This window comes from Methylobacterium sp. 22177 (genome assembly GCF_052045615.1).
In the GTDB taxonomy this organism is placed as follows: domain Bacteria; phylum Pseudomonadota; class Alphaproteobacteria; order Rhizobiales; family Beijerinckiaceae; genus Methylobacterium; species Methylobacterium radiotolerans.
On the sequence record NZ_JBQEPK010000014.1, the window covers coordinates 1 to 54,459 of the forward strand.

General features: G+C 73.0%; 54 protein-coding genes (1 of these 54 only partly in view). 26 read left to right on the plus strand and 28 right to left on the minus strand.

Annotated elements, in window-relative coordinates; all coding sequences use genetic code 11:
* A partial coding sequence (locus tag ACTJK8_RS14685) for an inorganic phosphate transporter (protein WP_440762106.1) occupies positions 1–321 on the plus strand: 321 nt, incomplete at its 5' end.
* An 89-nt stretch (positions 322–410) separates the two neighbouring features.
* Here the strand turns inward: ACTJK8_RS14685 and ACTJK8_RS14690 are convergent.
* The 7 genes from ACTJK8_RS14690 to ACTJK8_RS14720 form a co-directional block, all read right to left on the minus strand.
* The gene (locus ACTJK8_RS14690; protein WP_012320798.1) at positions 411–662 is read right to left on the minus strand and encodes a hypothetical protein; all 252 of its coding nucleotides are present in this window, start codon (positions 660–662) and stop codon (positions 411–413) included.
* Positions 663–665: 3 nt separating this feature from the next.
* Complete coding sequence (locus tag ACTJK8_RS14695; protein WP_024829089.1) at positions 666–1,073, minus strand: MucR family transcriptional regulator; 408 nt, start codon at positions 1,071–1,073, stop codon at positions 666–668.
* Positions 1,074–1,868: 795 nt separating this feature from the next.
* Positions 1,869–3,197: an MFS transporter gene (locus ACTJK8_RS14700; RefSeq protein ID WP_063111802.1), complete on the minus strand. Its 1,329-nt coding sequence runs from the start codon at positions 3,195–3,197 to the stop codon at positions 1,869–1,871.
* Positions 3,198–3,536: 339 nt separating this feature from the next.
* Positions 3,537–4,463, minus strand: coding sequence for a hydroxymethylglutaryl-CoA lyase (locus ACTJK8_RS14705; RefSeq protein WP_043074314.1), 927 nt, complete (start codon positions 4,461–4,463; stop codon positions 3,537–3,539).
* The gene (locus tag ACTJK8_RS14710) at positions 4,460–5,653 is read right to left on the minus strand and encodes a CaiB/BaiF CoA transferase family protein (RefSeq protein WP_012320802.1); all 1,194 of its coding nucleotides are present in this window, start codon (positions 5,651–5,653) and stop codon (positions 4,460–4,462) included. Before ACTJK8_RS14710 ends, ACTJK8_RS14705 begins: the two co-directional genes overlap by 4 nt.
* A 100-nt stretch (positions 5,654–5,753) precedes the next feature.
* Positions 5,754–6,677 carry a LysR substrate-binding domain-containing protein gene (locus ACTJK8_RS14715; RefSeq protein WP_063111803.1) on the minus strand — a complete coding sequence of 308 codons (924 nt, stop codon included), beginning with the start codon at positions 6,675–6,677 and terminating at the stop codon, positions 5,754–5,756.
* Between the two features lie 25 nt (positions 6,678–6,702).
* Complete coding sequence (locus ACTJK8_RS14720; RefSeq protein WP_012320804.1) at positions 6,703–7,077, minus strand: hypothetical protein; 375 nt, start codon at positions 7,075–7,077, stop codon at positions 6,703–6,705.
* Between the two features lie 213 nt (positions 7,078–7,290).
* Between ACTJK8_RS14720 and ACTJK8_RS14725 the strand changes: the two genes are divergently transcribed.
* The 9 genes from ACTJK8_RS14725 (at position 7,291) to ACTJK8_RS14765 (ending at position 15,917) form a co-directional block, all read left to right on the plus strand.
* Positions 7,291–7,914: a LemA family protein gene (locus tag ACTJK8_RS14725; protein WP_373866324.1), complete on the plus strand. Its 624-nt coding sequence runs from the start codon at positions 7,291–7,293 to the stop codon at positions 7,912–7,914.
* Between the two features lie 34 nt (positions 7,915–7,948).
* A complete protein-coding gene (locus ACTJK8_RS14730; protein WP_059409932.1) occupies positions 7,949–8,737 on the plus strand; it encodes a TPM domain-containing protein in 789 nt (262 codons plus the stop codon).
* Positions 8,727–9,359 carry a TPM domain-containing protein gene (locus ACTJK8_RS14735; RefSeq protein ID WP_116656478.1) on the plus strand — a complete coding sequence of 211 codons (633 nt, stop codon included), beginning with the start codon at positions 8,727–8,729 and terminating at the stop codon, positions 9,357–9,359. Before ACTJK8_RS14730 ends, ACTJK8_RS14735 begins: the two co-directional genes overlap by 11 nt.
* Before the next feature lie 301 nt (positions 9,360–9,660).
* On the plus strand, positions 9,661–10,983 hold the full coding sequence (locus ACTJK8_RS14740; protein WP_029361369.1) for a nucleotide disphospho-sugar-binding domain-containing protein: 1,323 nt from the start codon (positions 9,661–9,663) through the stop codon (positions 10,981–10,983).
* A complete protein-coding gene (locus ACTJK8_RS14745; protein WP_440762107.1) occupies positions 10,980–11,219 on the plus strand; it encodes a ferredoxin in 240 nt (79 codons plus the stop codon). The genes ACTJK8_RS14740 and ACTJK8_RS14745 overlap by 4 nt, the downstream gene beginning before the upstream one ends.
* Positions 11,216–12,541 (plus strand): FAD-dependent oxidoreductase, encoded by a 1,326-nt coding sequence (locus ACTJK8_RS14750; protein ID WP_053620808.1) that lies wholly within the window; start codon positions 11,216–11,218, stop codon positions 12,539–12,541. Before ACTJK8_RS14745 ends, ACTJK8_RS14750 begins: the two co-directional genes overlap by 4 nt.
* Entirely contained in the window at positions 12,534–13,775 is a 1,242-nt protein-coding gene (locus tag ACTJK8_RS14755; protein ID WP_440762108.1) for a cytochrome P450, read from the plus strand. The genes ACTJK8_RS14750 and ACTJK8_RS14755 overlap by 8 nt, the downstream gene beginning before the upstream one ends.
* A 184-nt stretch (positions 13,776–13,959) precedes the next feature.
* On the plus strand, positions 13,960–15,135 hold the full coding sequence (locus ACTJK8_RS14760; protein WP_012320812.1) for a zinc-dependent alcohol dehydrogenase: 1,176 nt from the start codon (positions 13,960–13,962) through the stop codon (positions 15,133–15,135).
* A gap of 113 nt (positions 15,136–15,248) precedes the next feature.
* Entirely contained in the window at positions 15,249–15,917 is a 669-nt protein-coding gene (locus ACTJK8_RS14765) for an SOS response-associated peptidase (RefSeq protein ID WP_012320813.1), read from the plus strand.
* Positions 15,918–15,923: 6 nt separating this feature from the next.
* On the opposite strand, the gene ACTJK8_RS14770 is transcribed toward ACTJK8_RS14765, so the two are convergent.
* The 3 genes from ACTJK8_RS14770 to ACTJK8_RS14780 all read right to left on the minus strand — a co-directional run bounded on the left by ACTJK8_RS14770 (position 15,924) and on the right by ACTJK8_RS14780 (position 17,358).
* Complete coding sequence (locus ACTJK8_RS14770; protein WP_440762109.1) at positions 15,924–16,688, minus strand: lytic transglycosylase domain-containing protein; 765 nt, start codon at positions 16,686–16,688, stop codon at positions 15,924–15,926.
* Positions 16,689–16,759: 71 nt separating this feature from the next.
* Positions 16,760–17,020 carry a hypothetical protein gene (locus tag ACTJK8_RS14775; protein ID WP_012320815.1) on the minus strand — a complete coding sequence of 87 codons (261 nt, stop codon included), beginning with the start codon at positions 17,018–17,020 and terminating at the stop codon, positions 16,760–16,762.
* 47 nt (positions 17,021–17,067) lie between these two features.
* Entirely contained in the window at positions 17,068–17,358 is a 291-nt protein-coding gene (locus tag ACTJK8_RS14780; protein ID WP_440762110.1) for a hypothetical protein, read from the minus strand.
* A 136-nt stretch (positions 17,359–17,494) separates the two neighbouring features.
* On the opposite strand from ACTJK8_RS14780, the gene ACTJK8_RS14785 reads away from it, so the two are divergent.
* On the plus strand, positions 17,495–17,731 hold the full coding sequence (locus ACTJK8_RS14785) for a hypothetical protein (RefSeq protein WP_440762111.1): 237 nt from the start codon (positions 17,495–17,497) through the stop codon (positions 17,729–17,731).
* Between the two features lie 112 nt (positions 17,732–17,843).
* Here ACTJK8_RS14785 and ACTJK8_RS14790 read toward each other — a convergent pair whose 3' ends face one another.
* Positions 17,844–19,088 (minus strand): hypothetical protein, encoded by a 1,245-nt coding sequence (locus ACTJK8_RS14790; protein ID WP_440762112.1) that lies wholly within the window; start codon positions 19,086–19,088, stop codon positions 17,844–17,846.
* A 117-nt stretch (positions 19,089–19,205) separates the two neighbouring features.
* On the opposite strand from ACTJK8_RS14790, the gene ACTJK8_RS14795 reads away from it, so the two are divergent.
* The 3 genes from ACTJK8_RS14795 to der all read left to right on the plus strand — a co-directional run bounded on the left by ACTJK8_RS14795 (position 19,206) and on the right by der (position 22,025).
* Complete coding sequence (locus ACTJK8_RS14795) at positions 19,206–19,817, plus strand: NnrU family protein (protein WP_024829078.1); 612 nt, start codon at positions 19,206–19,208, stop codon at positions 19,815–19,817.
* Between the two features lie 117 nt (positions 19,818–19,934).
* Positions 19,935–20,645, plus strand: a complete 711-nt coding sequence (locus ACTJK8_RS14800) for a tetratricopeptide repeat protein (RefSeq protein ID WP_024829077.1) — start codon at positions 19,935–19,937, stop codon at positions 20,643–20,645.
* Between the two features lie 30 nt (positions 20,646–20,675).
* On the plus strand, positions 20,676–22,025 hold the full coding sequence (gene der, locus ACTJK8_RS14805; RefSeq protein WP_059410007.1) for a ribosome biogenesis GTPase Der: 1,350 nt from the start codon (positions 20,676–20,678) through the stop codon (positions 22,023–22,025).
* Positions 22,026–22,076: 51 nt separating this feature from the next.
* Here the strand turns inward: der and ACTJK8_RS14810 are convergent, their stop codons facing one another.
* From ACTJK8_RS14810 to ACTJK8_RS14830, 5 genes are all read right to left on the minus strand, one after another.
* Positions 22,077–23,195, minus strand: a complete 1,119-nt coding sequence (locus tag ACTJK8_RS14810; protein WP_053620813.1) for a carboxylate-amine ligase — start codon at positions 23,193–23,195, stop codon at positions 22,077–22,079.
* Positions 23,196–23,256: 61 nt separating this feature from the next.
* Positions 23,257–23,667: a dihydrofolate reductase gene (locus ACTJK8_RS14815; RefSeq protein ID WP_024829075.1), complete on the minus strand. Its 411-nt coding sequence runs from the start codon at positions 23,665–23,667 to the stop codon at positions 23,257–23,259.
* Between the two features lie 63 nt (positions 23,668–23,730).
* The gene (locus tag ACTJK8_RS14820) at positions 23,731–24,480 is read right to left on the minus strand and encodes an SDR family NAD(P)-dependent oxidoreductase (RefSeq protein ID WP_012320824.1); all 750 of its coding nucleotides are present in this window, start codon (positions 24,478–24,480) and stop codon (positions 23,731–23,733) included.
* Between the two features lie 64 nt (positions 24,481–24,544).
* The gene (purF, locus tag ACTJK8_RS14825; RefSeq protein WP_012320825.1) at positions 24,545–26,020 is read right to left on the minus strand and encodes an amidophosphoribosyltransferase; all 1,476 of its coding nucleotides are present in this window, start codon (positions 26,018–26,020) and stop codon (positions 24,545–24,547) included.
* Positions 26,021–26,151: 131 nt separating this feature from the next.
* Positions 26,152–26,760 (minus strand): CvpA family protein, encoded by a 609-nt coding sequence (locus tag ACTJK8_RS14830; protein ID WP_012320826.1) that lies wholly within the window; start codon positions 26,758–26,760, stop codon positions 26,152–26,154.
* Positions 26,761–27,013: 253 nt separating this feature from the next.
* Here ACTJK8_RS14830 and alr point away from each other — a divergent pair, with 253 nt between their 5' ends.
* Positions 27,014–28,123, plus strand: a complete 1,110-nt coding sequence (alr, locus tag ACTJK8_RS14835) for an alanine racemase (RefSeq protein ID WP_440762113.1) — start codon at positions 27,014–27,016, stop codon at positions 28,121–28,123.
* Positions 28,124–28,169: 46 nt separating this feature from the next.
* Positions 28,170–29,606: a DNA repair protein RadA gene (gene radA, locus ACTJK8_RS14840; RefSeq protein ID WP_012320828.1), complete on the plus strand. Its 1,437-nt coding sequence runs from the start codon at positions 28,170–28,172 to the stop codon at positions 29,604–29,606.
* A gap of 108 nt (positions 29,607–29,714) precedes the next feature.
* Here the strand turns inward: radA and moaA are convergent, their stop codons facing one another.
* A complete protein-coding gene (gene moaA, locus ACTJK8_RS14845; protein WP_012320829.1) occupies positions 29,715–30,767 on the minus strand; it encodes a GTP 3',8-cyclase MoaA in 1,053 nt (350 codons plus the stop codon).
* Between the two features lie 81 nt (positions 30,768–30,848).
* On the opposite strand from moaA, the gene ACTJK8_RS14850 reads away from it, so the two are divergent.
* Entirely contained in the window at positions 30,849–31,271 is a 423-nt protein-coding gene (locus ACTJK8_RS14850) for a gamma-butyrobetaine hydroxylase-like domain-containing protein (RefSeq protein ID WP_012320830.1), read from the plus strand.
* Positions 31,272–31,478: 207 nt separating this feature from the next.
* Positions 31,479–31,805, plus strand: coding sequence for a cupin domain-containing protein (locus tag ACTJK8_RS14855; RefSeq protein ID WP_012320831.1), 327 nt, complete (start codon positions 31,479–31,481; stop codon positions 31,803–31,805).
* Positions 31,806–31,857: 52 nt separating this feature from the next.
* Here ACTJK8_RS14855 and ACTJK8_RS14860 read toward each other — a convergent pair whose 3' ends face one another.
* The gene (locus ACTJK8_RS14860) at positions 31,858–32,523 is read right to left on the minus strand and encodes a L,D-transpeptidase (RefSeq protein WP_012320832.1); all 666 of its coding nucleotides are present in this window, start codon (positions 32,521–32,523) and stop codon (positions 31,858–31,860) included.
* Between the two features lie 295 nt (positions 32,524–32,818).
* On the minus strand, positions 32,819–34,747 hold the full coding sequence (mdoH, locus tag ACTJK8_RS14865) for a glucans biosynthesis glucosyltransferase MdoH (protein WP_440762114.1): 1,929 nt from the start codon (positions 34,745–34,747) through the stop codon (positions 32,819–32,821).
* Between the two features lie 271 nt (positions 34,748–35,018).
* Here mdoH and ACTJK8_RS14870 point away from each other — a divergent pair, with 271 nt between their 5' ends.
* Positions 35,019–36,533 carry a glucan biosynthesis protein gene (locus ACTJK8_RS14870; protein WP_029360709.1) on the plus strand — a complete coding sequence of 505 codons (1,515 nt, stop codon included), beginning with the start codon at positions 35,019–35,021 and terminating at the stop codon, positions 36,531–36,533.
* A gap of 44 nt (positions 36,534–36,577) precedes the next feature.
* On the opposite strand, the gene ACTJK8_RS14875 is transcribed toward ACTJK8_RS14870, so the two are convergent.
* The 3 genes from ACTJK8_RS14875 to ACTJK8_RS14885 form a co-directional block, all read right to left on the minus strand.
* A complete protein-coding gene (locus ACTJK8_RS14875) occupies positions 36,578–36,778 on the minus strand; it encodes a hypothetical protein (RefSeq protein WP_024829070.1) in 201 nt (66 codons plus the stop codon).
* A gap of 122 nt (positions 36,779–36,900) precedes the next feature.
* Positions 36,901–38,373: a glucose-6-phosphate dehydrogenase gene (gene zwf / locus ACTJK8_RS14880; protein WP_012320836.1), complete on the minus strand. Its 1,473-nt coding sequence runs from the start codon at positions 38,371–38,373 to the stop codon at positions 36,901–36,903.
* 210 nt (positions 38,374–38,583) lie between these two features.
* Positions 38,584–39,426, minus strand: a complete 843-nt coding sequence (locus tag ACTJK8_RS14885; RefSeq protein ID WP_024829069.1) for an SDR family NAD(P)-dependent oxidoreductase — start codon at positions 39,424–39,426, stop codon at positions 38,584–38,586.
* 160 nt (positions 39,427–39,586) lie between these two features.
* Here ACTJK8_RS14885 and ACTJK8_RS14890 point away from each other — a divergent pair, with 160 nt between their 5' ends.
* On the plus strand, positions 39,587–40,765 hold the full coding sequence (locus ACTJK8_RS14890) for an endo-1,4-beta-xylanase (RefSeq protein ID WP_440762115.1): 1,179 nt from the start codon (positions 39,587–39,589) through the stop codon (positions 40,763–40,765).
* Here the strand turns inward: ACTJK8_RS14890 and ACTJK8_RS14895 are convergent.
* On the minus strand, positions 40,752–41,870 hold the full coding sequence (locus ACTJK8_RS14895) for an acyltransferase family protein (RefSeq protein WP_012320839.1): 1,119 nt from the start codon (positions 41,868–41,870) through the stop codon (positions 40,752–40,754). The genes ACTJK8_RS14890 and ACTJK8_RS14895 overlap by 14 nt on opposite strands.
* Before the next feature lie 215 nt (positions 41,871–42,085).
* Between ACTJK8_RS14895 and ACTJK8_RS14900 the strand changes: the two genes are divergently transcribed.
* Together ACTJK8_RS14900 and ACTJK8_RS14905 are read left to right on the plus strand one after the other, a co-directional pair.
* Positions 42,086–43,873 carry a L,D-transpeptidase family protein gene (locus tag ACTJK8_RS14900; RefSeq protein ID WP_440762116.1) on the plus strand — a complete coding sequence of 596 codons (1,788 nt, stop codon included), beginning with the start codon at positions 42,086–42,088 and terminating at the stop codon, positions 43,871–43,873.
* Between the two features lie 136 nt (positions 43,874–44,009).
* Positions 44,010–44,543: a Dps family protein gene (locus ACTJK8_RS14905; RefSeq protein ID WP_012320841.1), complete on the plus strand. Its 534-nt coding sequence runs from the start codon at positions 44,010–44,012 to the stop codon at positions 44,541–44,543.
* A 57-nt stretch (positions 44,544–44,600) separates the two neighbouring features.
* Here the strand turns inward: ACTJK8_RS14905 and ACTJK8_RS14910 are convergent, their stop codons facing one another.
* The gene (locus tag ACTJK8_RS14910; protein WP_024829066.1) at positions 44,601–47,276 is read right to left on the minus strand and encodes a bifunctional acetate--CoA ligase family protein/GNAT family N-acetyltransferase; all 2,676 of its coding nucleotides are present in this window, start codon (positions 47,274–47,276) and stop codon (positions 44,601–44,603) included.
* Between the two features lie 402 nt (positions 47,277–47,678).
* On the opposite strand from ACTJK8_RS14910, the gene ACTJK8_RS14915 reads away from it, so the two are divergent.
* Complete coding sequence (locus tag ACTJK8_RS14915) at positions 47,679–48,092, plus strand: MucR family transcriptional regulator (protein WP_012320843.1); 414 nt, start codon at positions 47,679–47,681, stop codon at positions 48,090–48,092.
* A 110-nt stretch (positions 48,093–48,202) separates the two neighbouring features.
* Positions 48,203–48,952 carry a restriction endonuclease gene (locus ACTJK8_RS14920; protein WP_012320844.1) on the plus strand — a complete coding sequence of 250 codons (750 nt, stop codon included), beginning with the start codon at positions 48,203–48,205 and terminating at the stop codon, positions 48,950–48,952.
* 6 nt (positions 48,953–48,958) lie between these two features.
* Here ACTJK8_RS14920 and ACTJK8_RS14925 read toward each other — a convergent pair whose 3' ends face one another.
* From ACTJK8_RS14925 to ACTJK8_RS14935, 3 genes are all read right to left on the minus strand, one after another.
* Positions 48,959–49,600, minus strand: a complete 642-nt coding sequence (locus ACTJK8_RS14925) for a DedA family protein (protein ID WP_012320845.1) — start codon at positions 49,598–49,600, stop codon at positions 48,959–48,961.
* 91 nt (positions 49,601–49,691) lie between these two features.
* On the minus strand, positions 49,692–50,171 hold the full coding sequence (locus tag ACTJK8_RS14930) for a peroxiredoxin (RefSeq protein WP_012320846.1): 480 nt from the start codon (positions 50,169–50,171) through the stop codon (positions 49,692–49,694).
* A 102-nt stretch (positions 50,172–50,273) separates the two neighbouring features.
* Entirely contained in the window at positions 50,274–50,687 is a 414-nt protein-coding gene (locus tag ACTJK8_RS14935; RefSeq protein ID WP_012320847.1) for a hypothetical protein, read from the minus strand.
* Between the two features lie 115 nt (positions 50,688–50,802).
* Between ACTJK8_RS14935 and ACTJK8_RS14940 the strand changes: the two genes are divergently transcribed.
* Positions 50,803–51,444: a YqgE/AlgH family protein gene (locus ACTJK8_RS14940; RefSeq protein ID WP_012320848.1), complete on the plus strand. Its 642-nt coding sequence runs from the start codon at positions 50,803–50,805 to the stop codon at positions 51,442–51,444.
* Between the two features lie 81 nt (positions 51,445–51,525).
* On the opposite strand, the gene ACTJK8_RS14945 is transcribed toward ACTJK8_RS14940, so the two are convergent.
* On the minus strand, positions 51,526–52,512 hold the full coding sequence (locus tag ACTJK8_RS14945) for a hypothetical protein (protein WP_440762117.1): 987 nt from the start codon (positions 52,510–52,512) through the stop codon (positions 51,526–51,528).
* Between the two features lie 392 nt (positions 52,513–52,904).
* On the opposite strand from ACTJK8_RS14945, the gene dnaK reads away from it, so the two are divergent.
* Positions 52,905–54,459, plus strand: partial view of a molecular chaperone DnaK gene (gene dnaK / locus ACTJK8_RS14950; RefSeq protein WP_440762118.1) — the 5' portion only. The gene runs 362 nt beyond the window's last position; only the first 1,555 of its 1,917 coding nucleotides appear in the window; its start codon is at positions 52,905–52,907; its stop codon lies beyond the right edge, outside the window.

The window sequence follows — 54,459 nt, forward strand, 5'->3', positions numbered from 1 at the left end:
CTGGGTCTCGGCACCATGGTCGGATGGAAGCGCATCGTCGTCACGGTGGGCGAGAAGATCGGCAAGACCCACCTGACCTACGCGCAGGGCGCCTCGGCCGAGATCGTCGCCGCCGGCACGATCGGGCTGGCCGAGCTCTACGGCCTGCCGGTCTCGACCACCCACATCCTGTCGTCGGGCGTCGCCGGCACCATGGCGGCCAACGGCTCGGGACTCCAGATGTCCACGGTGCGCAACATGGCGCTCGCCTGGGTCCTGACCCTGCCGGCGGCCATCACCCTCGCGGCCGTGCTGTTCTTCATCCTGCGCCACGTGTTCTGACGCGGGCTCGGCCCGGGCGGGCCGGAGACCGCGGTCCGCCTCCGACGAGGCGGCCCGGTCTCCGGCTTCCTGCAGCGCCCCCCGACGCTTCAGGAACTCGCCATCGCCCGCACGAAGGCCAGGCAGGTCCGGCGCGCCGCCGGACTGTCGATCGTCACGAACGCCGACACGAGGTCGGCCGCCTGGGTCATGGCCGCGTCGGGCCGGTCGGCATCCGGGTAGAAGCTCGCCACCGGCACGTCGAGGATGCCGGCGATGCGGCTCAGGGCGTCGCTGGCGCGCGCCGTCTCCGGGGACGGCGTGCGGGTTCGGGCCGGATCCGCGGAAGCGTCGGGCGCCATCGCTCAGGCCGCCTTGTGGCCGAGCTGGATCGCCCGGGCGATCTCCGAGCGCCGCGCGGCGTAGCCCGGTGCCACCATCGGGTAGTCGGCCGGCAGGCCGTACTTCGCCCGGTAGCGCTCGGGGGTGAGGCCGTGCGCGGTGAGGTGGCGCTTCAGGGTCTGGTAGGACCGGCCGTCGATGAAGCTGATCAGGCCCGTGTCCTGGATCGACGCTTCGACCTGCGGCTGGCTCAGCCCGACCCCGCCGAAATCGGACGGCGCGCGGCGGAGCACCGCGATCGCCGCGTGCACTTGGTCGATCAGCGCCGGCAGCGCCGTGACCTCGATCGCGTTGCGCGAGACGTAGGCCGCGACGATCGCGCCGACCTTCTCCAGCATGAAAGTTGAACGGTGGTCGGTAAGGTGGTCCATCTGAGACATCGCTGTTCGAGGGCGTCCCACCATCCGGGCCTCGTCCCCGAGCGGCCGGCTCGCACCGGGTGTCGCGCGGAGGAAGGCTGAGCAACGGTTCAGCCGGCGGGACATTTCTACCTCAAGTTGATTTCTCTCCGTTTCTTGAGGTTGCAGATAATATACAATATGAGCGGACGGCGGTTTGTCCGACGGCGCGAGGTTTTTTGCTCCACCGCGCAACGGACGGCATTCCGGCCATGGTTACTGATGTGTTCACTGTTTTCGGCCGCCGAGATCGGTGCCCGAACTCGACTTCGGCATCGGCGGTCCCGCGTCGCGCCCGCTCGGGCCGTCCCGCCCGCCTCGGCCGGTCCCTGCGCCGGGCGCGCGGTGGGCCTCGCGTCTCGGTCCCAGCGGGCTGTCGCGGGATCGGGTCCATGCGGACTTCGGTCTCGACCGCCGGCGGACAGGGCCGCACCCGTGGCGGAGATCGGGTTGGACCTGCGCGTCGCCGGTCTCGCCGGGCGGATGGCCCGGGAGGTGCCCCGGCCGATCCGCGGCAGCGGCGCGGTCCCGCGGGCGAGGGCCTATGGTGCGGCCGACCGCGGCGATCCCGACCTCGACCCGCCCCGGTGGACCTGTCGCCGCGCCGGCCGGTCCGTGCCTCGGCCGAGGCGCGCGGCATCGCCAGCCACGCCCACACCGGCCGCCGCTTCAAGGTCCGTCGCGGCCTGAAGCCCCGCGACGACCGCTGGCGGCCCGCGCCGCCGCCCGAGATCCGCCACCCCGGCCACGCCGGGGCGGCGGGCCGTCTCACGCCGCGCGGTCGCTCCGGCGCAGGCTCGCCGGCATGGCGAAGAGCGCCAGCCCGGCGGCGACGAGGCAGAGCACGCCGATCCCGTAGAGCGCGGGCGTCGTCGAGCCGGTGAGATCCTTCACCCAGCCGACCATCACCGGGCTGACGATGCCGCCGAACTGCCCGAGCGTGTTGATCAGCGCGATCCCGCCGGCCGCGCCGACGCCGGTGACGAGCTTGGCCGGCAGCGTCCAGAAGGTCGGGATCGACGCGACGATGCCGGCCCCCAGCAGCGCCAGGGCGAACATCAGCGGCACGATGTGCTTGTCGAACAGGCCGGCGCCGAAGAAGCCGAGCGCCGCCGCGATGGCGAGGCCGGCGACGAATTTCGGCCGCTCGCCCGAGGCGTCGGACAGGCGCCCGATCACCACCATGCTGATCGCCCCGCAGATGTAGGGAATCGCCGTCAGGAAACCCACCGAGGCCGCCTGCCCGCCGCTCGCGGTCTTGATCAGGTCCGGCCCCCAGAAGTTCAGCCCGTAGGAGCCGATCTGGAGCAGGAAGTAGATCAGCGCGATCAGCAGGAAGCCCGGCTGCTTGATCGCCCCGATCAGCGAGTGGTCGCCGATATCTCGGTTGTGGTGGGCGATCCGGCTCGACAGGAGCGCCTTCTCGGACTCGGACAGCCAGCGGGCGTCGGCGATCCGGTCGTCGAGGCGCGTCAGCACGAGCATTCCGAGCACGAGGCAGGGCAGGCCGCCGGCCAGGAACAGCCATTGCCAGCCGGCGAGGCCCCCGACGCCGTTGAGGCCGCCGAGGATCAGGCCCGCCACCGGCGCGCCGAAGATCCCCGAGAAGGCCGAGGCCACGAACATGAACGAGGTGATGCGGCCGCGATGCGAGGCCGGGAACCAGATGGTCAGGTAGTAGAGGATGCCGGGGGCGAAGCCCGCCTCCATCGCGCCGATCAGGAAGCGCAGGGCGTAGAAGTGCCACTCGCTGCGGATGAAGATCATCAGCGCGGTGGCGATGCCCCAGGAGATCATGATCCGGGCGATCCAGCGCCGCGCCCCGACCCGGTAGAGGAACAGGTTCGAGGGCACCTCGAAGATCACGTAGCCGACCACAAACATGCTCGCGCCGAGCCCGTAGGCGACGTTGCTGAAGCCGAGGTCGCTCTGGAGCTGGAACTTGGCGAAGCTGATGTTGATGCGGTCGAAGAACGCGAACATGTAGCAGATCATGATCAGCGGCATGAGCCGCCACGCGACCTTGCGGACGACGCCGGTCTCCGTCACCGCGCCGGTCTCGGCGGCGGCCGGCGACCCGGACAGGGCTGCGGTCATGGTTTCCTCCGTGGTGTGTTCTTGAGGGACGTGTCTTGGGCGGTGCCGCCTTCGGACGGGCGGCTTTCCGCGAAGTCAGGTTCGGGCGCAGCTCACGGCACACGACGGCGATGCCGCCTTCGCCGGACGAGGCGCGGGTCCCCTCTCCCGTTCGGGAGAGGGACAGGGTGAGGGATCAGGTCTGTCCGGATGAGAAGCGTCCTGCCGGCACGTCGACGGTGTGCCACATCCGGAGAGTTCTCATCCCTCACCCCGACCCTCTCCCGTTCGGGAGAGGGAGCGCGTCGCGTCCGACGCGTGGGGCGGGCCATTGTAAGGCCGCCCCTCTCCGTCTCCGGCTCAGGCCGCCCGGGCGGGCGCCGGGTGCAGGTCGCAGGGCCGTCCGGCCTTGGCGACCTGGCCGGGCACGTCGTGGCCGACGAGGCGCGGCAGGTCGCGCGACAGGCCGATCAGCGCCGGGAGGTCGAGGCCCGTCGGCACGCCCATCTCGTGGGCCATGCTGACGAGATCCTCGGTGCAGATGTTGCCGGTGGCGCCGGGCGCGAACGGGCAGCCGCCCAGGCCGCCGAGCGCCGCGTCGAAGCGGCGGGCGCCCGCGTCGTAGGCCGCCAGCACGTTGGCGAGGCCGAGGCCGCGGGTGTTGTGGAAGTGGAGCGTCAGGCGGCCGGGACCGACGAGGGGCAGGACCCGCGCGACGAGGCGGCTCACCTGCCGGGGATTGGCCATGCCGGTCGTGTCGGCCAGCGTCACGCCGTCGACGCCCAAAGACAGGTAGCGCTCCACCTGCGCGACGACCGTGTCGGCGGGCTGGTCGCCCTCGAACGGGCAGCCGAAAGCCGTCGCCACCGTGGCGTTGGTGCTGACGGGGGCGCCGCGCACCGAATCCATGATCCGCGCGAAGCCGGCGATCGAGTCGGCCGGACTCATGCCCATGTTGGCGCGGTTGTGGGTCTCGCTCACAGAGGCGACGAGGTTGATCTCGTCGACCCTGGCGGCGAGCGCCCGCTCGGCGCCCTTCGGGTTCGGCACCAGGGCGACGTAGACGGTCCCGGGCCGGCGCCGGATCCCGGAAAAGACCTCGGCCGCGTCGGCGAGGGCCGGCACCGCCTTCGGCGAGACGAAGGAGGAGACCTCGATCCGGCGGAAGCCGGCCTCCGCCAGGGCGTCGATCAGGCGGATCTTCTCCGCCGTCGGCACGAAGACCGGCTCGATCTGGAAGCCGTCGCGGGTCGCGACCTCCTGGACGATCAGCGCGTCGCCGCTCATGCCACGGCTCCCTTCTCGCGCAGCGCGGCGATGCGCGCCGGGTCGAGACCGAGCTCGGCGAGCACGGAATCGGTGTGGGCGCCGAGGGCCGGCCCCTGCCAGCGGACTTCGCCAGGCGTGTCGGAGAGCTTCGGCACGATGCCGGGCATCTTCACGGCCGTCCCGCCGGGCAGCTCCGCCTGCAGGATCATGTCGCGCGCCTGATAATGCGGATCGGCCACGATGTCGGCGACCGAGTAGATGCGGCCGGCGGGCACGTCGGCGGCGTCGAGGACGGCGAGCGCCTCCTCCACACTCTTCGTCTTCGACCAGTCGGCGATGGTGCCGTCCAGCATGGCCGACTGCTTGGAGCGGCCCTCGTTGTTGCGCAGGGCCGGGTCGTCCGCGAGGTCGGGACGGCCGATCGCCGTCATCAGGCGGCGGAAGATCGGGTCGCTGTTGCCGGCGATGACCACGTAGCCGCCGTCCCGCGTCGGGTAGGTGTTCGACGGGGTGATGCCCGGCAGGGCGCCGCCGGTGCGGGTGCGGACCTCGCCCAGCAGGTCGTACTCCGGGACGAGGCTCTCCATGACGTTGAACACGCTCTCGACGAGGGAGACGTCGATCACCTGACCGGCGCCCTGCCCGGTCTTCACGCGCAGCAGGGCCATCAGCGCGCCGATGACGCCGTGGAGCGAGGCCAGGGTGTCGCCGATGCTGACGCCGACCCGGGCCGGCGGGGAATCCGGGCTGCCGGTGGTGAAGCGGATGCCGCCCATCGACTCGCCGATGGCCCCGAAGCCGGGCCGGTCGCGGTAGGGGCCGGTCTGGCCGTAGCCCGAGATCCGGACCATCACGAGGTTCGGGTTGAGGGCGGAGAGCACGTCCCAGCCGAGGCCGAGCTTCTCCAGGCCGCCGGGACGGAAGTTCTCGACCACCACGTCGGCGCTCGCGGCGAGCTGCTTGACGATGTCGAGCCCCTCGGGCGACTTCAGATTGACGGCGATCGACTTCTTGTTGCGCGACTGCAGGTACCACCAGAGCGAGGTGCCCTCGTGCATCTTGCGCCACTTCCGGAGCGGGTCGCCCTCGCCCGGGGCCTCGACCTTGATCACCTCGGCGCCGAACTCGGCCATCAGCCGCGTGGCGAAGGGCGCGGCGATCAGCTGACCGAGCTCGAGAACGCGGATACCGCTGAGCGGACCGGACACGGCTTTCCTCCATCGTTTGTTGCCCCGGAGATAAGGCCCTTCCCGGCGCCGAGTCCAAACGCGATGCGCCACCGGGCGTTCGCGAACGGAGAACGCCGGCTCAGCGCCCGGCGACAGCCCGGAGATGCTCCAGCAGGAGCGCCGCCGCGGGGGGCAGGGCGCCCGGGCGGACCACGAGGCGCAGCGTGCGCTGCGCCCAGGGATCGGTGAGCGGCACCGCCGTGAGGTGCATCGGCGGCCCGAGCAGGGCGTAGACGTGCTCCGGCACGGTGCCGAGCCCCAGGCCGACCTGCGCCATGCGGCAGATCGCGTCGAAGCTCGGGACGTGCATCCGCAGCCGCAGCGGCCGGCCGAGGCGCCGGGCCTCGTCGCGCAGGGCGGCGTAGATCGAGCTCTCCGCGTGCAGCCCGACATGGTCGTAGTCGAGGCTGTCGGCCAGCGCGACGGCGCCGCGGCCGCTCAGGGGATGCCCGGCCGGCATCACCAGGACGAGGCGGTCGCTCCGGTACGGGTAGGCGGTGAGGCCGCGGGTGTCGGTGTTGTCCGCGCAGAGGCCGAGATCGGCGAACCCCTCCTCGACGCCGGCGACGACGCCGCCGCTCGGGCGCTCCTCGAGGTCGACCCGGATCCCGTCCTGCGCGGCCAGGAAGGCCTGCAGGTCCTCGGGCAGGAACTCCACGATGGCCGAGAGGTTGGCGAGCACCCGCACGAAGCCGCGCACGCCCCGGGCGTGCTCGGCGAGTTCCAGGGCGATCTGCTCGGCGCTCGCCAGCATCCGGCGCGTGTGGTGCAGCAGGGTCTCGCCGGCCGGCGTGAGCCGCATGCCGCGCGGCTCGCGGGTGAGCAAGGTGCAGCCCAGCGCGTGCTCCAGTTCGGCGAGGCGCTTGCTGACCGCCGAGGGCGCGATCGCCGCGCGGCGGGCCGCGCCGTTCAGCGTCCCCTCCGCGCAGATGGCCGCGAACAGCCGGAGCGTCTTCAGGTCGAGGCGGCTCAGGGTCGCGGCCGCGGGCAGGTCGGCGGACATCCGGCGGCGCGGTGCGGGCGGGCCGTCAGTCGCGGGAGCCGACCGGCTGGCCGTAGGTGCCGAGGCCGGCCTTGGCCCCCTCGCGGTTGACGAGGCCGAACCGCAGCACCGCCTGCTCCAGGTAGTCGATCGCGTCGACGAGATGGGCGCGCGCCTCGGCGATGCTCTCGTCCCCCTCCTCGACCGGCGTCTCGGCGAGCTTCACGGCGGCGATCAGGACGCGGTCGCGCTCGTCCTCGATCCGCGGATCGCGGGCGAGGTGGCCCCGGACGCGGGCGTCGAACGTCTCGATGACCGACCAGGGCAGCGCGTCCTTGCCGGCCGGCGCCCGGTACGCCCGGGCGTGGCGCCGCGCGTCGGCGCTGGCGGCCCTGACATGGTCGGCGAGTGCTGCATCCATTCCCGGCCTCCGCGGCGCCGCGCCGATCCTCGGCTCGAGGGTCCGAACGTCCGCCGGCGCGGTCCGTTGCCGACGCCTTAGCGGGCCGCGGCACAAACCTTCAAGGCCGGGCGAGCCGGGGCCTTACCTTGGCGGTTCCGGCCCTTATCTCTCGGACTCGTGATCAAGCGGCCGAGTCTCGGCCGGCAGATGGGGGACGATATGGGAACGACGCTGACGGCCGGCGCGGTGCGCCGGACATCGCCCGCGGCGCGCCTCCTCGGCGTGCTCTCGGTGATCCTGGTGGCCGCGGGTCTCTCCGGCTGCGGGGCGGTCAACCGGGTGCCGACGCTGCAGGAGCAGGCCAAATCCTCGTGGAGCGAGGTGCAGAACCAGTACCAGCGCCGGGCCGACCTGATCCCCAACCTCGTCGAGACCGTGAAGGGCTACGCCCAGCAGGAGAAGGACGTGCTGATCGGCGTCACCGAGGCGCGCGCCAAGGCGTCCAGCGTGAAGGTCGACGCCTCCACCGTCAGCGATCCGCAGAAGTTCAAGGAGTACCAGGACGCCCAGAACCAGCTCTCGGGCGCGCTCGGACGCCTGCTGGTGACGGTGGAGAAGTACCCCGACCTCAAGTCGAACCAGAACTTCCTCGCCCTGCAATCCCAGCTGGAGGGCACCGAGAACCGCATCGCGGTCGCGCGGCGCGACTACATCACGGCCGTGCAGGCCTACAACACCGAGGTGCGCACGATCCCGGGCCGCTGGATCGCGGCGATCCTGTATCCCGACGCCAAGCCGATGGAGACCTTCACGGCGACGCCGAACGCCGACCGGCCGCCGAACGTGAAGTTCTAGGGTGGCGCATATGGGCCGGACCGTGTGCCGGGCCATGCCCGTCCGGGGGCGGCACGCCCTGTCGCTCGCCGTCCTGGCAGCCTGCCTGACGATCACCGCGATCGGAGCGCTGGCGGCCGAGCTGACCTTCCCGGCGCTGACCGGCCGCGTGGTCGACGCGGCCGGCATCCTGACGCCGGAGCAGCGCGGCACCCTCGAGGCCAAGCTCAAGGCCCACGAGGACAAGACCTCGGACCAGGTGGTCGTCGCCACGGTGCCGAACCTGCAGGGCACGACCGTCGAGGACTACGCCAACCGGCTGTTCCGGGACTGGAAGCTCGGGCAGGCCAAGACCGACAACGGCGTCCTGCTGCTGGTGGCGCCGAGCGAGCGGAAGGTCCGGATCGAGGTCGGCTACGGCCTGGAGGGGGCGCTGACCGACGCCCTGTCCAAGGTGATCATCGCGGGCGCCATCACGCCGCGCTTCAAGACCGGCGACTATTTCGGCGGCCTCGACGCCGGCGTCGACGGCATCCTGTCGATCCTGGCCGGCGACGCGCAGGAGTGGCAGCGCAAGCCGCAGGTGCGGGCCGACGAGGTCGATCCCGCCCAGGTGGCGGTCTTCGTCGCCCTGTTCCTGATCGTGCTCTTCGTCGCGTGGCGCATGAGCCGGGGCGGCCGGTCGAGGCCCGGCGGCCTCGTCATCCTGCCGGGGCCCGGCTCGGGCGGGTGGGGCGGCGGCTTCTCGGACGGCGGCTCGGGCGGCTCCTCGGGCGGTTTCGACGGTGGATTTTCCGGCGGCGGCGGCTCGTCGGGCGGCGGAGGGGCCTCCGGTGACTGGTAGACGCGCGGCCGTGCTGACTCCGGAGGCGCGGGACCGGCTCGCCCGCGCGGTCGGGCACGCGGAGGCCGGGACCTCCGGCGAGATCGTCGTGATGGTGAGCCGGCGCGCCGGCGCCTACCGCTCGATCGTGCTGCTCACCGCGCTCGTCGCGGCGCTGGTCCTGCCCTGGCCGCTGATCGCCCTGACCGCCTGGACCGCCGCGTCGATCCTGCTGGCGCAGGCGGGCGTCGTGGCGGCGATCCTGGTGGCGAGCCAGAACGAGCGGCTGCGCATGGCCCTGGTGCCGCGCCGCCTGCGCCGCGCCCGCGCCCGCGAGGCGGCCCGGCGGGCCTTCTGGTCGCGCGGCCTGAGCCTGACGCGCCGGCGCACCGGGGTCCTGCTCTACCTGTCGCTCGCCGAGCGGCACGCCGAGATCGTCACCGACCTCGGCGTCCTGCGGGAGATCCCGCCGGCCGCCTGGGACGGGATCCTCGCCGAGCTGATGCCGGCCCTCGGGCGCGGCGCGATCGAGGACGGCCTGACGACGGCGGTCGCGCGCGTCGGAGCCTGCCTGGCGGAGCATCTCCCGGCGGGTCCGGGCGACCCCGACGAGCTGCCGAACCGGGTCGTCGTGGTCGACTGACGGCGCCCCGACCGTCGCGGCCGGGCGCCGTCAGCCATCGTCCGGACGGAGGACGCGCCGCGTGCCGGCGGCACGCACGATGGCTGTGGCCTGTGACACTCCGATATTGCGTCGGACTTCAACCGGATGCCATGGTGCGGCGCCGCACGAAGCACCCTCCGGTTGTGTAACTGCGCTGGACCGGCCGCGATTTCCCCTGTGAGTCCGGCGCGCCGGGGGCCACGGGGCGCCCGCGGATGAAGGCGCCGGCACCCGAGCAGGGGCGACGCCGGCCCGACCGGCGGCGCCCGAGGAGGCCGTGATGAAGATCCTGATCGCCGCGACGCCGCTCACCGGCCACGTGAATCCGCTCCTCGCCATCGGGCGGACGGCGGCCGCCCGGGGCGACGACGTCCTCGTGCTCACCGACCCGACCTTCCGGCCGAAGGTCGAGGCGGCGGGCCTGCGCTTCGCGCCCTACGCCGACGATCACGCGGCCGAGTACCGCGAGACCGACCTGCCGGCCGGCCCGGAGCGCTATCGCCGCGAGTTCGAGCGCCGGTTCGTGGATCCCATGCCGGTCCAGGCCGCCGCCCTGCGGGCGCTGATCGCGGCCGAGGCCCCCGACGTGATCCTGGCCGGCAGCATGTTCCTGGGCGCGCTGCCGCTGCTCCTCGACAGCGCGCCGCGGCCGCCGATCGTGACCGTCAACGTCAGCATCCTGTTCCTCGACCGGCCCGACCACGCCCCCGTGGGACTCGGCCTGCCGCCGGCCCGCGACCGGGACGACCTGGTCCGCTACGCCACCCTGAAGGCCGGCATGGATGCGGCCTTCGTCAACCCGGTCCGGGCCTACACGGACGCGAAGCTCGCGGCGCTCGGCCTGCCGCCCCTGCCGGCCTCCCTGCCCCACTCCATCGTGATCCTGCCGGACCTGTTCCTGCAGCCGACCGTGCCGGGCTTCGAGTACGATTACGGCACCCTGCCGCCGGGCCTGCGCTTCATCGGCCTGCTCCAGCCGCCGACGCCGCCCGCGCCGCTGCCGGAGTGGTGGCCGGCGCTGGAGGCGGCGAACGCGGCGGGCCGGCCCGTCGTGCTGGTCACCCAGGGCACGCTGGCCAACGCGGATCTCGGCGAGCTGGTCGAGCCGACCCTGACCGCCCTGGCCGACCGGGACGATCTGCTGGTCCTGGCCACCACCGGCGGTCGGCCCGTGGACGCGCTGGCGGTTCCAGTCCCGGCCAATGCCCGGGTGTCGTGCTTCCTGCCGTTCCGCGAATTGCTGCCGCGGGTGAGCGTGCTCGTGACCAACGGCGGCTACGGGAGCGTCTCGCAGGCGCTCGCCGCCGGGGTGCCGATCGTCTCGGCCGGCCTGACGGAGGACAAGGCGGAGGTGAACGCGCGCATCGGCTGGTCCGGCGTCGGGATCAACCTCGGAACCAACGCGCCGACCCCGGAGGCGGTCGGCGCCGCGGTGGCGCGCGTGCTCGACGAGCCCGACTTCCGCGCGCGCGCCGGCGCGATGCGGGACGCCTTCGCGGCGCGGGACGCCATGGCGTCGATCCTGACCGCGGTGGACGATCTCGCGCGCGCCCGGGGCAAGGCCGATAACGGGGCCGCGCGCCCGCTCGCGAGGTCGGCGTGAAGCCGGCCTCCGACACCGCGGCGCTCCGGGTCGTCGTGGATCTCAACCGCTGCCAGGGCTACGCCCAGTGCTGCTACGCCGCGCCGGACGCCTTCGCGCTCCGCGGCCACGAGATCCTGTTCTACGATCCCGCGCCGCCGGCCGAGCGGCGCGGCGCCATCAAGCGGGCGCTGCAGGCCTGCCCGGTCCGCGCCATCAGCCTCCAGGCCGGCCCGGACGACGGGGGCGCGCCGTGACTCCCGAACCCGCCGGCATCGTCGTGGTCGGGGCCTCCCTCGCCGGCCTGCGCGGTGCCGAGGCGCTGCGGCGGGGCGGCTACGACGGGCCGCTCACCCTGGTCGGCGCCGAGCCGCACCGCCCCTACGACCGCCCGCCCCTGTCGAAGCACGTGCTCGCCGGGGAGCTCGCCGCCGACGCGACCCGGCTGCCGGAACTGGCCGAGCTCCGCGCCCGCTGGCGTCTCGGGAACCCGGCCGTCGCCCTCGACCGGGCGGCCCGCACGCTCCGGCTCGCCGACGGGTCGACGCTCGCCTACGAGTCCCTGCTCATCGCCACCGGCGCCGAGGCCCGGCCCTGGCCGGCCGAGACCGGTGGCGGGTTCGCCGGCATCTTCACCCTGCGCGGGCGCGACGACGCGGCCGCCTTGCGGGACGCCCTGGTGGCGCGCCCGCGGCAGGTGCTGATCGTGGGCGGCGGCCTGATCGGCTGCGAGGCGGCCTCCTGCCTGCGCGATCTGGGCCTGCCCGTGACCCTGGTCGACCCGAACGCCGCGCCCCTGGCCCGGGGTCTCGGGACCTTCGTCGGCAGCGTGATCGCCGAGTGCGTGCGCGCGTCCGGCGCCACGTTCCGCCCCGGCGCGACGGTGCGGGCGTTCGAGGGCGACGCGTCCGGGCACGTCGCCCGGGCCCGCCTGGCGGACGGCAGCACCATCGAGACCAACCTGGTCATCGTCGCCCTGGGGGCGACCCGGGCGACGGGCTGGCTGCGGGGTGCGGGCCTGCGCGCGGATGCCGGCGGCGTGACCTGCGACGCGGCCTGCCGGGTCCTCGACGCCGACGGGGTGCCCTGCCCGGACATCTACGCCGCGGGCGACGTCGCCCGGTGGCCGATCCCCCTCTACGGCAACCGCCTGATCGCCGTGGAGCACTGGGGCAACGCCGTCGAGCAGGCCGCGCACGCGGCGCGCAACATGCTGGCCGGGCCCGGCGACCAGCGCCCCTACGGTCACCTGCCGGCCTTCTGGTCGAGCCAGTTCGGGATCAACATCAAGCTGGTCGGCCTCCCCGAAGGGGCCGATTCCGTCGCGGTGGTCCAGGGATCCCGGGCCTCCCGCCGCTTCCTCGCCGTGTACGGCCGCGCCGGGCGCAGCATCGCGGCCGTCTCGTTCGATCAGGCCCGCTGGCTGCCCGCCTACGCGGAGGCGATCACGGCCGGCGATCCGTTCCCGCCGATCACCGACGCCACCGACCGGCCGCGCGTCGAGATGGCGGTTCCGGGCTTCCCACCGCCGCACCGAGCCGCCCCGGCGCGGCCTTCCGCCGAGACCGTCCATGTCTGACGACGCGCTGTTCGCCGCCGTGATGGATCCGGCCAACCGGGCCGACCCGTACCCGCTCTATCGACGGATGCGGCAGCAGCCGGTCTCGCGCCAGCGCGACGGCAGCTACGTCGTCTCCACGCACGCGGCGATCCGCAGCCTGCTGTTCGACCCGCGGCTCAGCTCCGAGGACCTGCCGCCGCCCCGGCGGCCCCGCACCGGCAACCCGCTCAAGGACCTGATCCTCAACCCGATCAAGAATCGCATCAGCGCCACGCACCGCCCGTTCATCTTCCGCGACCCCCCGGACCACGACCGGCTGCGCAGCCTGGTGATGCGGGAATTCTCGATCGCGCGGGTGCAGGCGCTGCGGCCGCGGATCGCCCGGGAGGTGGACGGCCTGATCGACGCGTGCCGGGAGCGGCGGGAGGTCTGCCTCGTGAGCGACCTGTCCTACCCGCTGCCGGTGACGGTGATCTGCGAGCTGCTCGGCGTGCCGCGCGCGGACGAGCCGCGGTTCCAGGCCTGGGCGACGCAGCTCGCCACCGCCGTGGAGCCGGACGCGCGCCACGACGACGGGACCCGGCGCCAGATCGTCGGCGCCTTCGACGAGATCGCCGCCTACATGCGCGACCTCATCCGCGAGAAGCGCCGCCGCCCGGCGGACGACATGCTGAGCGGCCTCGCCGCCCCCGGCCCGGACGGCCGGAAGCAGATGAGCGACTTCGACCTGCTGTCGACGGCGGTCCTGCTGCTGGTCGCGGGTCACGAGACCACCGTGAACCTCATCACCAACGCGATGCTGACCCTGCTCCGGCATCCCGAGGAGCTGGAGCGGCTCAAGGCCGATCCCGAGCGGGCCCCGCGGCTGATCGAGGAGGTCCTGCGCTACGAGCCGCCGGTGCATTTCCGGACCCGCAAGGCCCTCGGCGCGATCGCGGTGGCCGGCGAGATGATCCCCAAGGGCGCGCCCGTCATCCTGATGTTCGCGGCCGCGAACCGCGATCACGACCGGTTCGCGGCGCCCGACCGCTTCGATCCCGACCGGGGCGACATCGAGCATTTCGGCTTCGGCGGGGGCCTGCACTACTGCGTCGGCGCACCCCTGGCGCGGCTTGAGGCCGAGATCGCCCTGGTTGCGCTCAGCCGCCGCCTCGTCGCCCCGCGGCTCGCGGTCGATCCGCCGCCCTACCGGCCGGGCGCGTCGCTCCGGGGGCCCGAGCAGCTGCGGATCGGCATCGACGGCGTCGCCTGACCCTGGCCGTGCCCGCGCGACTCGTGAAGCGGCGGTAAACGGGTCTGTTTCACGTGAAACATTCGTAAACCCCTTCGCCCCGAGGCGGGGCGCGCCGCCGCCGGAACTTGGCCGCACCGAAGCGGGCTTTACGGGAGAACGGCCGAGTTGGCCGCGACCCCGAGAGCTTCCGGAGAGACGACGCATGAAGGCACTGTGCTGGCACGGCCGCAACGACATCCGCTGCGACACGGTCCCAGATCCGGTCATCGAGGATTCCCGCGACGTCATCATCAAGGTCACGAGCTGCGCGATCTGCGGCTCGGACCTGCACCTGATGGACGGCCTGATGCCGACCATGAAGAGCGGCGACGTCCTCGGCCACGAGTTCATGGGCGAGGTCGTCGAGGTCGGACAGGGCTTCACCAAGTTCAAGAAGGGCGACCGGATCGTCGTGCCCTTCAACATCAATTGCGGCGCGTGCCGCCAGTGCAAGCTCGGCAACTACTCGGTCTGCGAGCGCTCGAACCGCAACGCCGAGATGGCGGCCGCGCAGTTCGGCTACACGACGGCCGGCCTGTTCGGCTACTCGCACCTCACCGGCGGCTACGCGGGCGGTCAGGCCGAGTACGTGCGCGTGCCCATGGCGGATGTCGCGCCCATGAAGGTGCCGGACGGCATGGACGACGAGTCCGTCCTGTTCCTCACCGACATCCTGCCGACCGGCTGGCAGGGCGCGGAGCACTGCGAGATCCGGGGCGGCGAGACGATCGCGGTCTGGGGCACCGGCCCTGTCGGCATCTTCGCGATCCAGTCGGCGAAGATCATGGGAGCCGAGCGGATCATCGCCATCGAGACCGTGCCCGAGCGGATCGCCCTCGCCCGCAAGGCCGGCGCCACCGACGTCATCGACTTCATGAACGAGGACGTGTTCGAGCGGATCAAGGAGATCACCAAGGGCCAGGGCGCCGACGGCGTGATCGACTGCGTCGGAATGGAGGCGAGCGCCGGCCACGGCGGCCTCACCGGCATGCTGTCGACGGTGCAGGAGAAGCTCACCGCCACCGAGCGGCCCTACGCGCTGGCCGAGGCCATCAAGGCGGTCCGTCCCTGCGGGATCGTCTCGGTGCCTGGCGTCTACGGCGGGCCGATCCCGGTCAACATGGGCTCGATCGTCCAGAAGGGCCTGACCCTCAAGAGCGGCCAGACCCACGTGAAGCGCTACCTCGAGCCGCTGACCAAGCTGATCCAGGAGGGCAAGATCGACATGACCTCCCTGATCACACACCGCTCGCAGAACCTCGCGGAGGGGCCAGACCTCTACAAGACCTTCCGCGACAAGAAGGACGGCTGCGTGAAGGTGGTGTTCCACCTGAACTGAGGCGACGGCGCCCCGGCCACGGATCGGCCGGGGCATTCCCTCCGCCCGGCTGGTCGCGGCGTCCCGGACGCGTGTAGAGCCGGCGCCGTGCTCACCAACCGTCCGGGACGTCCATGTGCAACCTCTACAGCCTGCGGACCGGCCCCGCGGACCTGCGCCGGGCCTTCGGGATCGCTGAGGATCGCACCGGAAACCTTCCGCTGTTGCCGGCTATCTTTCCCGACCAGCTGGCGCCGGTGGTCCTGAACGGCGCGACCGGCCGGGACCTCGCGATGATGCGCTGGGGCATGCCGGGGCCCAAGGCGTTCGGCGAGCATCCGATCACCAACGTGCGCAACGTCGCGAGCCCGCACTGGCGGCCCTGGCTCGGGGTCGCCCATCGCTGCCTCGTGCCGGTCAACGCCTTCAGCGAGTACGCCGACACGAAGCCGCGCAAGACGCCGGTCTGGTTCGCCCTCGACGAGGACCGGCCGCTCTTCGCCTTCGCGGGGATCTGGCGGCCCTGGACCGGCGTGCGGGGCACGAAGCGCGAGAACCCCGATCGGGTCGCCGAGGAGCACCGGCTCTTCGCCTTCCTGACCACGGAGGCGAACGGCGTCGTCGGGCCGGTCCATCCCAAGGCGATGCCGGTCCTGCTCACGAAGCCGGAGGAGTGGGCGACCTGGCTGGAGGCGCCGACCGCGGAGGCGCTGCGGCTCCAGCGCCCGCTCCCGGACGCCGCGATGCGCGAGGTCGCCCGCGGCGCCCGGTCGGACGGGCCGGAGGCCGAACCCGAGGCGTGACCGGCGCTAGCCGCCCGCCGGATCGCCGGACGACGCCTCGGGGGCGGCCGACCAGCCGCGGGCCCGCCAGCGCGCCACCACGGCGGCGTTGAGCCGGGCGATGCGCGCCCGGTGCGCCTCCCAGAACGACAGCGGCCTCGCCGGGACGGCGGCGACGCGCGTCCGGTGGACGGGGCCCGCCGGCCGCGCGGCGAGGCGGTCCGGCGCGGCCGCGCGGGCGCTCGCCCGGACGGCGCGCGCCTCCGGGTCGCCGAGGATCGCCTGGGCGCGGGCGCAGTAGAGCTGCGACAGGGGCGACATCGACTCGGCGCCGTGGCCGGCCCGGTACTTCATCAGCGCGCGGCAGAGGTCGCCGTCGGCCCGGCGCCAGGCCTCGGCGAGGTAGCGGACGCCGTAGCGGACATTGATCTCCGGCGACGCCAGCTCGGCGACGGTGCCGCGGAAGCCGAGCATCGCCGCGGTGGTCGGGCGGACCTGCATCAGCCCGACCTCGCCGACGCTGCCGACCACGGTGGGATCGTAGCCGCTCTCGATCCGCGCGACGGCGTCGGCGACCGCGAGGGGCAGGCCGGTGCCGGCGGCCTCGCGGGCGATGAGCGGCAGGAAGCGGGCGCGCGCGTCGGCGGCGACCGGTGCGGGTATGGCCGCAGGCGCGGGCGGGACGGGCGGCAGCGAGGCCATGCCGACGGCGTGCGCCGCCAGGAAGGTGGCGGGCCGGGCCTGCGCGGGCGCGGCGCAGGCCAGCAGCAGGAGTAGCAACGGAGCGCGCATCGGCCGCCACGGAGAGGAACCGGGACCTGTCTATCCCGGCCGCCTCAACGAAGCCTTTCGCCGGCGCGCGCCTACTGGATGGGGCCGCGGTCCCGCGCCTGCAGCAGCCGCAGGGCCTCACCCAGGACCGCGTGGAGGTCGGCCGCGCCCTGCGGGCTCAGCGGCAGGCCGACCCGCTGCCCGTGGATCGTGTCGAGGACCAGCATGGCGAGATCCTCGCCGATCAGCAGGTTGGATCCGGGCAGGCAGAGCGGCAGGACGAAATCGCCCTCGACCTCGCCGAGGGCGTCGACCGCGTCCGCGGGCCGGAAGGGCGGTTTTCGATCGGTCATCGCTCCCCTCCTCGCATGTCTCCGGGTGCGGTCTCCGGCGCCGCGGCTCAGCCGCGCTCCGGCATCCGCACCGACCGCACCGTGAGCGTGTCGATCTCCAGCGAGCCGACCTCCAGGGCGCCGACCCGGGCGCGACCCACCGAGAGGCGGCCGATCGCGAAGGCGCCGACCGCCACGACGCCGAGGGCCGCGGCCCCGAGGGCCAGCGCGCCCAGGGCCGACGCCCCGATCGCCCCCGCGCCGACGGCGCCCGATCCCAGGATTGCCGTGTCGGGGGACGGAATCACCCCCGTCCCGTCGGGGCGGCTCTCCGCCTCCGGGACCCTCGAACGCGACATGCGGCTTCCTCTGCGAGCGGGCGATGGCGGAGCCAGCTATACCCGACGTTAACCGCGTTTTCACGCCGCCCGGGCACGATGGCGTCGATCCCGGCCGGCCCGGACCGCGCGTCCGCCGTCAGAGAGGACGTCGCCCGTGCAGCACCTGTTCCAGGCCGTCGCGATCTTCGCGTTCGGCTGCCTGCTGATCCATGCCGGTCGCGCCTACGCCCGGGCGACCACGCTCCTGCTCTCCGCGACCGCGCTGATGCTCAGCGTGACCCTCGGCACCGTGCTCTGGCAGCGGATCGGCGTCCCGGGGCGCTCCGTCGCGGCCGGCCCGTCCTACACGGTGGCGCTCGGCCGGCCCGCTTCGGAGAGCCGGGCCCGGTAGGACCCGGCGATCGTCGCCTCGGCCTCCGCCACGTCGGCCGCCGCGGTCCGGCCGGACCGGATGCGGCCGGGGTTCGGGAACGTGTCGCGCGCGACGCGCCGGTCGAGCGGCATCAGGGCCAGACGCGGATCGCCACCGGGCGGCGCAGCAGGTCGCGGTCGGAGGTGATCGTGCAGCCCTCGGTGCGCAGGCTCGCGTAGGTCAGGAGCGCCCGGTCGCCGACATCGTCGAAATTGCGGCCCCGCGCGTCCGGGTCGAGGAGCGACGGGTAGGCCAGGAGCGGCGCCGTCGCCGCGCAGGGGTCTTCGTAGAGGGTCGCGCCCTCGAGGAGCAGGCGCGGGCTGTCCCAGGTGATCAGGTCCCGGGAGGTCGTCCAGTAGAAGCCGGACCGGGGAAAGCCCTCCCCCGCCTTCGCCATGAACACGGCGATCCAGGCGCCCGTGCCGCGGTGCCGGACGACGGCGCCGACCGGGCCCGGGAACGGCCCGACCGGCCGGCAGGTGGCCGTGTTCGGGCGGGCGGCGCGGTAGGGATCCGGGAAGGCGGCGGTGAAGCCGGTGCCGGTCCAGGCCCGCCAGCGGGTCGGGTCGGCCGGGTCGTCGCTGCGGAACAGGCAGACCCCCGCCTCCTGATCGCTGCCGGGCCGGGTCCAGCCGGTCGTCGAGGCGAGGAAGTAGCGCCACGTCCCGTCGGCCACGATATTCGACGGGTTGAAGAAGCCGCGGTGGCGGCCCTGGTCGACCTCCTGCCGGAACGGCGCCCCGGCGACCACGGCGGGCGGGCTCTGCCGCCGGAAGCTGCGGCCGCCATCCGACGAGGCGGCGGCCGTGATCGTGTTGTACCAGCAGGCCATGTAGCTGGCGGCCGGGCAGCGGCCGGGATGCTCGTTCGCCTGGTACTCGTGGTGGAGGAGCGCGGCCACGCGGGTCCCGTCCTCGGTCCAGGTCGCGGTGATCCAGGAGCGGTCGTCGTAGGCCGCGGGATCGGGCTTCTCGCCCGAATCGAGCACCACCGCGCAGTCGAGCTTGAGATGGCCGAGGTCGGGGCCGCGCAGCGCCCGGTTGCGGTAGTGCATCCCGTAGAGCGCCACCGAGCCCGACGCGTCCCGGAAGGCGCGCGCCGGCGCGTCGGGCACGTCGGCGCCGTCGCAGGCGTCGCGCCCCGCCTTGAAGACGAGCGCGGGCGGCCCGACCAGGGTCAGGGCCGAGAGCGGCGGCTCCGGCGCGGCCGCGGCTCTGTGCGGGAGGAGCGGCAAGAGCGCCAGGAGGAGCGCCGGGAGGATCCGCCGCGCGGCCGCTCCGGCTCCGAGGCGGCGCGCGGCGCGCGCTCGTCCGGCGATCCGATCCGCCCAACCCATGGTCGCCACTCGGCTGCGTCCCGGCCGCGCCTGGACAAACAGGCGGAGATTCGCTTGAGAACCATTACAGAGTGCTTGCCGCCGACCGGACCCGCGCGGCCCGACCGAAAGTCATCCATGGTTCTCCTGATCCTCGGGCTGGTGCTGTTCCTCGGCACGCACGCCTTCTCGATGGCCCGCACCCGGCGCGCCGCGATCGTCGGCCGGATCGGCGAGGGCCGCTACAAGCTCGGCTACACCGCCCTGTCGCTGCTCGGGCTCGTGCTGATCGGGATCGGCTTCCACGACTATCGGCTCGCCGGCTACATCCCGGTCTGGGACCCGCCCGTCTGGACGCGCCACCTCGCCCTGACGCTGGTCTGGCTCGCCTTCGTGTGCCTCGCGGCCGCCTACCTGCCGGGCCATATCCGCGCCAAGGCCAAGCACCCGATGCTGCTCGCCGTGAAGATCTGGGCGACGGCGCACCTGCTCGCCAACGGCGATCTCGGCTCCATGCTCCTGTTCGGCGGCTTCCTCGCCTGGGCGGTGACCGCCCGGATCAGCGCCAAGCGCCGGGGCCTCGCCCCCGGGGCGGTCGCGGCCCAGCACGGCGGTCCGGCGGCGGCGCCCCTGGGCTGGCGCAACGACGTCCTGGCCCTGGTGATCGGCACGGCCGCGTGGTTCGTCTTCGCCCGCTACCTGCACTACCCGGTGATCGGCGTGCCGGTCTGGCCGGGCAGCGCGGCCTGAGCCGGCACCCGCGGCGGCACCTGAGACATGGCCTGTCGCCAACCCGGCGCCCGTGTGTTAGGCGCGGGGCCCGAACGAGACGAGGTGGTCCGCTGAAATCATGCGGGCCGGGATAGAATGGCCGAGAACAACGAGTTCCTTCGCGAGGTCGACGAGGATTACCGCCGCGACCGGATCCTCCAGATCTGGAAGCGCTACAGCGGCGTGATCATCGCGCTCGCCGTGCTCGTGGTGGCGGGTGTGGCGGGCTGGCGCTACTGGCAGGCCCAGCAGCGCGCGGCGGCCGAGGTCGCCTCGGTGCAGTTCGACGACGCCAACCGCCTCGCCAAGGACGGCAAGGTCGCGGAGGCCGACAAGGCCTTCGAGACGCTGGAGGCGCAGGGCCCGGCGGGCTACCGCCTGCTCGCCCGGTTCCGGGCGGCGGCCGAGACCGGCAAGCGCGATCCGGCGGCCGGGGCGGCGGAGTTCGACAAGCTCGCCGACGATACCGGCCTCGGCGACGGCCTGCGCGACCTCGCGCGCCTGCGCGCCGCGCTGCTGCGCCTCGACGGGCCGAACCCGGACCCGGCGCTCGCCAACCTCCAGGGCCTCGCCGCCGGGACGCCGTTCCGCCACACCGCCCGCGAGATGCTGGGCCTCGCCGCCCTGAAGAAGGGCGATTACGAGGACGCCAGCCGCTGGTTCGACCAGATCGTGGCCGATCCCGACACGCCGCGGAACCTGCGCGAGCGGATCGAGGTCTACGCGGCGATCGTCGCGGGCGGTCCCGTGACGGTGACCGCCGCCAAGCCCGAGCCCGCCGCGCCGCCCCCGCCGATCACGCGCTGATCCTTCGTCCGGACTGTTTCGAGAACCACCATGGATATGCCGACCGTCGCGATCGTCGGGAGGCCGAACGTCGGCAAGTCGACCCTGTTCAACCGCCTCGTGGGCAAGAAGCTCGCGCTGGTCGACGACCGCCCGGGCGTGACCCGCGACCGGCGCGAGGGCGACGTCGCGTTCGGCGGCCTCGAGTTCCGGGTGATCGACACCGCCGGCCTGGAAGAGGCCGACGCCGCGAGCCTCACCGGCCGGATGCGCATGCAGACCGAGGCGGCGATCCTCGCCGCCGACGTGGTGCTGTTCGTGATCGACGCCCGCGCCGGCGTGCTGCCGGCCGACCAGCCCTTCGCCGAGCTGGTGCGCCGCGCCGGCTGCCCGGTGATCCTGATCGCCAACAAGGCCGAGGGCGGCGCCGGCCTCGCCGGGGCCTACGAGGCCTTCACCCTCGGGCTCGGCGACCCGATCCCGTTCTCCGCCGAGCACGGCGAGGGTCTGGGCGAGCTGCACGAGGCGCTCAAGGGCGCCCTGCCCCAGCGCGACGCGGACGAGGATCCGGACGACGACGCCCCCGGCGGCCGGGCCCTGAAGGTCGCGATCGTCGGCCGCCCGAATGCCGGCAAGTCGACCCTGATCAACCGCATGCTCGGCGAGGACCGGCTGCTCGTCGGCCCCGAGGCCGGCATCACCCGGGACTCGATCTCCCTGGACTGGGAGTGGCGCGGGCGGCGGATCAAGCTGCACGACACGGCCGGGATGCGCCGCCGCGCCCGGATCGACGACAAGCTGGAGAAGCTCGCGGTCTCGGACGGGTTGCGCGCCGTGCGCTTCGCCGAGGTCGTGGTGGTGCTCCTCGACGCGACGATCCCGTTCGAGAAGCAGGACCTGACGATCGTCGACCTCGTCGAGAGCGAGGGCCGCGCCCTGGTGATCGGCCTCAACAAGTGGGACCTGGTCGCCGACCAGCCGGGCCTGCTCAAGCAGCTCCGCGAGGATTGCACGCGCCTGCTGCCGCAGGTGCGCGGCGTCGCGGTCGTGCCGCTCTCCGGCCTCGCCGGCGACGGCGTCGACAAGCTGATGCAGGCGGTGGTGCAGGCCGCCGAGGTCTGGGACCGGCGCGTCTCCACCTCGCGCATCAACGACTGGCTGAACGAGGCGACCTCCCGCAACCCGCCCCCCGCGGTATCGGGGCGGCGGATCAAGATCCGCTACGCCACCCAGGTGAAGAGCCGGCCGCCCCACTTCGCGCTGTTCGGCAATCAGCTCAACGCCCTGCCGAAATCCTACACGCGCTACCTCGTGAACGGCCTGCGCGAGGCGTTCGACCTGCCGGGCACGCCGATCCGCCTGTCCCTGCGGACCTCGCAGAACCCGTTCGACAAGGGCTGATCCAACCTCCGCTCGTGATGACGGAGGCGATGCGGCAGCCCTGCGCAGCCCTCAGCGCGCCGCGTCGGCGATCCAGTCCACCGCGGCCGCCAGCGCGGCGCGCTCGTCCTGACCCGCGGTGAGCGCGGCCTCGTAGGCCGCGACCTGCCCGTCGGCGCTGGTCCCCTCGGCCACGATCGCCCGGGCGCGGGCCACGTCCGCCGCGCAGCCGAGGGCGTCCGCGTCCTCGGCGACGAGCGTGAGCATCGCCTCCAGCGCCTCGGCGAACGGCACGGCCTCGCCGCGCGCCTCGTCGATCAGGGACGCGGCCACGCCGCTGTGCTGGGCGCGCCAGAGGTTCTCCGAGGCCAGCGCCCGCGAGACGCCGTCGAGGCCGGCGTGGAGCTCCGGCCGGCGCACGCACAGGCGCACGAGGCAGCGGAACAGGGCGGCGATGCAGAGCGAATCGTCGAGGCGCGTGCAGGCGTCGGCGATGCGCAGCTCCAGCGTCGGGAACTTGATGGAGGGGCGCAGCGACCACCACAGGAAGCTCGCGTCCGCGATCGCGCCCGACCGGGTCATGATGGCGACGAACCGCGCGTGGGCGGCGGCGTCGGCGAAGAGTTCCGGCAGGCCGGTGCGCGGCAATTCCCCGAAGACGCTGAGCCGGTAGGCCCGCAGGCCCGTCGCCTCGCCCTGCCAGAACGGCGAGGAGGCCGACAGCGCGAGCAGCAGCGGCTGGAACGGCAGCAGCCGGTTCATCAGGTCGACGCGGGCCTCGGGGTCCGGCACCTCGACGTGGACGTGCATCCCGCAGATCAGCGCCCGCCGCGCCGCGATGCCGACATCCGACAGGATGCCCTTGTAGCGCGCGCCGTCGGTGGCGGTCTGGCGCGACCAGCGGGCGAGGGGGTGCGTGCCGCAGGCCAGCAGCCGCAGGCCGCTCTCGGCGGCGATGCCGGCGAGCTGCCGCCGCTGGCCGCCGAGATTCTCCCGGGCGGCCGCCGCGTCGGTGAGCGGCGGCGTGCAGAGCTCGACCTGCGCGGCGACCAGCTCGCGGCCCGTCTCGGGCAGCTCCGCCTCCACCCGCGCGTGGAACGCGGCGAGGTCGCCCCGCGGCGTCCCGCGGGTCTCGGCATCGGCCAGGAAGTACTCCTCCTCGATGCCGAAGCGGTAGCTCGGGGCGCTCATCGTGGTCTCCGGAAAACGCGACGCGTGCGCGCCAACGCGCCGGATTGCAGGAAGGTGCCGCTCAGGGCGTCCGCAGCGGCCCGCCGACCAGCCAGGCCGGGTCGAACCAGCGGTCGGCCTCGCCGTCGTAGGGCAGGCGCGTGATGTCCCAGTGCTGGATGTACCGCGCGTAGACGTTCCACACCGCGATCCCGCCGCCGACGAAGATCCGCCGCCCGGGATAGCGCTTGAGCACCGCCTCCGGATCCTCGTGGCTGCGGATCACGTCGATGGTGCGGTCCTTGAAGGCGAATTCGGGCACCGAGGCCACCGTCTTCGGCCCGGCGATCAGCACGTGGCCCATGGTGAGGGCGAAGAAGCGCGTCACGTCCTCCACGAAGAGCGGGTCGGTGTTGCCCTCCCAGGGCAGGTGGCCGTTGAGGCCGAGCTGGCCCCGCAGGCCGATCGCGCAGATGCAGCGGACGTCGATCATCGCAAATCCCAAACCTGGCGGGCTCCGCCCGCCACCCGCCGGGGCCGCAGGCCCCGGACCCCTTTACTCGGGCGCGCGGAAACGCAGCACCCGGTCGGTGGGAAAATCGTAGAGCTTCCCGGTCTCGGCCCAGTCCGGCGCGGCGAGCCGCACGAAATGGGGGGCGAGGTCCTCGGGCGTCCGGAGGGTCTCGGGGTCCTCGCCCGGCATGGCCGAGCGGCGCATGCCGGTCCGCAGGGGGCCCGGATTGAGCAGCATGGCCCGGATCGCCGTGGTCTCGTTCTCGGCCGCGTAGGTCCGCACCAGGGCCTCCAGCGCCGCCTTGGAGACCGAGTAGGGTCCCCAGTAGGGCCGGCATTTCGAGGCCGCTCCCGACGAGACGAAGATCGCGCGGCCCGCGTCCGACATGCGCAGCAGCGGGTCGAGGGAGCGGATGAGGCGCCAGTTGGCGGTGACGTTCACGTCCATCACCTGCCCCCAGATCTTCGGGGTGATGTGGCCGATCGGCATGAGCGCGCCCAGGATCCCGGCATTGGCGACCAGGATGTCGAGGCGTTTCCAGCGCTCGTTGATCGCCGCGCCGAGGCGGTCGATCGCGTCGTAATCGGCGAGGTCGAACGGCACGAGGGTGGCGCTGGAGCCGGCGGCGCGGATCGCGTCGTCGAGCTCCTCCAGGGCGCCCACGGTCCGGGCCACCGCGATGACGTGCGCGCCGGCCCCGGCCAAAGCCAGGGCGGCGGCGCGCCCGATGCCGCGCGATGCGCCGGTGACGACCGCGACGCGGCCTTCCAGGGTTCTCTGAGACTCAGCCATGGCGAGGACCTAGCGCATTTCCGCGCACAGGGGATGCCCGTTCGCGCGCAACGGCCGGATCCTGTCAGTCGGCCTCGGCCAGCATGGCGAAGCGCTTCGGGCCGGCGATGGACAGGTCGGTCAGGCCGGTCGGGTAGTCGCCCGTGAAGCAGTGGTCGGTGTATTGCGGGCAGGCCGCGTTCCGCGCCTCCTCGCCCATCGCCCGGTAGAGGCCGGGGATCGACAGGAAGGCCAGCGAATCGGCGCCGATATACTTGCGCATGGCCTCGAGATCGTGGGTCGCGGCGAGCAGCTTCTCCCGCTCGGGCGTGTCGATCCCGTAGAAGTCCGGGTAGGTGATCGGCGGCGACGCGATCCGGAAATGGACCTCCGCGGCGCCGGCCTCGCGCATCATCCGGACGATCTTCACCGAGGTCGTGCCGCGCACGAGGCTGTCGTCCACGAGGACGATGCTCTTGCCCTCGATCGCCGCGCGGTTGGCCGAGTGCTTCATGCGCACGCCGAGCTCGCGCACCGACTGGGTCGGCTGGATGAAGGTCCGGCCGACGTAGTGGTTGCGGATGATCCCCATCTCGAACGGGATCCCGGTCTCCTGCGAGAAGCCGAGCGCCGCCGGCACGCCGGAATCCGGCACCGGCACGACGATGTCGGCCGCGACCGAGGCCTCGCGGGCGAGCTCCCGGCCGATCGCCTTGCGCACCGCGTAGACGCTCTTGCCGTTCACCACCGAATCCGGCCGGGCGAAGTAGATGTACTCGAAGATGCAGGGCCGCATCGGCACGGCGTCGGCGAAGCGGATCGACTCGATCCCCTCCTCGGAGATCACCACGATCTCGCCGTTCTCGATGTCGCGCACGAACCGGGCGCCGATGATGTCGAGGGCGCAGGTCTCGGAGGCCAGCATGTAGCGGCCGTCGAGCTCGCCCAGCACCAGCGGGCGGATGCCCAGCGGGTCGCGGGCGCCGATCAGCTTCTTGTTGGTCAGCGCCACGATCGCGTAGGCGCCCTGGATCGCCTGCAGGGCGTCGATGAAGCGCTCGATGATCCGGGGCTTCCGCGAGCGGGCCGCGAGGTGCAGGATCACCTCGGTGTCGGAGGTCGACTGCGTGATCGCGCCGTCGCGCACGAGGTCGCGGCGGATCGACAGGGCGTTGGTGAGGTTGCCGTTGTGGGCGACCGCGAGGCCGCCGCTGGCGAGCTCCGCGAAGAGCGGCTGGACGTTGCGCAGGATCGTGCCGCCGGTGGTCGAGTAGCGCACGTGGCCGATGGCGGCGCGGCCCTTGAGGCGGGCGATCGTGTCGCCGTCCGAGAAGGAATCGCCCACGAGGCCGGGGCGGCGCTCGGAATGGAACACCGAGCCGTCGAACGAGACGATGCCGGCCGCCTCCTGGCCCCGGTGCTGCAGGGCGTGGAGGCCCAGCGCGACGATCGCCGAGGCGTCCGGATGGCCGAAGATGCCGAAGACCCCGCATTCCTCGCGCAGCGTGTCGCCGTCGAGATCGAGATCGAAGGTGTCGGTGGAGGCGGCGGCGTGTGACATGGGGCTGTCGATCACTCACAGATCCCGGCGGCGACGGGCCGGCGCGCCGGTCGTCGCGGAAGCAATCCGTACACCACCGGAACCGCTATCTAGGCGTTCCGCGCGATGAGACCTACGGCGAATACCGCAGATCAGCGTCGCGTCGGGGTCGGCGCGGTCTCGGTCCGGCGCTGCGGCGCCGCGTCGGTCTCGGCCGGGGCGTCGGCGGACTCGTTGGGCGGCGCGCCGGTCTTCGGCTTCTTGAACTGCTTGAGGAAGCCTTCCGGATTCTCCGGCAGCTGCGCCACCAGGGCGTCGCCGGACTTCTCCAGCATCGGGCGCGTGCGGGCCTGGGCGGCCCAGTCCGGCACCTTGCCCTGCACCAGCCAGGACAGGAACACCCAGCCGATCACGCAGATCAGGAAGCCGCGGGCCGCGCCGAACAGGAAGCCGAGGGAGCGGTCGACCGCGCCGATCCGCGAGTCGAGCACGACGTCGGAGATCTTCACCGTGATGATCGACACGACGATCAGGGTGCCGAGGAAGATCGCCGCGATCGAGGCGACGAGCGCCACGGTGTCGCTGTTCACGTGCTGCTTCACGGTCGGCAGCAGCATGGGATGCAGCGTCCACGCGACGGCGGCGGCCGCCACCCAGGCGACGATCGCCAGGACCTCGCGGGTCACACCACGCACGGCCGCGAGCAGCGCGGAGACCGCGACGATGCCGAGCACGGCGAGATCCAGAACGGTAAACGGCATCGTTGAGCTTTTTGGTACCCGCGGGGATAGCGCGTCGGCCGTGCGGCTCCCCCGGACCGCGCTGGATTTATACCAAGCCCGACCTCGGCCGTCACCCTGGCGTGCCCGCCTGATCACGCGGCTGTGCCGTCCGTGCATCAGCCGCGCCGCGCGCCGGGGCGCGTCCGGTGTTAACGACGGCCCGTGCTGCCCCCGGGCGCCGTCCGGATGCTATGGGTCCGGCCTGTGCTTCCGCGACCCCGGTGGCGAACAGATGGAGGCGGTCTGCGTGGCCGAGACCGGACCTGTGACGGAGATCGGCGCTCACGGCGCCCGGCTCACGATCGACCTCGGAGCGATCGCCGCCAACTGGCGGATCCTGGCCGCCCGCGGTGCCGGCGCCGACTGCGCCGCCGTGGTGAAGGCCGACGCCTACGGTTGCGGCATCGGCCGGGTCGGACCGGCCCTGTGGGCCGCGGGCTGCCGGACCTTCTTCGTCGCGCACCTGTCCGAGGGCGTCGCCGCCCGGGCCGCCCTGCCGGAGGCCGCGATCTACGTGCTGAACGGCCTGCCCTTGGGCGCCGCGGCGGCCTTCGCGGCCCACGGTCTGCGCCCGGTGCTCGGCAGCACCGAGGAGCTGTCGGACTGGGCGGCGTTCGCGGGGAACCGCCCGCCCGCGGCGCTCCACGTCGATTCCGGCATGAACCGGCTCGGCCTGTCGGTGCCCGAGGCGCTGGATCTCGCCGGGGACGCGCGGATCGCGGAGGCCGGGATCGACCTCCTCCTCAGCCACTTCGTCAGCGCCGAGACGCCGGACGACCCGGTCAACGCCCGGCAGATCGCCGATTTCGCTCGGGTTCGGGCCGCCTATCCCGGACTCCGGGCCTCGCTGGCGAACTCGTCGGGAATCTTCCTCGACGGGGCCCGGCACGACCTCCTGCGGCCGGGCTACGCCCTGTTCGGCGGCAACCCGACGCCGGGCGCCGCGAACCCGATGCGGCCGGTGGTGCGGCTGGAGGCGACGATCGCGCAGGTGCGCGGCGTCGCGGCCGGCGCCACCGCGGGCTATAACGGCCGCTGGACCGCCACCGCGCCCAGCCGCCTGGCGACGCTCTCGCTCGGTTACGCCGACGGCTTCCCCCGGTCGATCAGCGGGCGCGGCCAGGCGCTGGTCGGGGGCGTCCCGTGCCCGATCCTGGGCTCCGTCTCGATGGACCTGATCATCCTCGACGTCACGGCGGCGCCCGCGGCCCGGCGCGGCGCCGCCGCGGTACTGATCGGCGACCGCCTCGACATCGACACGGTCGGTCGCGCCGCCGGCACGATCGGCTACGAGATCCTCACGGGACTGGGTTCTCGTTATGTTCGAACCTATGTAGGGTAGCTCCCTCCCCTGACCGGAAGGCCGGACGGCCGGCGCGCGGACTCGAATGGCCAAGATCCACCAGACCTTCGTCTGCCAGTCCTGCGGGGCGGTCTACAACCGCTGGCGCGGGCGCTGCGAGGCCTGCAACGGCTGGAACACGATCGTCGAGGAGGCGCCCTCGGCCCCCGGCCAGTCGGGTCCCGCCGCGACCCGGCCGTCGCGCAACCGCGGCCGGGTCTTTCCCCTCGAGGGCCTGATCGGCGAGGCCAAGGAGGCGCCGCGCATCCCCTCGGGGATCGGCGAGCTCGACCGGGTGACCGGCGGCGGCTTCGTGCGCGGTTCGGTGATCCTGCTCGGCGGCGATCCCGGCATCGGCAAGTCGACCCTGCTGATGCAGGCCTCCGCCGCCATGGCGGGCACGGGCGAGCGGGTCGCCTACATCTCGGGCGAGGAGGCGGTCGGGCAGGTGCGCCTGCGGGCCGAGCGGCTGGGCCTGAGCGCCCGCCCGGTCCAGCTCGCCGCCGAGACCAACGTCGAGGACATCGTCGAGACCCTGAGCCAGGGGCGCCCGCCCGCGCTGGCGATCATCGACTCGATCCAGACCATGTGGACCGAGACGGTGGAATCCGCCCCCGGCACGGTCACGCAGGTGCGCTCCTCGGCCCAGGCGCTGATCCGCTTCGCCAAGACCACCGGCACGGCGGTGATCCTGGTCGGCCACGTCACCAAAGACGGGCAGATCGCCGGCCCCCGGGTGGTGGAGCACATGGTCGACGCGGTCGCCTCCTTCGAGGGCGACCAGGGCCACCATTTCCGCATCCTGCGCGCCGTGAAGAACCGGTTCGGGCCGACCGACGAGATCGGCGTGTTCGAGATGACCGATTCGGGGCTCAGCGAGGTGCCGAACCCGTCGGCGCTGTTCCTGGCCGGCCGCGACCATCAGGCGGCGGGCACCGCGGTCTTCGCCGGGATGGAGGGGACGCGGCCGCTCCTGGTGGAGATCCAGGCGCTCGTCGCCCCCTCCTCTCTCGGCATGCCCCGGCGCGCCGTGGTCGGCTGGGACCCGAACCGGCTGTCGATGGTGCTCGCCGTGCTGGAGGCCCACGGCGGCATCCGGCTCGGGAGCCACGACGTCTACCTGAACGTGGCGGGGGGCCTGCGCATCACCGAGCCGGCGGCGGACCTCGCGGTGGCGGCCGCCCTGGTCTCGTCGCTGTCGGGGGCCGTGCTGCCGCCCGAGACGGTCTATTTCGGCGAGATCGGCCTGTCGGGGGCGATCCGGCCCGTGGCGCAGGCGGGCTCCCGGCTGAAGGAGGCGCAGAAGCTCGGCTTCGCCAAGGCGCTGATCCCGCAGGGCCGCGGCGAGGGCGAGAAGGCGCTGGCGGTCGAGACGCTGCGCCACATCGCCGACCTGGTGGCGGGGATCAGCGCGGGCGCGCCGCGGCGGGGCTCCGGCCAGCGCGGGCGGCAGCCGGCCCGCTACGCCGACGAGGAGATGTGAGCGCGTCCGTCTTTGCCAGCGCAGCGAAGCGACCCAGGGATGCGCTACGCCCGTAAGGGACCGCTGCCCTGGATTGCTTCGCCGCGCTCGCAGGGACAGTCGAGGCGCCTACCCCCCCGTCACGCTCATGTGCCGCGGCACGGCGGCCGGGCGCTGGCGCTCGATGACGAAGTCGTGGCCCTTGGGCTTGCGGGTGATCGCCTCGACCACCGCCGCGGCCAGCACCGAATCGTCCTGGGAGGCGCGCAGAACCGCGCGCAGGTCGGCCGAATCCTCCTGGCCCAGGCACATGTAGAGCTGGCCCGTGCAGGTCAGGCGGACCCGGTTGCAGCTCTCGCAGAAATTGTGGGTCAGCGGTGTGATGAAGCCGAGCTTGCCCCCGGTCTCCTCGACGCGGACGTAGCGCGCCGGGCCGCCGGTGCGGTCGGGGAGGGGTGTGAGGGTGTAGCGGGTCTCCAGCCGCTGCCGGGCGACCGACAGGGGCAGGAACTGGTCGGTCCGGTCCGCCTCGATCTCGCCGAGCGGCATGACCTCGATCAGCGTCATGTCCATGCCGAGCCCGTGGGCCCAGGCGATCATGTCGGGGATCTCGTCGGCGTTGACGTCGCGCAGCGCCACCGCGTTGATCTTCACCTTCATCCCGGCGGCGCGGGCCGCCGCGATGCCGTCGAGCACCACCTTGAGGTCGCCGCGGCGGGTGATCTCCCGGAACTTGTCCGGGTCGAGGGTGTCGAGCGAGACGTTGATCCGGCGCACGCCGAGGCTCGCCAGCTCGTCGGCGTAGCGCGTGAGCTGCGTGCCGTTGGTGGTGAGCGTCAGCTCCTCCAGCGCCCCCGAATCGAGGTGGCGCGAGAGCCGGCGGAACAGGTGCATGATGTCGCGGCGCACGAGCGGCTCGCCGCCGGTGATCCGGAGCTTGCGCACGCCGCGGGCGATGAACACGCCGCAGAGCCGGTCCAGTTCCTCCAGGGTCAGCAGGTCGCGCTTGGGCAGGAACTCCATGTGCTCGGACATGCAGTAGGCGCAGCGCAGGTCGCAGCGATCCGTCACCGAGATGCGCAGGTACGAGATCGCCCGCTGGAACGGGTCGATCAGCGGCGCCGGCCCGGCGGGGGCATCGACCGCGGACGCCTGTGGCGTCAGGGAGCTGTCATCGAGCATCGTCCGGCATATGATGCCACCGGCGGTCGCGGGCAAGCAGGTCCCGCGCCGCAGCCCCAGATTGCGTGAGGAGTGTGGCCCGTGACCGAGGATCTGTGGCCGACCGAGATCCGCCTGTCGGCCGACCGGCGGGTGCTCAACGTCGCCTTCGAGGACGGGGCGCGCTACGCCCTCCCGGCCGAGTACCTGCGGGTGTCGAGCCCCTCGGCCGAGGTCCAGGGCCACTCGCCGCTGGAGCGGAAGGTGATCGGCGGCAAGCGCGCCGTGGCCATCCTGGCGGTGGAGCCGGTCGGCAACTACGCGGTGAAGCTCGGCTTCGACGACATGCACGACACCGGCATCTACGGCTGGGGCTATCTGCACACCCTCGGCCGCGAGTACGAGAGCCGCTGGAACACCTATCTCGGCGAGCTCGCCGAGCGGGGGCTGGACCGTGAGACCGCGCGCACCGCCCCGGTGAAGCAGGGCGGGGGTTGCGGGTCGGGCTCGTGCGGCTGCCACTGAGGGCAGGCGCTCCAGCTTAGTCCGGCCCCGAGCCTCGTGATCGCGCGCGGAGCGAAGCGACCCGGCGGCGCCACGATCTCGGAGGTCGCGCGTCCCCGGCTCGCTTCGCTGCGCTCGCGACGACGGCGCGGGTCGAATCGCGGCGTGGAGGCCGGAGGCTTGCATCCCGTCGCGCGGGCATCTGCGCCCGCCTATCTTGGAGCCGCCATGGCCTTCGCCTGCACCATCCCCGCCACGCCCACCGTCCAGCAGGACGATGCCGCCGTGCGCATCACGCGCTGGGACTTCCCGCCCGGCGGCGTGACCGGCTGGCACGAGCACGGCTGGCCGTATTTCGTGGTGATGCTGGTGGACGGGATCCTGCGCGTCCACGACGGCGCGGCGGTCAGCGAGACGGCGCTCGCGGCCGGGCAATCCTACATGCGTCCCGCGGGCATCCGGCACGACGTGATGAACGGGTCCGACCACCCGATCGCGTTCATCGAGATCGAGGTGAAGCGCCCGGACGCCCTGGTCACGCTGCCGGCGGCCTGAACGCGGAAGGGCCGGCCTCGCGGCCGGCCCTTCCCCCGGAAGCCCCGGACAATCAGCGCTGGACGATGACCTTCGTGCCGACCTTGGCGCGAGTGTACAGGTCCGTCACGTCGTCGTTGGTCATGCGGATGCAGCCCGACGAGACGGCCGTGCCGATCGTCTCCGGCTCGTTGGAGCCGTGGATGCGGTAGATCGAGCCGCCGAGATACATGGCGCGGGCGCCGAGCGGGTTCTCGAGACCGCCCTTCATGTAGCGCGGCAGGTCGGGCCGGCGCTTCAGCATGGTCGCCGGCGGGCGCCAATCCGGCCACTCGCGCTTCATCGTGATGGTCTGCACGCCGCCCCAGGTGAAGCCCGGCCGGCCGACGCCGACGCCGTAGCGCAGGGCCTGACCGCCGCCCAGCACGTAGTAGAGCCGCCGCTCGGCGGTGGAGACGACGATCGTGCCGGCGCCGTAGGGACCGTTATAGGCCACCGTCTCGCGCGGGATCGCCGACATCTGCGGCACCGCCGCGTCGGCGTTCAGCGGGTCGGCGGGGTTCAGCGCGGCGTTGGCCACCGGCACCGCGACGGTCTCGACGGCCTGCGGGCGGACGCGAACGGTGAGCGCGTCGTTCAGCGGCTGGCGGGTCAGCGGGTCGATCTCGTAGGCCAGAGCCGGCGCGGCGCAGGCGGCCGCGCCGAGAAGCCCGATCAGGGCGGGGAGAAAACGACGCATCAAAGCCTCTCGGGGCAGGCGCGGACTATGGCGGGAACGCGGCGAAGACCGCGGCACGATGCCGTGCCGATCCTCGCCAAGGGGTAAACGCTCGCGCCTCAAATCCAAGCCAGAAACCGCCCCGCCCGGGCGGTTCCGCCCGCCCGTGACTCGATGGCAACACTGTGGCAGCTTGGCCGTAAGAACCGGGATGACAGGCTCGGGTCTAGACCCTCGCCGCCCGGATCCGCGGCCGGTTCCGGGGGCGGCGCGGAGGCCGTCCCGCACCGCCCCGGACAGTCGACGCGGAGCCGCGTCAGGCCTCGTCGGCGGCGAGCCAGATGGCCGGCTCGCGCGGGACCGGGCGGAGCGGGGCCGGCGCGGCGGGCAGGCCGCGCAGCTGGGCGAGTTCGGCGAGTTCCGGCGCCTGCGCGGTGTCGTCGGCGTTCAGGAACAGGCCCCGGGCACGGGCGGCGCGGCCGAGATCGGCCCGGCTGGTCCAGACGCTCTGGGCCGGGCTCGTGAGCAGCGCCAGGGCGACCGGCGCCAGCCAGAGGGCGAGCCACGGGCTCCCGACGAGGACCAGGGCGAACACCATCAGCGCGCCGACCACCACGGCGTCGGCCTGGAGCCGGAAGGCCTCCGCCCAGGACACCTGCCGGTCGTCCCGGTCCTGCGTCTCCCAGCGGACCACCCGGCCGAAGAAGGTCGAGACCACGGCGCCGGCAGTGAACAGCGTCAGGACCGGCCACAGGACCACCCACACCGCCTGCTCCAGGGCGGCGCTCGCGAGCAGCGCCCGCGTGCCGCCGAAGGCGGCCCGGCGCTCGGCGGAGGCGAGGACGTGGCCGAGGCTCAGGAGCTTCGGCAGCGCCAGCACGGCGACGCTGAGGGCGGCGAGCGCGTGGGCGGCGGCGCCCTGCCCGGTCAGGCCGTAGGCCAGGAGGCCCAGATCGCCGGTCCGGGCGGCCTGCCACGCGGCGAGCCCCAGGAAGGCGATCCAGAGGGGGAGCACCCCGTAGGAGAGGATCCCGACGAGGAGGTGCCAGCGGCTCGCCGCGCTCAGGCCGGCCCAGGGCAGCACCCGCAGGTGCTGGAGATTGCCCTGGCACCAGCGGCGCTCGCGGCCGAGCAGGTCGACGAGGTTGGTGGGCATCTCCTCCCAGGTGCCGCCCATCTCGGGCAGCAGCCGCACCTCCCAGCCGGCGCGCACCATCAGCGCGCCCTCGACGATGTCGTGGCACAGGATCTCGCCGCCGAGCGGCTCCCGGCCCGGGAGCTTCGGGAGCTGCGCGTTCTCCGCGAAGGCCTCGACCCGCAGGATCGCGTTGTGGCCCCAGTAGCTGCCCTCGGGACCCTGCCAGGTCTCCAGGCAGCGCAGGGCCAGCGGCGCGTAGAGCCGGACGGCGAATTGCTGGATGCGGGCGAAGAGCGTGTCCCGGCCGGCGGCGTACGAGACGGTCTGGATCAGGCCGGTGCGCGGGCTCGCCTGCATCAGCCCGACGAGCCGGCCCATGGCCGCGCCGGTCATCAGGCTGTCGGCGTCCAGCACGATCATGAACGCGTACTCGCCGCCGTAGGTGCGGCAGAACTCGCCGATGTTGCCGGCCTTGCGGCCGACATTCTCCGTCCGGCGCCGGTAGCGGATCCGCGGCAGCGCCGGGTCGGACGCCGCCCAGGCCTGGATGCGGGCGTACTCGTGCTCCTCGACGGCGGCGATGGCGCCGTCCCGGGTGTCGGAGAGGACGAAGATGTCGATGCCCCGCGCCTCGGCGCGGGCGAGCGACCGCGCCATCACCCGCAGGCGGGCGAAGACCGCGACCGCGTCCTCGGCGTGGATCGCCACCACGGCGGCGGTGCGTCCCGCCTCGGCCGGCACGGCGGCCGCCTGCTCCGCGCGGCGCTCCAGCGCGGATTTCGCCCGGTCCCCCAGGAGGGCCGCGACGAACCCGTAGACGTACTGGCAGGCGACGAAGGCCTGCCAGCCCATCACCAGGGCGAACAGCACCAGGACCGCCCAGGCCAGCGGGCTGGCGCCCGCCGGGTAGGCGAGCGCGGCGAGCCACGCGAGGCCGCCCGCGGCGGCGAGGCTCGGGACGGCCAGGGCGAGGCGACGGGCGCGCAGGGCGCCGCGGGGTGCGCCGGTCCAGACCTCGCGACAGGATGCGCTCTCCGACGGATCGGGTATGGCGGGAGCCGCGTTCCGGTGCGACCGCTCGGCGGAGGAGGTGACGCGTGACGACATGGCGCGAGGAACTCGACCGTGGAAGGCTGCCGGCCGCCCGGCCGTCCGGGGCCGGGAACCGATGACCGTGGATACCGATGTGCGGGGCGAGGATACGGAGCCGACCCGGCAGCCCAGGCCGCCGGAAGCCGAACGGATCAATCCCCCCTCCCGACGCCGCGTTCTTCGAACAGTCGTGGCCGCGGCTGCCGGCACGGTTCTACCTAGCGCGACTGATCTGAATGGGTCCAGAACGTGGGCCGGGCCGGCGCTTCAGCCGCAGGGCGACGCGATGACCTTCGAGACGCTCTCGGCCGAGGCGGCGCGCCGCGCCGCCGCGCCCTACGCCGCACCGCCCGAGGATCTGCCGCCGGCGCTCGCTGCCCTCGATTACGACGGCTACCGGGCGATCACCTTCCGGCCGGCCGCGAGCCTGCGGCTCGGCGCGCATTTCAGCGCGCAGCTGTTCCACCGCGGCTTCCTGCAGCGCAGGCGCGTGGCGCTCCACCTCCAGCCGCTCCGGGGGCCCGCGCGCCCGATCCCCTACGACACGCAGCTGTTCGACCTGGGCACCCGGCTCGCCGGCCAGAGCTTCCCGGCGGATCTCGGCTTCGCGGGCTTCCGCCTGCACTACGCCTTCCCGGGCACCCCGGCCTGGCGGCCGAAGGGCTTCCAGGAGGAGTTCCTCGTCTTCCTGGGCGCCTCCTACTTCCGCCTGCGCGCGGCCAACCAGGAATACGGGCTCTCGGCCCGGGGCCTCGCCATCGGCACCGGCGCGCCGGAGGGCGAGGAATTTCCCGACTTCGTCGCGCACTGGATCTGCGAGCCGGAGCCGGAGGCGCGCACGCTCACGGTGCTCTCGCTCCTCGACAGCCCGAGCGTGGCCGGCGCCTACCGGTTCGAGATCGCGCCCGGCGATCCGGCCCGGATCGCCGTCACCGCGGCGCTCCACCCGCGCCGGGCGCTCCCGAAGCTCGGGCTGGCGCCGCTCACCAGCATGTTCCTCTTCGGCCAGAACGGGCCCGGGGCGCGGGGCGCGAAGCCCTTCGACGATTTCCGGCCGCAGGTGCACGATTCCGACGGCCTCTGCGTCGCGGCCGGGGCCGACCCGGCGCGGCTCGACCGGATCTGGCGGCCCCTGGTCAACGGGCGCGCGCAGCCGCAGATCTCCGCCTTCGCGGCCCGGCCGCTCGCCGGCTTCGGGCTGCTGCAGCGGGAGCGGAGCTTCGCGGCCTACCTCGACGTGGAGGCGCGCCACGAGGCGCGGCCGGGCCTGTGGGTGGCGCCGGATCCTGCCGGGGGCGCCTTCGCGGACGGCGCCGTGCAGCTGTTCGAGATCCCGTCGGGCGAGGAGTACATGGACAACATCGTGGCGGCCTTCGTGCCGGCCGCCCCGGCGCGGCCCGGCGCGCCGCTGCACGTCAGCTACGGGCTGACCACGGTGGGGGCGGAGCCGGTGGCGGCGATCCCGGAGGCCGCCCTCGCCCGGGTGACGTCGACGCGGCTCGGCTCGGCGGAGCGCCTGCGCCCGTCGAACCCGCCCGACCCGCGGCGGCGGCTCTGCGTCATCGACTTCGAGGGTCCGGGCCTGCCGCGGGGTCCCGACGACGCGGTCGCCGCGGAGGTCTCGGCCAGCGCCGGGACGATGCACGAGCCGGTCGCCAACTTCGTGCCGCAGACCGGCGGCTGGCGGATCTACGTCGAGTGGCGCCCGCCGGAGCCGGTGCCGCCGGGCGACGTCGTGCTGCGCGCCCGGCTGGTCCGCGGGACCGTCCCCCTCAGCGAGACCTGGGACGCGGCCGTCTAGGTACCGGGATCGCGCCGCGGCGGCGCCGGACGGTTCGGGCCCGTTCAGGCGGTCCGGCGCTCCCGCTCCAGGCGCCGGGCCAGGCGGGTGGCGCCGTAGACCTCGCTCAGGCGGCGGCGGGCCGCGGAGACCGGCGGGGCCTGCCGCTCGTCATGGGCGGCCGCGATGACGCGCAGGGCGGCGGCGACCGAACGCTCCAGGCGACGCTCGGCCTGGCCGGCCGCGTCCCGATGATTGTCGAGCATGTGATGATCCCTCGTGCAGCGCCGTCTCCACCCTCTGACGGGGCAGTATCCGGCAGCGCAGACAGATTTCACATCTGGCTTGACCGTATCAAGGCAGCTTGGCCGTGAGCCGCGGTTCTTCGTTACCGCAGCTCCTCGTGCCAGGTCCGGCCGTCGCGCTCGATCAGCGCGATGGCGGCGGTCGGCCCCCAGCTGCCGGCCGGGTAGGGCCGCGGCGCCTCGGGCCGGTCGGCCCAGGCCTTGAGCACGCCGTCCGCCCAGGCCCAGGCGGCCTCGACCTCGTCGCGGCGCATGAACAGCGTCGCGTTGCCGCGGACCACGTCCATCAGCAGGCGCTCGTAGGCGTCGGGGTAGCGCTGCTTGAAGGTCTCCTCGAAGGAGATGTCGAGGTCGGTCGGGCGCAGGCGCAGGCCGCCGGGACCGGGATCCTTGGTCATCACCTCGAGCTTCATGCCCTCCTGCGGCTGCAGGCGGATCACGAGTCGGTTCGGCTCGCGGCCGAAGGCCTCCTCGGGGAAGATCGAGAAGGGCGAGGCGCGGAACTGCACCACGATCTCGGAGAGCTTCTGGGGCAGGCGCTTGCCGGTGCGCAGGTAGAACGGCACCCCGGCCCAGCGCCCCGACTGGATCTCGACCTTCATGGCCACGAAGGTCTCGGTCCGGCTCTCGTGGCCGAGCTCGGCGAGGTAGCCCTCGACCGGCTTGCCGTCGACGGCGCCCGCCACGTACTGGCCGCGCACCGTGACGCTCTGGATGTCGTGCGTGGTGATCGGCTTGAGGGCGCGCAGCACCTTCAGCTTCTCGTCGCGGACCGAGTTCGCCTCGAGATTGAGCGGGCTCTCCATGGCGGTCAGGCAGAGGAGCTGCAGGATGTGGTTCTGCAGCATGTCGCGCATCGCGCCCGACGTGTCGTAGTAGCCGGCCCGGCCCTCGACCCCCACCGTCTCGGCGACGGTGATCTGGACGTGGTCGATCACGTCCGAGGTCCAGAGCCGCTCGAAGATCGTGTTGGCGAAGCGGAGCGAGAGCAGGTTCTGGACCGTCTCCTTGCCGAGATAGTGGTCGATGCGGAAGATCTGCGATTCGGGGAAGACCTCGCCGACCGCGTCGTTGATCGCCCGGGCCGATTTCAGGTCCTTGCCGATCGGCTTCTCCAGCACGACGCGGGACTTCTCGCCGACGAGCCCGTGGGCGGCGAGGTTGCGGCAGATCGAGCCGTAGAGGTCGGGCGAGGTGGCGAGGTAGTAGGGCCGGACCTGGTCGGGCCGCTCGTCGAGCTTGGCGACGAGGTCGGTCCAGCCGCTGTCGCCGGCCCCGTCCACCGCGACGTAGTCGACGTGGTCGAGGAAGCGCCCGAGCACATCGTCGGTCAGGTCGGCGGCCGGCACGAATCGCTTGAGGGCGTCGCGGGCGTGCTCGCGGAAGGCGTCGAGGGACAGCTCCGACCGCGAGGCGCCGATGATCCGGCTGGTCTCGGGGATCTGGCCGTCGCGGAAACGGTAGAACAGCGCCGGCAGCAGCTTCCGCGCGGTCAGATCGCCGGTCGCGCCGAACACGACGCAGTCGAAGGAAGCGACGGGGATGATCGTGGCCAAGGGCGGCTCCCGGATGTCGTGCGCTGATCTCGTGCGGCGGCTGCGTCGCACTGACCTAGCCCGTGTGCAAGGGCTTCGCCAGACGAGGGGCGCAGGCCAGCGCTGTCCGGTTCAGGGGGCCGCCGGGACAGGTCCGGGCAAGCCCACGCTGCCACGCTCCGTCCTTGCGAGCGCAGCGAAGCAACCCAGGGCAGCGCGAGGCCGCGTGGGTCACCCCTCCATGTACCGCTTGAACGCCTCGGCGTAGTCCGGATGCCAGCGCGAGAGGGCGGGCCGGTTCTCGACGATGTCGCCGGACGCCCAGGCGATCCGCTTCTGATCCTGCGCCCGCGTGGTCTCGTTGTCCGGGCAGAGGATGTAGAAATCGCCGACGGCGAGCCGCTCCAGCAGGAAGGCCACGGTCTCGTCGGGCGTCCAGGCGCCGGCGGGCTTCTCGGCGACGCCGCGGGCCTTCGTGAGGCCCGTGTAGACGAAGCCCGGGATCAGCAGGTGGGCCGTGGTGTGGCAGCCCTCCCGGTTGCGCAGCTCGTGGGCGAGCGCCTCGGTGACCGCCTTCACGCCCGCCTTCGAGACGTTGTAGGGCGCGTTGCCCGGCGGGGTGGTGATGCCCTGCTTCGAGCCCGTGACGACGATCGCGCCGGGCCTGCCGCCCGCGATCATGCCGGGCGCGAAGGCGTGGATGCCGTTGACCACGCCACCGAGATTCGTGCCCAGGATCCGCGCCCAGGTGTCGGCGTCGGAGAACAGCTTTCCGCCGGCCTCGATCCCGGCATTCAGCATCACCAGGGCGGGCGGCCCGCCCTTGGCGACGGCGGCCGCCAGGGCCTCGACGGCGCCGCGGTCCGACACGTCGGTGGGCACGGCGCGCACCTCGACGGCGGCGAGTTCGGCGACGGCGGCTCGGGCCGCGTCCAGGGCCGGGCCCGGCAGGTCGGCGAGCCAGACGTTCATGCCGGCCCGGGCGAAGGCCTGCGCGGCGGCGAGGCCGATGCCGCTCGCAGCCCCGGTGACGACCGCGTTGCGACCGGGGCTGATCGCGGGGTGCTGGCTCATGACGGATCCTGGGCTGACGGGCGTCCATCAGATGGGGCGCCCCCGCGAGGAAGGCGAGATCGCGTCCCGATCCTGGCCCCGGCCCCGGCAGTACCAGCGGATCGCCGCCCCGGCGGCGTCTGCTAGGGTGGCGGGCCCCCCTGCGGAACGAAGCACCCGGATGTCCCCTCCCCCGAGCCGCCGATCGATCCTCGCGGGCGCGGCCTCCCTCGGCCTCGCCGGCACGGCGCGCGCGGCCGGCCTGGCGGGGTTCGGTCCCCTCGGCCGGCCGTCCTGGTCGGCCGACAGCCTCCAGGCCGCAGCGGCCGCCAAGGGCCTGACATACGGCTGCGAGGTGCCGTTCCACCGCTTCGACGCGACGCCCGCCTACCGGGAGGCGGTGGCGCGGGAATGCGGCATCCTCGTCTGTGGCACCGAGATGAAGATGGAGGAGGTCCTGCCGGCGCCGGGCAAGACCGACTTCGCCCGCGGCGACGCGATCCTGCGCTTCGCCAGGGGGAACGGCCAGCGCATGCGCGGCCACACGCTCGTCTGGCACGCGGCGCTGCCGCCCTGGGTCGGGCCGCTGCTCGGCCGGGCGAGCGCCGTCCAGGCCGAGGACTTCATGCGGCGCTGGATCGAGACGGTGGCGGGCCATTACCGGGGGCAGATCGTCGCCTGGGACGTGGTCAACGAGATCCTCGGCAACGAGGCCGATCCCGACCGCGGCGGCGGCCTGCGCGACTCGCCCTGGCTCGCCGCGATCGGACCCGGCTACGTCGACCTCGCCTTCCGGATCCTCCACGAGACCGACCCCGCGGCCGCCGGCACCTGGAACGAGGACGCGGTGGAGCAGGGCGTGCCCTGGATGGAGGCCAAGCGCACCAAGGTCCTGCGCCGCCTGGAGGCGATGCGGTCCCGCGGCGTGCCGATCCGGCGCTTCGGGCTCCAGTCGCACCTCACCAGCACGATCCCGATCGACCAGGGCCAGCTGCGGCGCTTCCTGCGGGAGATCGGCCAGATGGGATTCGGGATCGAGATCACCGAACTCGACATCGACGACCGCGCCTTCCCGTCCGACGTGGCGACCCGCGACCGGATGGTGGCCGACTACGCCCGGCGCTACCTCGACGTGGTGCTGGACGAGCCCGCCTGCCTCGACGTCCTGACCTGGGACATCTACGACCCGGACACGTGGCTGAACGACCATCCCTACCGCAAGCGGCCCGACGGCCTGCCGCAGCGGGCCCTGCCGCTCGACGCGCAGTTCCGGCGCAAGCCCCTGTGGCACGCCATGAAGGCGGCCTTCGCGGCCGCGCCGGATCACAGGGCCGCCCGCGACAGGCTCAGGCGGGCGTGATCCCGGCCCGCCGGCCGTCCTCGGCCAGGCTCGGCTCCGGCGGCCGGTCCGCCAGCAGCCGGCGGCGGAGGCGCGCGCAGGGGCGCTCGACGAGCCCGTACATCCCCCAGCACCACAGCAGCGTCACCGGGAAGGCGGCCAGCATCAGCCCGACGCCGTGCAGCCCGGGCCGCAGGTGCAGTACGAGGGCCACCACGGTCATGTGCGCGAGGTAGAAGCTGTAGGACCAGAGCCCGAGCTGGCGCATCGGCCGGCCGGCCAGCAGCCGCACCAGTGGCCCCTCGCCGTGGAGCAGGTACGCGAAGGGCACGAACAGGGCGGCGCTCTGGAGCGTGTAGCGCAGGCTCTCGCGGAAGGCGGGATCGCGGACCGCCAGGGTCCCGAGGATCACCGCGAGGCTCGCCGCGACGTGCCAGGGCGCGGGACGCCACGCCCGGTCGGCCGGAACCACCGGGTTGTTCCACAGCCCGAGGCAGCACCCGAACAGGATCGCGTCGATCCGGGTGTGGGTCCAGCTGTAGTTCAGGCTGTAATCCGGCAGCCGCCAGACGTTGACGCACCGGATCGCCAGGACGGCCGCGCAGAGCCCCAGGCAGGCCAGGGCCGCGCGGCGCGGTCGCAGGCGCCCGAGCCAGAGCAGGAAGACCAGCGGGAAGACGAGGTAGAAGTGCTCCTCGATGGCGAGGCTCCACAGCGGCACCGGCAGCACCGCCTCGGTTCCGAACAGGCCGGGATAGTTCGTCAGGAACGTCGCCTGCCCGAGGATCGCCGCCGGCGCGACCGGCATCCAGTCGAGCCACCCCGCCGCGTAGAGCGCGCCGGAGGCGAGCAGGGTCAGGTACATGGGCGGCAGGATGCGCAGGCTCCGCCGGAGGTAGAAGGCTCCCAGCGACACCGTGCCGGTCCGCGCCCGCTCGATCCGCAGGAGCGTGGTGATCAGGTAGCCGCTGAGGAAGAAGAAGACGGTCACGCCGAAGCCGCCCGGCACCACGTGGCTGTAGCCGCAATGGGCCGCGAACACGATCAGGATGGCGAGCGCCCGCACCCCGTCGAGCTGCGGCAGGTAGGGCATCGTCTTCGGGATCGGGTATCCGGATTCCGGCATGGCGGAGGTCGATCTCGCGGCGGGCGTCGGGGTCTCAGCATAAGCGCGCTTTTCGCGCGGACCGACATCCGCGCGGCGCGCTGAGCGGCTGGACCAGTGTCCGCATGGTGAATCCAGCTCTCCGAGCCCGGTGAAGGCCGGAGGAGATTGGTAACCACGCCGGTCCATGATCCCGCCCGATCGCCCGGTCCCGGGCGCCGTCGGGAGTGTTGCGTATGGTCCCGGTCCAGCCCCGCCGTCACGCCCGCCCGCACGCCGCGCTGGGTGCGGGCCTGTCCCTGCTGGCCCTGCTCGGAGCGCCGGGCGCCGCCCTGGCGCAGGGGGCCGGCGCCGCGCAGGCCGGCCCCGCGCCGGTGCCGCCGCTCGCCGTGCCGGTCGCGGTGCCGCCCGCCGCCGCGGGCGAGACCGCGAAGGGCCAGGAGCCCCGGGCACCCGAGGCGAAGGGCGCCGCCGGCCAGGCGGACACCAAGCGGGCCGAGACCAAGCCGCCCGAGCCCAGGGCGACCGAGGTCGTGCCGGAGCCTGTCCCGGTGCAGGGCAAGGCGCAGGATGCCAAGGCCCAGAGCGCGAAGGTCCAGGACACCAAGGCGTCGGAGACCAGGGCGCAGCAGGCCAAGCCTCAGGAGGCGGCCAAGAAGTCGCGCGAGCCGGCGCCGCTGGTCTACGCCAAGGTCTCCACCGACCCGAACCCGACGCTGACGTCGCGGACGTTCCTCGACACGCTCCGGGCGGCCGAGCGCTACGCGGCCTTCGCGGAGGCCGGCGGCTGGGAGCGGCTGCCCGAGGATCTCGCGCGCCTCAAGCCCGGCGAGCGCCACCCGGCGATCCCCGCCCTGCGCCACCACCTGACGCTCACCGGCGACCTGCCGGCGGACGCGCCCCCGAACGACCGCCTCGACCCGCCGCTGGTGGCGGCGATCGCGGCGTTCCAGGCCCGTCACGGCCTGCCCGACAGCGGCGTCCTGGGCCGGCTCACCATCAACGCGCTCAACGTGCCGGCCGCGGTGCGCCAGCGGCAGCTCGCCGCCTCGGCGGCCCGGCTGATGGGCTCGAAATTCCCGTTCGGCGAGCGCTACGTGGTGGTCAACATCCCGTCCGCCGCCGTGGAGGCGGTGGAGAACGGCGCCGTCGCGCGCCGCTACGTCGCGGTGGTCGGCTCCCCCGACAAGGCGACGCCGCCGGTGGAGACGCGGATCACCGACATCAACTTCAACCCGACCTGGACGGTCCCGGCCTCGGTGGTGAAGAACGAGATCATCCCGCAGATGCGCAGGAATCCGGGCTATCTCGCCAAGAACCACATCCGGATCCTCAGCCCGGCGGGCGAGGTCGACCCGACCCGGATCGACTGGGCGGGCGAGAAGGCCGTCAACTACACGCTGCGCCAGGATCCCGGCTTCGACAATTCGCTCGGCCAGGTGCGCATCGACATGCCGAACCGCTTTGCCGTCTACATGCACGATACGCCGGCGAAGTCGCTCTTCGCCGCGAGCGTGCGCTTCCACAGCCACGGCTGCGTCCGGGTCGGACAGGTGAAGGAACTCGTCGGCTGGCTGCTGCAGGGCACGGACGGCCCCAACGGGCCGGGCACGAGTTGGGGCCCCATCGAGATCGAGACCGGCATCGCCGACGGCGAGCGCCGCGACATCAAGCTCGCCAAGCCGATCCCGGTGACCTTCGTGTATCTCACCGGCTACGCCACGCCGGACGGGAAGGCGCATTTCCGCGACGACATCTACAACCTCGACACGCCGGCGGCCGAGCCCGCCGCCACCGGCGCGATCCCGCCCGCGGCGGCTGCGGACGCGGGCGCCGCGAAGCCGACCCCCGCCACCACCGCGCCGGCCACGCCCCGGCCCGGTGCCGCCCACGACGCGAAGCCGGTCCCGGCGCGGGCCGCCGGGGCCAGGCCCGCACCGGCAAGGCCCGCCCCCGCCAAGCCGGCGGCAGCCCGGCCCGGCCCGGAGCCCCGCAGTTTGGAATCCGTCGAACCTATCCGCTAAAGCCAACCCAGCCATGCGATTCTCGGAACGGCGGAACCTCCCGACGGGCCGGTCATTGGCTCGCAGAAGGCGCGGCGGCCGCTCCCCGGAGAGACGGTTCGACGCGCCGAGCCACCGAACCGCACGGGAGACGACCATGGCCAAGGCCAAGCCGAGCAGCCGCATCGAGAGCGCGCGCCTGAACACCCCGACCGACCTCGATCCGAGCGACGTCCGGACGATCGCCGAGGGCCTGACGATCCTGAGCTCGGACCTGTTCGCGCTCTACATCAAGACCAAGAACTTTCACTGGCACATGAGCGGACCCCATTTCCGCGACTACCACCTCCTGCTGGACGAGCAGTCGGCCCAGATCTTCGAGATCATCGACGCGGTGAACGAGCGCGCCCGCAAGATCGGCGGCACGGTCCTGCGCTCGCTCGGCCAGGCGAAGAGCCTGACCCGCGTGGCCGACAACGACGCCGAGTACGTCTCGCCCCTCGACATGCTCAAGGAGCTGCGCGACGACAACAAGGCCCTCACCGCCAACATGCGGACGCTCCACGGCGTCACCGACGAGGCCGGCGACGTGGCGACCACCTCGCAGCTCGAGGAGTGGATCGACCAGTCCGAGGAGCGGACGTGGTTCCTCTACGAGACCACCCGCAACGCGACCGACAGCGGCCACTGAGCCGCGCCGCCCGGCCTCGGCACGGCCGGTGCCGGGTCGGGCCGCGTCGCGCCGCCGCTAACCGGCGGCGAGATCGAGGTGCACCTTCACGAGGCCCGGATCGTCCGGGTCGCGCCCCTGCGCGAAGCCGAGGCGGCGGCAGACCGCGAGCATCGGCCGATTCTCGGCCAGGACCGTGCCCTCGACCCGCCCGATCCCCTCGGACCGCGCCCAGTCGATCATCAGGCGCATCAGCGCGAAGGCGAGGCCCGTCCCGCGGGCGTCGCGGCCCACCGCGATCGCGTACTCGCCGCTCTCGTGGTTGGCGTCGGCGTGGAGCCGGACCGCCCCGAGCATGCGCTCGCCGCCGCCCGGCTCGATCTCCGTGGCCACGAACGCGATGGCGCGGGCGTAGTCGAGCTGCGTCAGGCGGGCCAGGAAGGCGTGGCTGAACTCGCGCACCGGACCGAAGAACCGCAGCCGCAGATCCTCCGGGTCGAGACCCTTGAAGAAGGCCAGGAACAGGCCCTCGTCCTCCGGGCGCACGGGCCGCACTCGGACCGTCCGGTCCTTGAGGTTGAGCGTGCGGATCCACTCGGCCGGATAGGGCCGGATCGCGAAGCGCGGGTGGCCGCGGCCGTGGGCGCCGCGCTCCGCGCGCCCGATCCGGACCCGGGCGTCCAGGGCCAGCACGCCGGTCTCGTCGGCCAGGAGCGGGTTGATATCGAGCTCGCGCACCTGCGGCAGGTCCGCGGCGAGCTGGGACAGCTTCACCAGCGTCAGCGCGATCGCCCCGAGATCGGCCGCCGGAACGTCGCGGTAGGCCTCCAGGCGCCGCGCGACCCGGGTGCGGGCGATGAGGTCGCGCGCCAGGGTCAGGTCGAGTGGCGGCAGGCCGAGGGCGCGGTCGTCGATCACCTCCACGGCGGTCCCGCCCCGGCCGAACACCACCACCGGGCCGAAGACCGCGTCCTCGGCGAGGCCGGCGATCAGCTCCCGGCGCTGGCCGCGGCGGACCATGGGCTGGACTGCGAAGCCGGTCACCCGGGCGTCGGGCCGCTCCCGGCGGGCGCGGGCGAGGATGCTGCGGGCGGCCTCCGCGACGTCGGCCTCGCTGGTCAGGTCGAGATGGACGCCGCCGATGTCGGACTTGTGCACGATGTCCGGCGAGACGACCTTCAGCGCCACCGTCCCGCCCGCCGCGATGATCGGCCACGCGGCCGCCGCGGCCGCGTCCGTGTCGGGGGCGAGCGTGATCGGGACGGTCGGGATCCCGTAGGCCTGCAGAAGGCCGTTCACCGCCACCGGGTCGAGCCAGGCGGCGCCCTGGCGCAGGGCGCCGGCGACGATCGAGCGGGCCCGCGCCGTGTCGGGGGAAAAGTCCCGCGGCAGCGAGTCCGGCGTGCGCATCAGGTCGTCCTGGGCCTCGCGGTAGCGGACGAGGTGCAGGAAGCCCTCGATCGCCTCGGAATCGGTGGTGAAATGCGGGATCCCGGCCTGCGCGAAGGTCTCGCGCGCCGCCTCCGCGTCGCCGAGCGTGACCGCGAAGACCGGCTTCTTGCGGGTCTGGCCGGCGCGGGCGGCCTTGACCGTCGCGGCGACGGCCTCGGCCACCGCGCCCGCCTCCGAGCGGACGGTCGGCACGTGGATCGCCAGCACGGCGTCGCTCGTCCGATCCGTCAGCAGCGGCGTCAGGGCGGCCGCGAAGGCCGGGCCGGCGGCCTCGATGCCGAGATCGAGGGGATTGCCCGGCGCGCGGCCCTCCGCCTCGGCGGGCGCCGCTAGGGTCCCGGCCCGCTCGATCAGCCGGTCCGCGGCGAGGAGGCCGATGCCGCGGCCGTTCGACACGATCGCCAGCCGGTGACCGGGGAACGGCCGCTGCCGCCCCAGGGTCTCCACGGCGGAGAACATCGCGTCGAGGTCCGGCACGGCCAGCAGGCCGGCCCGCCGGAAGGCCGCGGCGTAGACCGCGTCCGGGCGGGCCAGGGCGCCGGTATGGGTGACGGCGGCGCGGGTGTCGGGCCGGTGCCGGCCGGCCCGCAGGACCACGACGGGCTTGGCCCGGGCGGCGGCGCGGGCGGCCGACATGAACCTGCGGGCATCCGCGACCCGGTCCAGGCAGAGCAGGATCGCGCGGGTGCGGTAATCTGCGGCGAAATGGTCGAGGCAGTCGGCCACGCCGATGTCGAGGACGCTGCCGAGCGACAGCACCGCCGAGAAGCCCGTGCCGTGGCGGGCGCCCCAGGCGACGATGGCGGCCGCGACCGTGCCGGATTGCGAGACGAGGGCGAGGTCGCCGGCCAGGGGCGCGTGGGCGAACAGGCTTGCATTGAGCTTGGCGCCCGGGACCGCGAGGCCGGCGCTGTCGGGCCCGAGCAGGCGCAGGCCGTGGGCGCGGGCGATCCCGTGGGCGACCGGGCCGGGATCCTCCGGCCCGGAGCCGAGCCGCGCCGTGAGGATCACGGCCGCCCCGGCGCCGATCGCGGCGGCCTGCGCGACGACCTCGGGCACGCTCGGCGGCGGCACCGCGATCAGGACGAGGTCGGGGGCGGCGGGCAGGTCCGCGACCCGCGGCACGCAGGGCAGCCCCTCGACGGTCGCCTGATCGGGCTGGACCGGCATGATCGCGCCGGGGAACCCGGCGGCGCGCAGGCTGTCGAGCACGCTGCGCCCCAGCGAGCCCGCGCGCCCCACCGCCCCGACCAGGGCGATCGAGCGGGGCGCCAGCAGCTTGTCGAACCGGTAGGTGCTCACGACCGGCGACTCACGGCGCCGTCACGGGACGAGGTCCCGCAAGCCGTTCCTGGCGGCACGCATCTGGTCCCCTCGCTCACGTCCGACCGGGCGAGACGCCCGGGCGCCCGCCGCCCTCCCAGATGGCGCGATCCGGCGCGCCTGCAACGCCCGGTCGGCACGCACAGGGCGGAAATCGTCTGGTCGACGCCCGCGAGGCAGCCAGACCGCCTTTTGTTCAATATCGAGCGCCCTTTATCCACTCTAAGACGGGACTTGTGGGCGTGTGTGGATTGGTCTTGCTATTAAATTCACACCACCATAGTAACTGCCTCTTAACTACCCTGTATCGGGTCGAGCAGAGACAGATTCCGGCCGGCGCCGGCGGTCGGTGGCCGGCTGGGATCGAGTGGAGGTTATGGGATGGACGCCACGGGTGAAGGGCAACCGGACTATCTCACGCTGTCCGTCGACATCGTGTCGGCCTTCGTGAGCAACAATCCGGTCCCCGCGCCGGAACTGCCCGGGCTGATCGCGGCCATCCACGCGACGCTGCACGGGCTCGGCGAGCCGTCCGCCCCGCCGGCGGAGGAGCTGCGGCCTGCCGTGCCGGTCCGGCGCTCGGTCCAGCCCGACTTCATCGTCTGCCTGGAGGACGGCAAGAAGTTCAAGTCGCTGAAGCGCCACCTGCGGACGCACTACAACCTGACGCCCGAGGAGTATCGCGGGAAATGGGGCCTGCCGCCCGACTACCCGATGGTGGCGCCGAACTACGCCGCGGCGCGGTCCAGCCTCGCCAAGAGCATGGGCCTCGGCCACCAGCGCCGGAAGGGCTGACGGCGCGGCGCTCTCGTCCGCGTCCGCGTCCACAGCTTTCGGAGCCGGGTTAGGCATCGGGCAAGCCGCGCTTGCGAGGGTCCGGGGCCCGTCAGCGCCCCAGAGACCCGATGTCCGGCAAGCCCAGCCTCGTCGCCCGCCTGTTCTGGACGGCCGTGATCGGCCTCCCGTTCGGGCTCTGGTACGGCCGGCCGGCGCTCGCCGCGACGGGGCTCGCCCTCGGGCTCGTCCTGCTGCGGCATCTCGGGCGCCCGCGCCGGTTCCGGGCCCGGGTGCGGCGGATCGCCCGGGCCCATGCCGAGACGCTGGCGCTGCGGCGGCGTCAGGAGAGCTACAGCGACCCCTACGGCAACTGGATCGAGGACGGCTGGCTGCGCGAGCGGGCGTACTTCCTCGAGCGGACCGTCCTGCCGCAGCTCGGTCCCCGCTTCGCCGACCTCGCCGAGGCGGAGCACGCGCGGATGCTGGCGATCATCGAGGCCGAGGCGGCCGCCGTCGCGCTCCCGGACGAGGACGAGGCGCCCGGCGACGGGCTCGACTACGAGCGCTACTGCGCCGAGCGCCTGGTCCGGGCCGGCTGGCGGGCGCACCGGACGCCGGCGAGCGGCGACCAGGGCGCCGACATCGTGGCGGTGCGGGACGGGCTGCGCCTCGTCGTGCAGTGCAAGCGGCTGAGCAAGCCCGTGGGCAACGCCGCCGTTCAGGAAGCCGCCGCGGCGCTGCGCTACTGGGACGGGGACCGGGCCGCCGTGGTGTCGAACGCCGGCTTCACGCCGGCGGCGCGCCGGCTGGCCACGGCCACCGGCGTGCTCCTGCTGCACCACGACGCCCTCGAGGCGATCGACCTCGCGGAGGCGTGACGATCCTCAGGCGAGCGGGCCCGGGATGGCGATCTCCGCCTCGCTGAGCAGGCGCGCCTCGTGGCGGCGCACGAACAGCCACAGGGCCAGGCCGCCGAACACCACCAGCGCCAGCAGGGTCAGGCCCACCGGGCCGACGATGTGCTCGATCTGGCGCCCGCAATAGTACGAGCCGAGGCCCATGCTGCCGGCCCAGACGATGCCGCCGAGGGCGTTGAAGGCGAAGAAGCGGCGCGCGTCCAGCCGGTTGACCCCGGCGAGCAGGGCCGCGTAGGCGCGCAGCATCGCGGTGAAGCGGCCGAAGAACACGATCTTCCCGCCGTGCTGGCGGAACAGGTACTGGCCGAGCTTGAGCCGCCCGTGATCGAGGGCGATGAGGTGGCCGTAGCGGAGCAGCAGCGGCATGCCCCAGCGCCGCCCCGCCCAGTAGCCGACATTGTCGCCCAGGATCGCCGCCGCCGCCGCCGCGGCGATGACCAGGCCGATATTCAGGTTGCCGGTGCTGCCGGCGTAGACGGCGGCCGAGATCAGCACCGTCTCGCCGGGGCACGGCACGCCGGCGCTCTCGAGGGTGATGACCACGAAGATCGCGATGTATCCGTAATTCGCGATCAGGTCGGCGATGGGCAGGTCGTTCAGGAAGGCCATGCGGTCCTCGGGCCGGTCTCCGGGCAGAGCCCGGCGACACAAGCGGATGGAACGTGGCCTTAAGAGGGCCGCCCTGCGGCGCGCGGCGCGCTCAGAGGACCTTCAGCAGGGCCTCGGCCCCGGAAACCTCGGCCTTCGAGGGCGTCTCCTCGACGTTGAGGATCCGGACGACGCCGTCCTCGACCAGCATCGAGTAGCGCTTCGAGCGCATCCCGAGACCGAAGCCCGTGCCGTCCATCTCCAGGCCGATGGCCTTGGCGAAATCGGCGTTGCCGTCGGCGAGGAATTCCAGCCCCTCGGCGCCGCTCGCCTTCGACCACGCGTCGAGCACGAACACGTCGTTGACGCTCGTCACCGCGATGGCGTCGATGCCCCGCCCGAGGATCTCGTCCCTGTGGGTGACGAAGCCCGGCAGGTGGTTGCGGTGGCAGCTGGGGGTGAACGCGCCCGGCACGCCGATCAGGACCACGCGCCGGCCCTTGAACACGTCGTCGGTGGTGCGCGCGATCGGGCCCTCGGGGCCGATCACCCGGAAGGTGGCCTGGGGCAGGTGGTCGCCGACCTGGATCATCGCGGGTCCCTCGTTGTCGCGCGCTGGGATGGCGCGCGTGAGCAGCGCGCCTGACCTAGCGTGGCAGGGGGTGCCTGTCGAGGATCGGGAGCAGCCTGCGGCTCACGGTCCGAGAAGCTTGACGGAGGCCGCCCCGGCGCCGAACAGCGCGGCCCCGGCCGTCATGCCAGACAGCGCCACCTGCCAGGGCGCGAGACTCCGGTCCCGGCCGATCTTGGCGGCCTCGGCCGCGAGCTTGGTCTGCTCGACGGCCGTCTTCGAAGCCTCGGCCGTCATCTTGACCTGCTCGGCCGCCAGCCTGGTCTGCTCCGCGGCCAGTTTCGACTGCTCGGCGATCAGCTTGTGCTGCTCGGCGACGAACTTCCGCGTCTCCTCGTGCGCGCGCTCGATCCGCGCGCGCTGCTCCTCGATGGCGAACGCGGCCTGAGAGGCGGAGCCAGCCACGATGGTCACGGTCTCGAACGTGGCCGGAACGATCGCCTTCGCGTGCCGGCCGGGACATTCTGCGGCGCGCATGAGACCCGCACAAGCTTGGGGGAGGCTGGCTGCGTCCCTATTGCCCGCTGGACAACGGAGGGGCGCGGCGTAGCATGGACGGATGGCGCACCCTCCGCACCGCAGGCCTGATCCCATGTCGGCAGCGTCGTCGCAGGCCGGGAAGGCCGCGTCGCCGCTCCGGACGGAGCTGTCGGGCCCGCACTTCCTCGACGGGCAGTTCCTCGTGGCCATGCCCGGCATGGCCGACGAGCGCTTCGCCCGCTCGGTGATCTACGTCTGCGCCCATTCCGCCGACGGGGCCATGGGCATTATCGTCAACAAGGCGGCGACCGACATCAGCATGCCGGACCTCCTGGTCCAGCTCGACGTCGCGCCCGAGGCGGACGCGATTCGCCTGCGCGAGCGGGTCGGCCACATGCCGGTCCTGATGGGCGGCCCGGTGGAGGGGCGGCGCGGCTTCGTGCTCCACAGCGACGATTTCCACATCCAGCAATCGACGCTGATCATCGACGATGGCATCTGCCTGACCGCGACCGTGGAGATCCTCCGGGCCATCGCCAGCGGGGACGGCCCGGCCAGCGCCGTGCTGGCGCTCGGCTATGCCGGCTGGCAGGCCGGGCAGCTGGAGAGCGAGATCATGGCCAACGGCTGGCTCAACTGCCCGGCCGATCCGGCGCTGATCTTCAACGCCGACCTCGACGCCAAGTACGACCTCGCCCTGCGGGCCAACGGCATCGACCCGGCGATGCTGTCGATGACCGCCGGCCGGGCCTGACCCGGCCGCGCGCTCCGGCGCCTCGAATCCGCCGCCCCCGGTCGCGCCGCCGCGTCGCGCCGGCGGTCCTGCGCGGGCCGCCTATTCGGGCAGCGCGTCGCCGCCGCCGACCGCGTCCGGGTTCATGCCCTCGACGGCCGGCTTGGGACGCGGCCGGCGGGGTGCCACGGCGGCGGTGGGCGTCGCCGTGTTGGCGCCGAGCCGGGTGGCCAGGGCCAGGGCGCGGTTCTCCGTCACCCGCAGATGGCAGAACCCGTGCGTGCCCTCGCGCGCGTAGGTGCGGCAGAGCTGCTCCCGGTCCGACGAGAAGGCGGCCTGCTCGCTGACGATCGGCCGCACGTCCTCGCGTCGGGCCCGCTGGGTCATCAGCTTGTAATTGTCCCGGACGGCCTTGTCGGCCACGCCGCGGGCCGTGTCGAACTCCCCGGCCCGCGGGATCAGGGTCGCGGCGCCCGGCCCCCAGAGGCCGACCGGCGTGGTCGCGCAGTCCGCCGCCGAGAAGGTGCAGACCGGGCCCGAACCCAGGCTCGAGACCAGCACGCCGCCGTCGGTCACGTCGAAGCGCAGCGGGCACTCGGCCCCGGCGGCCTCGAAGCGAGGCACGCCCTCGGGCTTGCCCTCGGCGGTGAGCGTCACCGGATTGCCGCCCGCGAGCGGCACCGTGCACGACTCCGCCGGCTGCGAGATCTTGGTCCCGGGCAGCTTGATCCGCGCCGAGACGGCCGTGCCGGAGCGCTCCAGCTTCAGGGATCCGGACAGGCCGTTGAGCTGCAGCTCCTGGCCGATCACGCCGTCCTCGGAGGGCGTCTTCAGCACGACCGGGCGGGCCGGCGCGGGGGCCGGCCGGGGCGCCTCGGGAGCCGCCGCGGGCGGGCCCGGCTCGCCCGGTGCCCCGGGCGCAGGCGCCGGCTCCGGCAGGCCGCGCGGCGGCGTCGGCGGCCGCTCCGGCTTGATGCCGAACAGGCGCTCGAAGAAGTTCTGGGCCCGCGCGGGGGGCGCGGCGAGCATCCCGGGCGCCGCGACGGCGACCGCCAGGATCGGGAGCAGGAGGCTGCGGGTCGGGCGCATCGGACTCTACGACGGGGACACGAAGTGGCGGGGCCACGCGCAACCCCTTGTCGAAACGTTAACACGCCGTCGATGGCGCCGACGTGGCAGCGGAGCAACAAAATGCAGCCACGCCACCGGGCCGCGGCCGGCCGTGCGGCGAGATCCTGCCGGAATGACAAGGGGATGGCGCGGATCCGCGTGGCCGATCCCGCCGCGCAGGCTTCGCCTTGCGGGCCCGGAACGGGCTTCTTATATCGCCCTCGACGCGGGATTGCGCGCTGGGTTTCAGCCGTTCACGGCCCTTGATCCGGCCCGGGTCCCATACTCACATCACCCCCGACACCGCCATGGGCCGAGCTGCTTCGGGGCTCGGCGGTCTGCTTGAACGCGACACAAAGAGGGATCCCACCATGGGTAAAGTTATCGGCATCGATCTGGGCACCACCAATTCCTGCGTGGCCGTGATGGAAGGCACGCAGCCCAAGGTCATCGAGAATTCGGAAGGCGCGCGCACCACGCCGTCCATCGTCGCCTTCACGGACGACGGCGAGCGGCTCGTCGGCCAGCCGGCCAAGCGCCAGGCGGTCACGAACCCCGAGCGCACGTTCTTCGCCATCAAGCGGCTCATCGGCCGGACCTACGACGACCCGATGACCCAGAAGGACAAGGGCCTCGTGCCCTACAAGATCGCCCGCGGCGACAACGGCGACGCCTGGGTCGAGGCGGACGGCAAGAAGTACTCGCCCTCGCAGATCTCCGCCTTCACGCTGCAGAAGATGAAGGAGACCGCCGAGTCGCATCTCGGCCAGCCGGTCACGCAGGCGGTCATCACGGTCCCGGCCTACTTCAACGACGCCCAGCGTCAGGCCACCAAGGACGCCGGCAAGATCGCGGGCCTCGAGGTGCTGCGCATCATCAACGAGCCGACCGCGGCGGCGCTCGCCTACGGCCTCGACAAGAAGAAGTCGGGCACGATCGCGGTCTACGACCTCGGCGGCGGCACCTTCGACGTCTCGATCCTGGAGATCGGTGACGGCGTGTTCGAGGTGAAGTCGACGAACGGCGACACCTTCCTGGGCGGCGAGGACTTCGACAACCGCATCGTCGAGTACCTGACGGCCGAGTTCAAGAAGGAGCAGGGCATCGACCTGACCAAGGACAAGCTCGCCCTCCAGCGCCTCAAGGAGGCCGCCGAGAAGGCGAAGATCGAGCTGTCCTCGGCCACCCAGACCGAGATCAACCTGCCCTACATCACCGCCGACAACACCGGCCCGAAGCACCTCGCGCTGAAGCTCAGCCGGGCGAAGTTCGAGTCGCTCGTCGACGACCTGGTGCAGCGCACGATCGAGCCCTGCCGCAAGGCGCTCAAGGATGCCGGCGTCTCGGCCTCCGAGATCGACGAGGTGGTGCTGGTCGGCGGCATGATCCGCATGCCGAAGATCCAGGAAGTGGTGAAGTCCTTCTTCGGCAAGGAGCCCCACAAGGGCGTCAACCCGGACGAGGTCGTGGCCATCGGCGCCGCCGTGCAGGCCGGCGTGCTCCAGGGCGACGTCAAGGACGTGCTGCTGCTCGACGTGACCCCGCTGTCGCTGGGCATCGAGACGCTGGGCGGCGTGTTCACCCGGCTCATCGACCGCAACACCACGATCCCGACCAAGAAGTCCCAGACCTTCTCGACAGCCGAGGACAACCAGAACGCGGTCACGATCCGGGTCTTCCAGGGCGAGCGCGAGATGGCGGCCGACAACAAGCTGCTCGGCCAGTTCGACCTCGTCGGCATCCCGCCGGCGCCCCGCGGCATGCCGCAGATCGAGGTGACCTTCGACATCGACGCCAACGGCATCGTCAACGTGACGGCCAAGGACAAGGCGACCAACAAGGAGCACCAGATCCGCATCCAGGCCTCGGGCGGCCTCTCGGACGCCGACATCGACCGGATGGTGAAGGACGCCGAGGCGAACGCCG

Bases quoted from the DNA above. Each gene is read 5' to 3' on its own strand.
- ACTJK8_RS14690 (WP_012320798.1), bottom strand. From the start codon at position 662: ATGGCGCCCGACGCTTCCGCGGATCCGGCCCGAACCCGCACGCCGTCC.
- ACTJK8_RS14695 (WP_024829089.1), bottom strand. From the start codon at position 1,073: ATGGACCACCTTACCGACCACCGTTCAACTTTCATGCTGGAGAAGGTC.
- ACTJK8_RS14700 (WP_063111802.1), bottom strand. From the start codon at position 3,197: ATGACCGCAGCCCTGTCCGGGTCGCCGGCCGCCGCCGAGACCGGCGCG.
- ACTJK8_RS14705 (WP_043074314.1), bottom strand. From the start codon at position 4,463: ATGAGCGGCGACGCGCTGATCGTCCAGGAGGTCGCGACCCGCGACGGC.
- ACTJK8_RS14715 (WP_063111803.1), bottom strand. From the start codon at position 6,677: ATGTCCGCCGACCTGCCCGCGGCCGCGACCCTGAGCCGCCTCGACCTG.
- ACTJK8_RS14720 (WP_012320804.1), bottom strand. From the start codon at position 7,077: ATGGATGCAGCACTCGCCGACCATGTCAGGGCCGCCAGCGCCGACGCG.
- ACTJK8_RS14730 (WP_059409932.1), top strand. From the start codon at position 7,949: ATGCCCGTCCGGGGGCGGCACGCCCTGTCGCTCGCCGTCCTGGCAGCC.
- ACTJK8_RS14740 (WP_029361369.1), top strand. From the start codon at position 9,661: ATGAAGATCCTGATCGCCGCGACGCCGCTCACCGGCCACGTGAATCCG.
- ACTJK8_RS14755 (WP_440762108.1), top strand. From the start codon at position 12,534: ATGTCTGACGACGCGCTGTTCGCCGCCGTGATGGATCCGGCCAACCGG.
- ACTJK8_RS14760 (WP_012320812.1), top strand. From the start codon at position 13,960: ATGAAGGCACTGTGCTGGCACGGCCGCAACGACATCCGCTGCGACACG.
- ACTJK8_RS14765 (WP_012320813.1), top strand. From the start codon at position 15,249: ATGTGCAACCTCTACAGCCTGCGGACCGGCCCCGCGGACCTGCGCCGG.
- ACTJK8_RS14770 (WP_440762109.1), bottom strand. From the start codon at position 16,688: ATGCGCGCTCCGTTGCTACTCCTGCTGCTGGCCTGCGCCGCGCCCGCG.
- ACTJK8_RS14775 (WP_012320815.1), bottom strand. From the start codon at position 17,020: ATGACCGATCGAAAACCGCCCTTCCGGCCCGCGGACGCGGTCGACGCC.
- ACTJK8_RS14780 (WP_440762110.1), bottom strand. From the start codon at position 17,358: ATGTCGCGTTCGAGGGTCCCGGAGGCGGAGAGCCGCCCCGACGGGACG.
- ACTJK8_RS14790 (WP_440762112.1), bottom strand. From the start codon at position 19,088: ATGGGTTGGGCGGATCGGATCGCCGGACGAGCGCGCGCCGCGCGCCGC.
- ACTJK8_RS14795 (WP_024829078.1), top strand. From the start codon at position 19,206: ATGGTTCTCCTGATCCTCGGGCTGGTGCTGTTCCTCGGCACGCACGCC.
- ACTJK8_RS14800 (WP_024829077.1), top strand. From the start codon at position 19,935: ATGGCCGAGAACAACGAGTTCCTTCGCGAGGTCGACGAGGATTACCGC.
- der (WP_059410007.1), top strand. From the start codon at position 20,676: ATGGATATGCCGACCGTCGCGATCGTCGGGAGGCCGAACGTCGGCAAG.
- ACTJK8_RS14810 (WP_053620813.1), bottom strand. From the start codon at position 23,195: ATGAGCGCCCCGAGCTACCGCTTCGGCATCGAGGAGGAGTACTTCCTG.
- ACTJK8_RS14815 (WP_024829075.1), bottom strand. From the start codon at position 23,667: ATGATCGACGTCCGCTGCATCTGCGCGATCGGCCTGCGGGGCCAGCTC.
- ACTJK8_RS14820 (WP_012320824.1), bottom strand. From the start codon at position 24,480: ATGGCTGAGTCTCAGAGAACCCTGGAAGGCCGCGTCGCGGTCGTCACC.
- purF (WP_012320825.1), bottom strand. From the start codon at position 26,020: ATGTCACACGCCGCCGCCTCCACCGACACCTTCGATCTCGATCTCGAC.
- ACTJK8_RS14830 (WP_012320826.1), bottom strand. From the start codon at position 26,760: ATGCCGTTTACCGTTCTGGATCTCGCCGTGCTCGGCATCGTCGCGGTC.
- alr (WP_440762113.1), top strand. From the start codon at position 27,014: ATGGAGGCGGTCTGCGTGGCCGAGACCGGACCTGTGACGGAGATCGGC.
- radA (WP_012320828.1), top strand. From the start codon at position 28,170: ATGGCCAAGATCCACCAGACCTTCGTCTGCCAGTCCTGCGGGGCGGTC.
- moaA (WP_012320829.1), bottom strand. From the start codon at position 30,767: ATGCTCGATGACAGCTCCCTGACGCCACAGGCGTCCGCGGTCGATGCC.
- ACTJK8_RS14855 (WP_012320831.1), top strand. From the start codon at position 31,479: ATGGCCTTCGCCTGCACCATCCCCGCCACGCCCACCGTCCAGCAGGAC.
- ACTJK8_RS14860 (WP_012320832.1), bottom strand. From the start codon at position 32,523: ATGCGTCGTTTTCTCCCCGCCCTGATCGGGCTTCTCGGCGCGGCCGCC.
- mdoH (WP_440762114.1), bottom strand. From the start codon at position 34,747: ATGTCGTCACGCGTCACCTCCTCCGCCGAGCGGTCGCACCGGAACGCG.
- ACTJK8_RS14870 (WP_029360709.1), top strand. From the start codon at position 35,019: ATGACCTTCGAGACGCTCTCGGCCGAGGCGGCGCGCCGCGCCGCCGCG.
- ACTJK8_RS14875 (WP_024829070.1), bottom strand. From the start codon at position 36,778: ATGCTCGACAATCATCGGGACGCGGCCGGCCAGGCCGAGCGTCGCCTG.
- ACTJK8_RS14885 (WP_024829069.1), bottom strand. From the start codon at position 39,426: ATGAGCCAGCACCCCGCGATCAGCCCCGGTCGCAACGCGGTCGTCACC.
- ACTJK8_RS14890 (WP_440762115.1), top strand. From the start codon at position 39,587: ATGTCCCCTCCCCCGAGCCGCCGATCGATCCTCGCGGGCGCGGCCTCC.
- ACTJK8_RS14895 (WP_012320839.1), bottom strand. From the start codon at position 41,870: ATGCCGGAATCCGGATACCCGATCCCGAAGACGATGCCCTACCTGCCG.
- ACTJK8_RS14900 (WP_440762116.1), top strand. From the start codon at position 42,086: ATGGTCCCGGTCCAGCCCCGCCGTCACGCCCGCCCGCACGCCGCGCTG.
- ACTJK8_RS14905 (WP_012320841.1), top strand. From the start codon at position 44,010: ATGGCCAAGGCCAAGCCGAGCAGCCGCATCGAGAGCGCGCGCCTGAAC.
- ACTJK8_RS14915 (WP_012320843.1), top strand. From the start codon at position 47,679: ATGGACGCCACGGGTGAAGGGCAACCGGACTATCTCACGCTGTCCGTC.
- ACTJK8_RS14920 (WP_012320844.1), top strand. From the start codon at position 48,203: ATGTCCGGCAAGCCCAGCCTCGTCGCCCGCCTGTTCTGGACGGCCGTG.
- ACTJK8_RS14925 (WP_012320845.1), bottom strand. From the start codon at position 49,600: ATGGCCTTCCTGAACGACCTGCCCATCGCCGACCTGATCGCGAATTAC.
- ACTJK8_RS14930 (WP_012320846.1), bottom strand. From the start codon at position 50,171: ATGATCCAGGTCGGCGACCACCTGCCCCAGGCCACCTTCCGGGTGATC.
- ACTJK8_RS14935 (WP_012320847.1), bottom strand. From the start codon at position 50,687: ATGCGCGCCGCAGAATGTCCCGGCCGGCACGCGAAGGCGATCGTTCCG.
- ACTJK8_RS14940 (WP_012320848.1), top strand. From the start codon at position 50,803: ATGTCGGCAGCGTCGTCGCAGGCCGGGAAGGCCGCGTCGCCGCTCCGG.
- ACTJK8_RS14945 (WP_440762117.1), bottom strand. From the start codon at position 52,512: ATGCGCCCGACCCGCAGCCTCCTGCTCCCGATCCTGGCGGTCGCCGTC.